Genomic DNA, 50534 nt, shown 5'->3' on the forward strand with positions numbered 1-50534 from the left:
AGATACCTGATCAGATTCGGGAAGGTACACCCCTTCCCGTCAGATCCACAGGTTTCAAGCATTGCTCGGGTAGCTCTGGCAAATCACATTGAGCGACAGGCCGCATGCGCTGATCTCGTTCGCGCCGTCGAATAGGGACGCGGGCGGATAAGCGGCGCTGAACGCCGAACGGGGTGGGAGGAGTGGCCAGGGGAGATCACCTCGTCTCCCCCGGCAGGGTTGGCGTCCGTGGTGTCGGTCAACTGTCCTCCTTTCCGATCTCGGGGAAGCGTCGGCGCGGAGTTCGACGAGGTGGCGCTGATAGTCGTCGGCCTCGTCGGGGGTGTTGACCGGCTCGTGGTCGAGGTACCAGCCCTCCCGGCACTGGGCCATGCGCAGTTGCCGGTTCCGCTTCGCGCATGGCGGGCATTTGCTTTCGAGCGTGGCACCGCACGGCACGTCAACGGTTTCGAGCTCACCGGTGATGGTGTCGAGCCGCCGGAGGGCGATGGGGCGGATGCACACGCCGTACTGCTTGGCGATCTCTTCGACGACTCGGCGTGACACCACTACTCGTCACACCGGAAGGCCGATTCCGGCCTCAAAGCGGCGACCGTTAAGCAGATCCACGGGCTGATCAGGAACGCGCTCGCCGATGCCGAGCGGGAAGAGCTGGTTCACCGCAACGTCGCCAAGCTGGTCAAGCCGCCATCGGTTCGGCGGGAAGAGGCGAGAGTCCTGACGATGGAGGAGGCCAAGAAGCTGCTCGACACGATCAAGGGCGACCGGCTCGAAGCGTTCTGGATCTGCGCCCTGACACTCGGGCTACGGCGTGGGGAGCTGCTCGGGCTCCGCTGGGATGACATCGATTTCGGCAACGGGCAGCTCGCCGTACGGCAGACGCTCCAGCGGGCAGACGGAAGCCTTCAGCTCGTCGATCCGAAGACCGACCGATCACGTCGGACCGTCCCCGTTCCGGAACCGACTCTTGCCGCTCTCCGCCGACACCGGCGTACCCAGGCGGCCGAGCAACTCGCTTCGGGAGAGCGGTGGAAGGATCACGGGCTCGTCTTCGCCTCGACCATCGGCACGCCGATCGAACCGGGGAATCTCTCGGCGCGGTGGCGTAAGGCGCGGACACAGGCGGGCCTCGAATGGTTGAGGCTGCACGACCTCCGCCACGCCTGCGCGTCCTACCTGCTGGCCTGTGGAGCGTCGCCGCGCACGGTGATGAAGACCCTCGGGCACAGCCAGATCGCGTTGACCATGAACACCTACGCGCACGTGCTCCCGGATGTCGAGCGGGCGGCCATCGACGCCGTCGCCAAGAAGCTCTTCGGGTGACTCCACAGCATCAGGGCCGGACTCCCACGATGGGGGTTCCGGCCCTCTTGGCTGTAAAAGGTGGCTGTAACACCCCTCAGAACAAGATCTGTAACTGGTGTTTTGCCTGGTGGGGCGCCAGGGATTCGAACCCTGAACCTACGGATTAAAAGTCCGCTGCTCTGCCATTGAGCTAGCACCCCTTGCTAGAAGCAGGGTACAGAGCGTACCCCGCCTCCGGCGACGTGCTTTACCGCGATCACGATAGCGGGTCAGCGGAAGGCATCCAGCCCTGTGAGCGCCTTGCCCAGCGTCAGCAGATGCACTTCCTGGGTGCCCTCGTAGGTCAGCACGCTCTCCAGGTTGTTCATGTGCCGGATCACGGGGTACTCCAGGGTGATCCCATTGGCGCCGAGTACGGAGCGGGCCTGGCGGGCGATGTCCAGCGCCGCACGGACGTTCGCCAGCTTGCCGAAGCTGATCTGCTGCGGCCTGAGGGTGCCCGCCTCTTTCAGCCGACCGAGGTGCAGGGCGGTGAGCCCGGACTGTTCGTGGGCGACGGCCATCCACGCCAGCTTCTCCTGGGTGAGCTGGAAGGCCCCGATCGGCTTGCCGAACTGCACGCGCGTCTTGGCGTAGTCGACGGCGGCCTCCAGGCACGCGCGGCCCGCGCCGACGACGCCCCACAGGATGCCGAACCTGGCCTCGCTCAGGCACGACAGCGGGCCCTTCAGCCCGGTCACGCCCGGCAGTACGGCCGAGGCCGGCAGGCGTACGTCGTCGAAGTACAGCGAGGACGTCACGGAGGCGCGCAGCGACAGCTTCCGGTGGATCTCCGGCGCGGAGAACCCGGGGGTGTCGGTCGGGACCACGAAGCCGCGGATGCCGCCGTCCGTCTGTGCCCAGACCACGGCCACGTCGGCGATCGAGCCGTTGGTGATCCACATTTTGGCGCCGTTGAGGATCCAGTCGCCGGACGGGTCCTGCTTGGCGTTGGTGCGCATCCCGGCGGGGTCGGACCCCTGGTCGGGCTCGGTCAGCCCGAAGCATCCGATGGCCTCGCCCGCGGCCATGCGCGGCAGCCATTCCTGCTTCTGCTCCTCGGACCCGTACTTCCAGATCGGGAACATCGCCAGGGAACCCTGGACCGAGACGAAGGAGCGCAGACCCGAGTCGCCCGCCTCCAGTTCGCGGCAGGCCACGCCGTACGAGACGGCGTCGAGGCCGGCGCAGCCGTAGCCGTCGAGGTGCATGCCGAGCACGCCGAGCGATCCGAGCTGCGGGGCGAGCTCGCGGGCGGGGAAGACGGCCTCTTCGAACCACTCGGCGACGTCGGGAAGGACGCGGTCGGCGACGAACGTCTGTACGGCGTCCCTGATCATGCGCTGCTCGGGGGTGAGCTGATCGTCGAGGTTCAGCAGGTCATCCATGACAGCCAGCGTATCGGGGCCTTATCGGGGTTTGGCCAGGGGGAATCCCGATGCACATGTCTCGGAGAAAGAGGCACGCTGGAAGCATGAACGAGACACACAGCAACAGTTCGGTCAAGCAGCTCCGGCGGACCAAGAACGGCAGGGTCGTGGCCGGTGTGTGCTCTGGAATCGGGGAGTACATCGGCGTCGACGCCAACATCCTCCGGGTCGCCCTCGCCGTCGCCACGTTCTTCGGCGGCCTCGGCGTCGGCATCTACGCGGTGGCCTGGCTGCTCATTCCCGAGGAGGACAAGAACTCCTCCATCGTGCAGGACCTCGTGAACAAGAACAAGGACGGGCACGCCTGGCAGGACGCCAAGACGAGGTGGGACCGCGCCCAGCACGCCTGGTCGCAGCCCACCCAGCAGCCCACCCAGCAGCCCGCTCAGCCGTACGGGCAGGGTGGCGGCTACGAGCAGCACCCGTACGCCCAGCCCGCTCAGGCGCCGAAGCCGCAGGAGCCGCAGGGCCCGCAGGCGTGACTCACGCCGCCCGTACCTCCGCGATGATCTCCGTACGGGACTCGGTCCAGGCCATGGCCAGCCATGCCGCGAGGGAGAGTCCGGCCGCGCCGGCCAGGGCGACCACCGGCTCCGGACCGAGTTCCTGGGCGACGGCGCCCCCGATCAGAATGCCGGCGCCCTGGGCCGCCAGCAGCCCCGACTGAACGATTCCGAACGCCTGGCCCCGCCGGTCCGCGGGGACGCACTGCACGAAAGCCGCGTTCGCCGCGAGCTGGTACGCGCCGCCGATCCCCGACAGGACCCAGAGCAACAGAACGCCGACGAGCGGCGGCCGCATCGCGCACACGATGAGCGGCGCGCACGTCAGCATCGCCATCCACCCCATCGCCCTCAGGCGCGCCGACGGCGCGACGAACCGGCTGAAAACGAACGCGCCGATCACGGTCCCGGTCGGCATCGCGGCCATGAGCAGGCCGGCGACTGCGGGCACGGGCAGCGTCCCGTCATCGAGCTCCATGGCGTACGGCACGGCGATGCCCTCGGGCAGCACGTAGAACCCGCAGAGCCACGCGAACAGCACCAGGGTGCGTAGTCGCCGCTCCCCGAAGACGAGGCGGCCTCCGGCCCTGGTCATGGTCCACATCGAGGGACGGCCTCCGGAGCGCGCGGGAGAGCCGCGCCGCCGTACGCCGGCGACGATGACCAGAGCGGACCCCAGGAAGGTGGCCGCGTCGAGCGCGAGCGCGCGGTACGGCCCGAGGCCGGCGATGACGGCGCCTCCGGCGGCGAACCCCAGCATCTGGACGGCCTGGTTGGTGACGTTCTGCAGCGCGGAACCGACGACGTACCGGTCGCCTTCGAGCACTTCGGGCAGCAGCGCCGCGCGTGCCGCGGAGAAGGGCGCGCTCAGCAGGACGACGCAGAAGACGAGCCCGCAGAGCGCGCCGAACGGCATTCCCGGTATGGCGGTGACGGCGACGAGACCGGCTCTGAGTACGTCGCAGGCGAGCATGATGCGCCTGCGCGGGTAGCGGTCGGCCAGTCCGGCGAGCAGCGGCCCCCCGACGATCGGCGGCAGGTAGGTCAGCGCGTAGACGCTGGCGGTGGCGAGAGCGGACTGGGTCCGGTTGTAGACGAGGATGGCCAGCGCGACCTGGGCGAGCTGGTCGCCGAGCAGGGACATGCCCTGGCCGAGCCAGAGGGCGCGGAACTCGCCGATGGCGATGACCTCGCCGTAGGTCGCCTGGCCTTCGACGGGACGGCGGTGCTTTCCAGGTGGCCGAACGGGCCTGGTCGCCGCCATTTCACCCCGCAGAGGTCACCCGTACGAACCGTGTTCAGTATGTCACCTACAGTGCCCACGGTGCCGTCGTTTCACAACTCCGGATGGATCACCAGCCGAGTTCGTGCAGCCTCTCGTCGTCGATGCCGAAATGGTGCGCGATCTCGTGGACCACGGTGATGCGCACCTCCTCGACGACCTCCTCGGGTGTCTGGCAGATCTCCAGGGTGGGATTGCGGTAGATCTCGATCCGATCCGGGAGGACACCGGAGTACCAGTCGCCGCGCTCGGTCAGCGGTATGCCGGTGTAGAGGCCGAGAAGGCCGGGTTCGGGAGGGTCGTCCACGACGACCACCACCACGTTGTCCATGACCTTGGCCAGTCCGGGCGGGACCGTGTCCAGCGCCTCGGAAACGAGCTCCTCGAACCTGTCCAGGGGGAGGTCGATCATGTCTCCATCGTGTCACCGAGACATCACCGTCGCGATACCGCCGTACGGTCGACGGACCAGCTGGCCGGCGGGCCGATGAGATGAACATCACAGCGGGCGATGCCGCGCACGCCGGATTCACCGGATCCGCCGTCGCGATCACCCGTGGATTCGGGTAAGCAGGAAAAGCATGGAGACAACGGATTGGAAGGGGACCGTCCGGCGGCTGAGCAGGGGCCGCGTGGCCGGAGTGCTGGCGGTCGTCGTGGTCGCGATGGCCGGAGCGTGGCTCGGGCTCGCGCTCGGCGCCTCCATCCAGACGTCCATGGGTCCCGCGGACGTTCAGATGTCCTTCCAGCCGACCTGGCGCGGCGAGTCCGTCATCGACGTCCGTCCGCTCGGGACCCTGCGGTTCGACTCCCACCACGGCCCGGTACGGCTCACGCTCGGCATCGAGGCGGTCCACCCCGACGTGGCCCAGGAGATCCTGGACAACCCGGAGTGGGCCGACCGGCTGCCCGAGACCATAGAAAGGGACCTGATCGACGGGCTACGGCGACTGGCGATCCGGGCGCTGCTTTTCGCGGTGGCCGGGGGCTTCCTGACGGGCCTGGTCGTGTTCCGCCGGATCTCGCGGGCGGCCTGGACGAGCGTCGGCGCCCTGGTCGCCGTGGCCGCGGTCGGCGTGGCGTCGGTGCTGACGTTCAACCCGCGCTCCGTCTCCGAGCCGCGCTACACCGGGCTGCTCACCGGGGTCCCGTCGCTCATCGGCAGTGCGGAGTCGATCGTGACGCGGTTCGACGAGTACCGCGGCCAACTCGCCAAGCTGGTGACCAACGTCTCCCAGCTCTACGAGGCGGGGTCCACGTTGCCGATCTACAACCCGGACCCGGGCACGATCCGCGTCCTGCACGTCTCCGACCTGCACATCAACCCCGTGGGATGGAACGTCATCCGGTCACTCAAAGAACAGTTCAAGGTCGATCTGATCGTCGACACGGGCGATATCAGCGACCACGGGACCCGGGCGGAGAACCCGTACGTCGAGGAGATCGGCAAGCTCGGTGTGCCGTACGTCTACGTCCGGGGCAACCACGACTCCGCGGTCACCCAGCGCGCGGTCGCCAAGCAGAAGAACGCGATCGTGCTGGACGGCGCCGCCAAGACGGTCAAGGGGCTGCGGATCTTCGGGATCGGTGACCCCCGGTTCACCCCCGACAAGTCGCTGCAGCCCACCGGGAGTGACCCCGATCTGGTCAACCTCGGGCGCACCCATGCCGTACGGCTCGCGCCGCCGGAGCGGCCGAGTTCCGTGGCCGCGCCGGCGCCGGAGAGGATCCCGGTCGATCTCGTCGCGGTGCACGATCCCACCGTTGGCCGGGCCCTGTCGGGTTCCACGGCCCTGGTGCTGGCCGGGCACGTGCACAAGCGATCGACCGAACTGCTGCCCACCGGGACCCGGGTGATGATCCAGGGATCGACCGGAGGAGCCGGGCTGCGCGGCCTCGAACACGAGGAGCCCACGCCGCTTGAGGCGTCCGTTCTGTACTTCAGCAAGGACACCCATCGCCTGCAGGCCTGGGACGACATCACCGTTGGGGGCCTGGGAGAGCAGTGGATCCAGTGCCAGCGGCATATCGAGCCGGAGCCTGGCCGTACAATTCTTCCGGAGCCAACGAACGTCCCGTCTCCAACGGGAACGATCAGCGGCACACCGTCGCCGGTCGCTTTGGCATCACGGGCAAACGTCCCCTATGCTTCAGAGGTCTCCGACGGAAGACGGAACGGAACGGGGCGAAAGCCCTGAGCCCCCATCGTCTAGCGGCCTAGGACACCGCCCTTTCAAGGCGGCGGCACGGGTTCGAATCCCGTTGGGGGCACTGGCGAGCGCAAGCTCACCGGGGAAACGGAAGGTCGAAGACCTCCGAAGAACTGGTAAGCTAAGCAAGCCGAACAAAATGGAAGCGAAAAACTTCCTACACAAGGTCCTGTAGAGCAGTTTGGAGTGCTCGCCACCCTGTCAAGGTGGAGGTCGCGGGTTCAAGTCCCGTCAGGACCGCTCACGGCGTAAGCCGTAGGGTCAGGTAGCTCAGTTGGTACGAGCGTCCGCCTGAAAAGCGGAAGGTCGGCAGTTCGACCCTGCCCCTGACCACACTTTCTGAACAGCAAGAACGCCCCGAGCCGATCATGGCCCGGGGCGCTTTTCGTTGGGTCTGACGACAACGCTGACGACAACATGCCCATGGTTCTTTGCGGCTGATCTTTTTGTCTGCCTCGGTCGGTAGCGTCCTGCGTACTTCAGTGCAGGTGCGTGATCGGCTGAGAGGGCGAATCGTTGGGCGCTTCAGGGTGGGATTACTTCACTCCGTATCAACAGGATGCTTCGGCTGCCCTCGCCGCGGCGCATGAACGTGCGTTCAGTGAGGGCGACTACTTCTGGCTCTACGACGGGCGCTGGGGATCTCCTGAGCGGCCTCGGCCTTCCACGATTGAGGAGCTGTGGGAGGACGAGGGTGTGCGGCATTCGTTCACTCACTCGGTGTTGGACATCTTCAGGGTCCTCGGCCAGGGCGAGGAGCCTGAGGTCTGCTCAGCCAGGCCGCTCACCGCCGAGGAGATAACGAGAGTGCTCGGCTCGTCGTGGCCGACGCGTGCGGACTTCGAGCGGAGATATGAGGAGGCGTACGAAGAGTTGGACGGCCTGCTCGAAGAGCGCGGCTATGCCTGTTTCACCGTGTTGTATGACGAGCAGCGGCATCCCAGCGAGATCGTGTTCTGGGGAGTTACCGGGGACTGATCGATGGGAAAGCAGAACGCCTCGGGCACCATGTCCGAGGCGTTCCCATCGAGATCGTTATCAGCCGAGGGCATCGCCGAGCTTGCCCAGGGCGGCGCGTTTGTCGTCGAGGGAAGAGTGCGCGTAGATGGTCATCGTGACCTCGATGTCGGAGTGTCCGACGATCTCACAACGTTGGCCACCGCGGGCATCCGGCGGCAGCCGTACACCACGCTCTGACCACGGTCTCCGGCATGGGAGCAGGGTGATCGCTCCGCCTGAAAAGCGGAAGGTCGGCAGTTCGACCCTGCCCCTGAACACCAGCTTTGAACATCAAAAAGCCCCGAACGGAGCATCGTTCGGGGCCTTTTTGATGTTCGCTGACAGCGACAGCAACGTCGCCTCCGGCTTTCAGATATGGAGGCCAGGTAGCGGTTGGCCGAAGACGGCAACAGGCTTCCCGTGGGGAGATCGAGGACTGATCCGGCTGTCCCGTCTTCCTCGCTCGTGTTGTGCGCCGAGATGGATTGTCACCGGCGCCGGCAGGGCCCCGGCGCTCTGATGCTGGGCGGTCAGGTCAGCTCGTAGATCAGGAGGGTGCCGTCCACGCGCCGGGCCAGAGCCCATAGCCGGGTGCTGCTCGGTACCGGGACGATGTCCACGATTCCCGCCCACCCCCCTCCCGCGGGCAGCGTCGATTTGGTCATACGGCCGCCGCGGAAGTTGAGCACGTACGACTGGGCGTGGGCGGGGTTGGCGGCGACCCACACGCCGCCGACCCGGTCCGCGCGGATGGCAGGCAGCCAGGTCTTGGCCAACGGCAGGTTCAGCCACCTCCACGCGGTGCCGTTCCAGCGCACGATCATGCCGCGGTCGGGCACCTCGCAGGACCCGGACCGCTCGAAGGCGCCCTGCGTCACCAGCCACACGTCGTCGTGGGCGCGGGCCGCCATGCCGTAGAAGCGGCCGGCGGGGGAAGGGGGGCAGCCAGGCGCGGGAGGCAGGGGAGCGGTGACCCATCCGGAGCCGTTCCGCCGTATCACCGTTGTCGCTCCCGGGGGATGGATCAGTGCCCATGCCTCGCCCCCGTTGGGGGCGGCGACGAGCGAGATCTGGTCAAGGTCGCCGTACGGGCTCGGCTTGGGGACCGGTTTCCACGAGTGGCCGTCCCAATGGCTGAGTCCGGATCCGGAGTAGTCGTCCGGGCCGCCGTGTTCGGATATCCAGACGTCGTCCTTGGCTCCGACGGCGACGGATCGACGCTCGTACTTGCTGGTCCACGGGCGGGACACCCACTGGCCGCCGGTCAGCTGGAACGGGCGGTCCCCGGAGAACATCCACAGGTCGTCCCCTGAGGGGGAGGCGGCGAACCGCGCGTTGTAGGCGCTGACGCCCTTCGGCAGCACGGTGGTCCGCCAAGAGGCGCCGTCCCAGCGGAGCATCGTCGAGCTGATCTGCTGCCGGTCGTGCTGGAGGAGGGCCCAGGCCTGTCCCTGTCCTGTGGCGCCTATCGTGCCGGTCCATCCCCGCACCGCGTACGTGAGCCGCCACGTGGCCGCCCACGTCGCCTGTACGTCCGCGCCGCAGACCGCGAGCAGGAGGACGAGGACAGTCGCGAATTTCACGAACGATCACGCTATCTCGCACGAAGGGGGTGTGGCTGGATCTTGGTTACATGATGTAGGCAGTACTGCCATCCCCCTTGGCCTTCAAGAGGTCGGACTTGCCGTGGCTCTCCTTGGTCGGGTGCGGCACGGCACGGCGGGTTCCGTGACGGCAATGCTGACGGCAACGTCGGCCACCAAGCTCACACGAAGGGCACCCCGGACGGCCGGCTGACTCCACGTAGCGGCTGGGGAGCAGGGTGATTGCCACACCTGAAAAGCGGAAGGTCGGCAGTTCGACCCTGCCCCTGACCACACTTTCTGAACAGCAAGAACGCCCCGAGCCGATCATGGCCCGGGGCGCTTTTCGTTGGGCTTGACGACAACCCTGACGGCAACGTCCGACACATGCTGATTTCAGCTTGCGAGCCGCAGCCAGACGGGGCGTCCTGTCAGGATCTCGCGCCGTGTGGTTTCGCTGAGCTTCTCGCCGAGAAGATGGGTGGTCTCCGCCAGGTCGGTTGCTCGTTGGGCCAGTTGCTCATCTTGAGGGGCCTTGGCCCACATGCTGTTTGCCGGGGGCCTTGCGCTTCTCTCGAGAGACGCATGCGCGTAGATGGTCATGGTCACCTCGATGTCGCTATGGCCAACGATGTCGCGGACGATCTAGGGCGGAACACCGAGGTTGAGCAGGATCGTCACACAGGTATGCCGCCATCGGACGATCACATCGCCGACCACCGGATGTGGCGCCGCTACGGCGATCCTCCCGAGAAGGCCGCTACTTCCCGCCGGGCACCTGGTCCTTGACCTCGTCGTAGCCGACCTTGGTGGGTGCCTCGGTCGGCGAGTAGATCACGCGGATCACGCCCGTCGGAAACGCCTCTGTCGCCGTCATTCTCAGGTGGTACGGCGCTTCGCCGTCGTCGAACAGCCTGCGGCCCTTACGCGCCGCCACCGGGTGCACCAGCAGGCGCAGCTCATCGACCAGCCCCGCGGCGAGCAACTGCTGCACCACGGAGATCGAGCCGGGGATGAGGATGCCTCTGATGCCGGCATCGGCCTTGAGCGAGGTGACGGCATCGAGGAGATCGCCTTTGATCAGCTCGGAGTTGCGCCAGGAGAACTCCAGCGGCTGGCGCGAGACGACCACCTTGCGCACGTCCCCGAGTTGCTTGGCGAACGGTGCGTCGTCCCCACCCGCCGCCTCGCGGTCGGGCCAGGCTCCGGCGAAGCTGTCGTAGGTCTCCCTGCCGATGAGCAGCACATCAGCGGTGTCATAATCCTCGCCGACGGCGCGGCCCATGTTCTCGTCGAAATAGGGGAAGTGCCAATCGGGGTTGATCTCGGCCACACCGTCGGCCGAGATGAACAGCGTGGAGATGACCTTTGCCATCGCGATGATCCCTTCGAGTCAGGCGGTATCGGTAGGTAGACCGGTGCAGCATCCCAAACTCATCGCCGGCCACAGACCCGTCCCGATGGAGAGTCGGCATTTCGAGGTCGGCGTGATGCGTCGGCACAGTTTCGTCGACCGGATGCAGATGGGCGACCGGGTTCCTCGAGCCCTGTCGTTCTGTCCCGACCGGTGATGCGTTCAAGGGATCTCGATCAGCCCGCACCCTCTGCGACAGAAGCGGGCATGTTCGGTGGGACGCGGACGCGCATGCGTGCTCCGGAGCGTGGATGAAGCGGTGAGTTCAGCGGGATTGGTGGCAGACTGCCTCGACGTTGTTGCCATCGGGATCGCGTACGAAGGCGCCGTAGTAGTCCGGGTGGTACTCCGGCCAGACCCGCGGCTCATGCAGGACCTCCGCGCCGGCGCCGATGGCCGCGGCGAAGAAGGCATCGACGAACTGGCGGTCGGTTGCCGTGAAAGCGATGTGCGACTCGCGGAAACCGTCGCCGGTCGACTGCTGGCCAATCCAGAACGTGGGGCGGTCAACGCCGTATCCGATGACTGGACCGAATTCCATGATCCGTCGGCCGCCGAGCGGCGCCAGAACAGCGTCGTAGAAGGCCGCGCTCTTGACGAGATCTCCGCACTGAATCGACAAGTGATCAAGCATGGCGGCAGTCTGCCAGACGGCACCGACTGAACCGCCCCGCTTCGGTGGAGACCTCAGGGGTTGATTCCAACGAGTTCGCTGGACTGGTGTTGAGCGTAGTAGAGGGCTTCGTACTCATCCGGCGGAATGTTGCCGATGGAGGAATGCAGACGGGTGGTGTTGAACCACTCGATGACCCGCGGGGTTGGAGGTGGCACGCATCCGCCGCTCCACCGTGCACCGGGCCACCTGATGGCCCTCGCGCGGCAGCTGCCGCCAGACCTTCCGGGCGCCATAGGCGCGGTAGTTGGCGGTGCGGATCCGCATGATGTGGTCATCCAGCTCGGCATCGCGGATCGCGCGGGCCGAGGGCGGCTGCTTCAGCTCGGCCGATTCATCGCTGGTGGTGCCCGGGCGTGTGCCTTCGTCGATCTAGGCCTGGCGGACCCACTTGCGCAGTGTCTCGGCGGTGCCGATGCCGAGCTTGGCGGCGTCGGCGTTGATCGCGGCCCATTCGGTCGGGTAGTCCGGGCGGACCTCGGCGACCATCCGCACCGCACGCTTACGCAGCTCTGCGGGATAGGGGGCCTTGGCTGCCATGACTCGATCGTCTCAAGGGAACGAGCCGCCACCGAAGCCGGAGCGCTTCACATCGTGGGTCATGCGGTGACGGGGGCGCCAAGCCCGGCCACGGTGACCGCGCGCGACCTGACCCGGCCGGAGTCGTCGAGCAGGTAGAAGGCGGGGAAGGCGGAGTTGGGGAAGGCCAGGCAGACCGGCCCGTTGGTGGGCTCGGTGACCACGGTGGCGCTGCCGCGCAGCGTGTCCGCGTAGCTCTCCCCGTCGGGGCCGGACACGACGGCGAGCACCTGCGAGGGGGAGTAGCCCGCATTGGCGACGAGTTGGAGGAACGGCGGCAGTTGCCCGGGGCAGGCCTGGCACTCGGTGTCGAAGAAGCCGATCACCGCGGGCCGCCCGATCCCGGGCACGTCGGGGACGGTCGACCCCAACGGCAGCAGCGGTGGCCCCGAGGGAGCGGCGTGCTGCTCGGTGTGGCGCATCCTGCGGATCACCGCGAGCGTCAGCACCAGGTTGAGCGCGCTCACGACGCCCAGGATGACCAGGGCTGCGATGACGTACGGCATCAGAGGTTCCTCTCCAGGAGAAGGTCGGCGAGGTCGTCGAAGAGCACGAGCACGGCGGCGAGCACCGCGGCGGCGACCAGCGCCAGCACCACCCCGGCGAGTTCGACGCTCCCGCCCGGCATCACCCAGCCGGTGACCGCGACCGCGATCAGAAGCAGGTTGCGCACGATCTGGGCGCGGCTCAGCGGAGCGGCGGTGACGCCGAAGCACCGGCAGGTGGCGGCGGAGCCGCGGCGCAGGGCCAGCAGAATTGCGGTGGCGAAAGCCGCCAGCATCACGGCGGCCAGCACGAATCCCGCGCGCTCGCCAAGGACGAGCAGCGCCACGGCGGCGCTCTCGCCGGCCAGTACGGCTACCGCGACCGGCGCGGCGGGCAGGCCGGGAGCCAGACCGGGGACGGAGGACATGAAGGCGCGCCAGCCGGTGGCCTTGCCCGCCAGCGCGGCCAGGAAGACGAGGCAGAGCACGGCCCTGCAGCCCAGCTCTATGTACGGCATGGCACTCCTTCACAGGTGGGGCCCGCCCACGACCCCCTGCGGAAGGGCCGCGGGCGGGGTGTGGAGGGTCAGCAGCACTCGTAGCAGGACACGTAGGTCGTGCAGTTCGACCGCGTGCAGGTCCATGCGCTGTGGTCGAGCCAGCGGTGGCACCAGCACTCGTAGGGGCACGCCGCGGCGTCCGCGGTGGTGGCGGGCAGCATGGCGCCGAGCATCCGGTCGCCCAATGCCTTCAGTGTGCGAGTCATCCGACCTCCTGGGTGAGAGGGGCTGTATCGGCCTGATCATCGCCACCGGGTCAGGGGAGGGGCAATCCTTTCGGACCACCACCGAAATGCGACAAATCAGGCACTACATTTGAGGAGTTCGTGCCCCAGCGAGGTGAGCACGTGCCGCACCGCCCGGCCCTCGCGGTAGGTGTCCACGAGCCCCGCCAGCCGCAACGCCGTCACGTGCTCGGACACCGTGGAGGCGCTCACCGCCAGCGACCTGGCCAGCTCGCCGGTCGCCAATCCGCCGCCGATCGAGCGCAGGACCCTGGCGCGAGCCTGTCCGACGACCTGGGCCAGGGCGTCCACCGACGCGGGGCGCTGGGTGCCCTCGTCGCTGACCGGATAGGCGATGACGGCCCTGCGGTCGCCGCGGGGCGGCGCCAGCGCGAGAAAGCAGCGGCTGGCGCACATCAGCGGCGAGAACGCCACGCCCCCGTCACCGAGCTCCACCGGCGACGGGCACATGCCCGAGGTGTCGATCTGCAGGGCGCAGCCGTACCAGCTCAGCCTGGGGGTGAGCCTGGACAGCGTGCGGCCGAAACCCCGCACGCAGATCAGCTCGGAATAGCGGTTCACGTGCGCACTCAGGCGGCGGCGTATCGCGTCCCACTCCGGGGCCACGCAGCTGGCATAGAAGGCGCGTAGCGCGTCGGCGACGTCGCCGAGACCGGGTTGGACGTCGAGCTCGTCGTTGAGCGTGCCCACCCCGGGTGGCAGCGGCAGGTCGGCCCAGAGAAAGCCGGACACGCTGTGCGGCGCGTGGTGGACACGTCGCACGAACGGCATGGCCCTGGCGGGCGTTCTGCGCGCCAGATCCCGCCACGGCGATCCGGGTACGGCGAAGCCGGGATGATGCAGGCACAGGGCGGCGAACAGGGTGTGGTGCAGCGGGGAGATGGTGAAGGTCGTCGCGGCCAGTCCTGCGGCAGAAAAGACCAGACGCATATCCCAGCCCCGTTGTCAGAAACGTCCGGACATAACGGAGTATGCGACTGTTAAGACGTACTAACAAGGGTGCGTAGGACGACCCCCAAAACACGGTCAGTTGGTACAAGTCCCCACAATCTCGAGTCCGCGCTGACCTCCCCGTCGCCCAGCACCACGAGCTTTCCGGGCGGCACCGTGGAGGGCAGCCCGGGGCACTCCGGTGGCACCGGTTCACCCGGCAGCGCCGCGACCCGCTTGACCACCCACTCGGCGGCCGCGACCTTGGGCAGCGGCCCCTCGCGCCACCGCATCCCCGGCCCGATCGGCTCAAGCACCACGATCTGCCCGCGCCTGACTGCCTTCCCGCGCAGCACCAGCAACCGGTCGCCGGGCCGCAACGCCGGCACCATGCTCTCCCCCCGTACGGTCACCACCGCCAGCCGGCGCCTGGCGAGGAACACGACAACGACCAGCAGAGCGGCGAACACGGCGATCACGGCGATCACGGGCATGGCGAGAGCGTAAGCGTCCGCCCTGTGGGGCTCAAGAATTCGAATCACTCTCAGCGGCTTGACCGGTCCCCTCTCATCGGTGTTGACCTTGAGTTTCAACCGCTGCTCGATCACCGTGGTCACCGAGTCGAGACCGGCTGGGCACGCCCTCACCCAGGGGGCTCAGGCGAACTTCACCTCTAGCCTGATCCTCTGGTTGGTCCCGCTCTGCTCGAAGTCAGAGGTGACCTGTGAACCGAAGGTGGGGCTGCCGGTCTGCTTCACCTGCAGCGGGTAGACCTTCCCACTGTTGGGGGAGTTGTAGGTCGCGGTGATCTTGTAGCGGCCCAGGGGCACATCGACCACCGCCCAGCCGCTGTCGGTGTAGACGGGCTTGCGGCCGGAGATGACCTTGCCGGTGCTGCCGTCGATCAGTGGGGTGATCGGGGTCATCGTCAGCCGCACGTTGTCCTGGTCGACGACCTCCTCGGGAACGTTGTCGAACCAGAGGTTCGTGGCAACCAGCCCGCCGTAGTAGCGGCCATCGGCGCCCGGACGCTTGCCGGTAATGCGCCAGGTGAAGTCGCGGACGGCTCCGGCGCTCGCCCGGAAGGAGTCGGTCGAGGAGGGCTCAAGGTCGAAGGTGTACTGAGAGCCGTGGTACTGACAGGTCACCGATGCGCTGGCCACCCAGGACGACGGCTCGTGCGGCAGTCGCGAGTGGTAGGTGCCGTTGTTGTCGCTGTGCAGCACGATGTTGCTGTCGTAGTAGCGCTGGTCTCTCACCACGATCTTGACGCCCTCGACCGGCTTGCCCGCCGAGTTCACTACCTTGCCCTTCACGACGTAGTGCTCTGTGGCGCCGACCGCCTCGACCGCGCCGACCGCGCCGACCGCGCCGACCGGGTCGACCGGGTCGACCGGGTCCGAGGCGCAGCCGAGCGCTGTGCTCAGGGCGAGCGCCGTCCCCGTCCTGGCCAGGATCGACCGAGTTTTCGCTTCCCAGATGCGCATGTTTCCCCTGTCAACGAACTCCCGTTGCCCGACTGAGGGGCAACATGATCACTTTTTTCACTGGGCCCTGAGAATCGGCTGCAACGCCACTGGGAACGGGCAGGCCACGTCAGGAGGTCCCGGCAATATCGGCGAAGTTTTCAACGGATATGCAGGCCAAAGCTTCCTTTCCCGAAATGGTTACGCGATGAAGTAGATATCTGCCGCTCAGCCGGTCTTCTCGGCGTCCGTGGGAGCCAACCTGGGAGCCAAAGGTGTGGGCCTGTCCAGCAGTGCCCGGGGATCGCTTCCGTCGCCGCGCGCTTGTCGCCCTCGATCAGATGTCCGTAGAGGTCTTTCGTGGCGAGCTTCGAGAACAGTGGGAGATCGCAGGTCAACCGCCTTACGAGCCGTGATCCATGCAATTCCCAAGCTGACAGCGGGGTCGATTCCCATCACCCGCCCCAAAGTCAAAGGTCCAGGTCAAGGGGCGCATCCCAACCCAGGACTTGATCCGTTTCTGCGGGCCTTCTTCACTCGACCAGTCGGCAGGAGACGGCCGGACCTCAGAAGGCGCTCACCGGGTGATCCGGATCGAGCGGTCGCCCGGTCTCGGGGTCCAGGACGACCACCTGCCCGCGCCATAGTGCCCGATCATCGTCCGGCCCGTCGTCCAGGCGCACGTGCGAGGTATCGACCCAGGTCACCATGGGCAGGCCGTCAGCGTGTTCGGAGCTGAAGCGCTCCACCAAGGGCCACTCACGCGTCAGCAGGCCGTCGTTCTTGCGGACCACGAGCGCCCAGTCGGGGATGATCCAGCCGTCGTACAGAGCACGCACCTCCAGTCCGCTGCCGGTCGGGCCGGGGATCTGGGCATACACCTGCCGGTTGTTCACATAGGTGACCAACCCCATCGTCATCCAGATCATCCCAAGCGCGATGGCAGGCCCGCGGAGCCCTCCCCTGAGGACGAGCGCCCCGGAGACGATGATCAGGCTCGTGGCAAGGGTGCCCAGCAGGACCGGCCGGTCGAGGACCGTGTAGTGCCCGACGGCGCCGACCAAGGCGCTCGCCACCGCAAGGACCGCCAGGACGAAGAGGACACCGGCGGCCCATGCACGTAGATGCGAACTCATGGCGGCACGCTAGGGACCGGGACTTGTGGTCCACTGGAAAGGAATGGGAGCGCGGACCGGGTCCGCGCTCCTGCCTGTCCGGTAGATCCTGCGTGACGACACCGGCGACGACCGCGGGGCCGCCCTCGTGGAGTTGGTGGGGTTGCGTCCACTGACGTGGTGTCCAGCAGTCGCGTACAGCGACGCCCTCTCACGTGATCGCATGCTGCCGACCTGCGCTCATTGGCTGAGCGGGGGACGTTTCTGGCGAGGCGGCAACCCCTTGAAGATCGTGGGCCGGCGGGCGGGCTGCCGGTCTGCCGGCGATCTGGGCGTTCTTGGTTCTGGTTGACGACAACGCTGATGTGCAATGCAGTCAGCCGATACGAGGTCTTCGCAGGCCGGTCAAATGAAATGATCGCCGGTGGAGCCACAGCCACAGGGCATTCAGGGATGATCAGGCGTACCTGTTGAATGAACGCGCAAGGCACTAATCTCTTGATCATGAAGCGCTCGACGATTGCGGTGCTTGTGGTCGTCTGTATGGGGTTGGGCGCTGTCTTGGTCGCTCCTATCGCTCTCTGGGTATTGACCTATGGATGCACCGCTGATGATGACCGGCTCGCCGCCTCCCTGGCCACGCTCAGCATCCTCGACGCTCGTCCGGTGAACGCGACACCGCTTGAGGGGCGCAGCAGCTCTTGCGAGAACGACGACCGGATCACGACCGTCTGGCAGACCTACCGTCTCTCAGGTCCGCGAGCCGACGTGTGGTCCTTCTATCGGGACATCGCGATCAAGGATGGGTGGATGCCCCCTCCGGAGGATGACGGTGAAGGGGTGGTCTGCTTCACTAAGTCCATCGACGGGAGGGACGTTGAACTCTCCGTGAGGTTCGTGGACGCGACGGGAGAGAAGCACGGCGATGACTACGACGTAGACGTGAGCTCTTCCGTGGATGGCGGGGGCTGGTGTTGACACCGCGGGTCTCTGAACGCTTTGAACCTCGACCGCCGGCTACGGGATGTGGGGCTGACGGCAACGGTGACGACAACGTCGGCCACCATGAGCGCCCAGCGGCGTTCGTGGAGCACCGCTGACCGGAAGTACGGCGTCGGCTCCCGCGCTTTCGCTGTGCTCGCTGAGTCGGTTTGATCGGCATACCCTCTACCGTCGAGGCGGTGCCTCAGCTCACGGCCTTCTTGACGAGGGCGGTGATCGTCTTCGCGGCTTCGTCGCTCAACTCGGTCACAGCGAAGGACGTGGGCCACAGGCCGCTGTCGTCGGCGAGGTTTGCTTCGGCGGTGAAGCCGAAGGTTGAGTAGGGCTCTTTGTCCGTGTTCCCGCTACGGAAGAAGCACACAACCTTCCCCTTTCTGGCGTAGGCCGGCTGTCCGTACCACAGCTTCGGTGACAGCTCTGGGGCGTTGGTGGTGACAATGGCGTGGATGCGTTCGGCCATTGTGCGGTCCGACGGCTCCATCTCCCCGATCTTCGACAGCACATCGAGTTCCTCGGCGGCTGCCTTGTTGCCACGACCGGGGTTCGCCTCCTTCTTCAGTTCCGCGGCGCGCTGCTTGATGGCAGCACGCTCTTCCTCGGAGAAACCGTCCGTACTTTTCTTGCTCTCCGCGCTGATGTCCGCGCTCACCGCTGTCACTCTCCTCGTCGTCATTGGAGTGAAGTGCTTGTGACGCTAGCCGTGCTGCGAAGCCGGCGCTTCTCGATTCTTGATCGATGCTCGCCCCGTGCTTCTGGGACACACCTCGTCGCACGGGCCCACACTGCTGGCTGTCGCCCGCGCGGCAGGCGAGATGGAACGATGGTGCGCATGGGTCTCGGGCGTGCGGAGGCGCAACGGTTGCATGACATCGCCGTGATCCGTCGTGTCCGAGACCGGATCGATCGTGAGTACGCCAAGCCGCTGAACCTTCAGGCGCTGGCCGCTGGGGCGCACATGTCGGTCGGGCACCTGAGTCGAGAGTTCCGTCGCATCTATGGTGAGTCTCCGTACTCGTATCTGATGACCCGGCGGATCGAACGGGCGATGACGCTGCTGCGTCGCGGAGACCTCAGCGTCACGGAAGTGTGTTTCGAGGTGGGTTTCTCCTCGCTGGGTACGTTCAGTACGAGGTTCACCGGACTGGTCGGCGTGCCGCCGAGCGTCTACCGGCGTGACCATTCCCAGGCCGCGGCGGGTATTCCGCCGTGTCTGAGCAAGCAGGTGACCAGACCGGTCAAGAATCGAGAAGCCCGCGCCCGGTAGTCATGCGTAGCGTGCCGGGCATGAACGTCACCATTCAGCACGTCTTCCTCCCGCACACCGACCCCGAGGCCGCTCTGGGTTTCTATCGCGACATCCTGGGCTTCGAGGTCCGGGCCGATGCGGGCTACGAAGACATGCGGTGGATCACCGTCGGCCCGGTCGGACAGCCCGGCACCTCCATCGTGCTGCAACCGCCGGCGGCCGATCCGGGCATCACCGATGAGGAGCGCCGCACCATCTTGGGACTCATCGCCAAGGGTGCCTACACCGCCGTCACGCTGGCCACCGACGACCTCAACGGGCTGTTCGACCGTCTGCAGGCCGCAGGGGCCGATGTGGTCCAGGAACCCATCGACCAGGACTACGGAGTCCGTGACTGCGCCTTCCGTGATCCCGCCGGCAACCTCATCCGGATAACCGGCGCACCTGCCTGAGCCGGCCCGCACGACTCTCACACCGAATCAACCGCCCCCCGAAAGCACGGAGGAACCACCGATGCCGCTCTCCGTCGACATCATCACTCTCGGTGTACCTGCCGCCACAGCCAAGGGCGCGACGGTCATCAAGCCGGCGAGGAAGCAGCTCTTCGGTGAGTTCACCGCCGTCTACCAGGCACCGGACGGGGCCGTGTGGAAGCTGGCTGCGGCCTCCAAGAAGGACACCGATCCCGTCCCCGACCCGCCGAAGCCGACCGAGTCCGCCATCTACCTCGGCGTCGCCAAGCCGATGGCATCCAGGGCGTTCTATGAGGGGCTGGGCATGAGCGTCAACCACGACTACGGCGACAAATTCCTCGACTTCGCCATCGCCGACGGCGTGTGTCGGCTGGGCCTGCTGCCACGCAAAGCCCTCGCCAAGGACGCCGGCGTCGACGAGCACGGCGACGGCTTCTCGGCGCTCGTACTCACCCACATCGCCGCTTCCCGTGACGACGTCGACGCTCTTCTCGCCGCCGCGGACTCTGCCGGCGGCCGGGTCACCGCCGCAGCGGCCCGAACCGACCGGGGCGATTACGCCGGGCACTGCACCGACCCCGACGGCTACCACTGGAGAATCACCACACCCGGCTGACCGCGACGGATCGATCGGCGGCCGGGAAGTCCTTCAGGATGAGCAGGCACGATCTCAAGGCCCGGCCGATCTACCATCACAAACGCGAATCCATCGACGCACACCTGACGATCGTGTTCGCCGCCCCGACGGCGACGTCGGCCCCGAACTCAGCCCCGCCTGAGAAGTGCAGGTACTGAACAGCACAAACGCCCCGAGCGATCATGCCTTGAGGCGTTTTGACTTTACTATCGTTCGCATGGAGCTGTGGGAGCGTTCCGGGACGCTGGATCTCCTCGGCGACCTTCTGCGTGAGAGCGCCCGCGGCGGTCGCGTGGCGGTGGTGGCCGGCGAGGCCGGGATCGGCAAGTCCGTGCTCGTGACCGAGTTCGTCCGGCGATGCGGGCCGGCGGCGTGGGTGCTCTGGGGCGGTTGCGACCGGTTGATCACCCCACGGGCCCTTGGTCCCCTGCACGACATCGGCCGCCAGACCAGAGGCGTCCTGGCCAAGCGGCTGAACGCCGGAGCCACGCAGGAGGAGCTCTTCACGGCGTTTCTGGACGAGCTCTCCGGCCCGCCGCAGCGCCCGCGCCCGGTCGTTGTCGTGGAGGACGCCCACTGGGCCGACGAGGCCACACTCGACTGGCTGATCTGGTCGGGCCGACGGATAGGCCGGATGTCGGTCCTGTTCGTGGTGACCTACCGTGACGATGAGGTGGGTGCCGAGCACCCCCTGCGGGGCGCCCTTGCGACCCTGCCCGGAGCGATCACTCGACGCGTGTCGCTGTCGCCGCTGTCGCGGGAGTGCGTGGCGGATCAGGCGTACCGGACCGGGCGGGATCCGGAACTGGTCTACCGGTTGTCCGGCGGCAACCCGTTGCTGGTGACCGAACTGTTGAAGGCGGAGGGGCGGGCGGTGCCGGCCACCGTGCAGGACCTCGTCCTGGACCGGCTGCGGCTGTTGCCGCGGCCCGCCCGGGAGCTGGCCCACCTGGTGTCGGTGATCCCGACTCGCGCCGACGCCGCCGTCGTGGCGGGAGTGCTGCCGGACCTGGTCGACGTGTGCGTCGACGCCGGGGTGCTCGTGCCGTCCGGTGGCGGTGTGTCGTACCGTCACGAGTTGCTGCGGAGTGCGGTGGAGGACGCGCTGTCGCCCGCGCGCCGCGCCGCGCTGCACCGGCGGGTGCTGGGCGTGCTGGCCGGGGTCCCCGGGGTCGACCCGGGCCGCCTGGTCCACCACGCTACGCAAGCGGGGGACGAGGCCGCGGTCCTACGGTACGGGCAGGTGGCGGGCGCCGGCGCCGCCCGGCAGGGCGCCCATCGAGAGGCGGCGGCACACTATCGGGCGGCGGCCGTGTACGCGGACCGGCTACCGGACCAGCAGCAGGCCGAGCTGCTGGAGGCATACGCGTTCCAGGCGTACCTGGCCGGGCTGGCGGAGGAGGGGTTGCAGGCCCGGTGGGCGGCGCTGGCCGTACGGGAGAATCTGCGGCAACCCGAACAGGCCGGTGAGAATCTGCGCTGGATCTCTCGGTTGGCCTGGTGGGCGGGGAACGCGGGGCAGGCCTGGGAGGCGGCCGCGCGGGCGATCACGGTCCTCGAGACCGAACTGCCGGGCCGGCAACTGGCCATGGCCTACAGCAACCGGTCCCAGTTGCACATGCTCGCGGGCGAGGGGGAGGCGGCGATCTCGTGGGGAGAGCGGGCGCGAACTCTGGCCGTTCGGCTGGGGGATGTGGAGACCTCCGTCCACGCTGAGATCAACGTGAGCACCGCCCGGCTCACGGGCGGTGCTGAAACCGCGGCCGCGGCGCTGCGGGAGGTGCACGAGCGCGCCTCAACCCTCGGGCTGGCCGATCACGCCGCCCGGGCACTCGTCAACCTGGCGACCTCGCTGGTGCAACTGGCCGAGTACGAAGCCGCCGCACCGGCGGTCGAACATGCGCTGGCGTACGCCACCCAACAGGACCTCGACGGCTACGTCCAGTACCTGCTCGGGGTGCGGGCGGGGGTGCGGCTGGTGCGGTGCGACTGGGCCGGCGCTCTGGCCGACGCGGACGCGGCACTGGATCGGCCGGTCCGAGCCGGGGTCGCGGTGGTTCCCGCGCTGCTGGCGCGGGGCCGGATTCAGGCGGCCCGCGGCGAGCGCGAGGCGCGGGTCACGCTCGACGAGGCCGCCCGCCAGGCCGAACGCACCGGTGAGGTGCAGCGGGTCTGCCCGGTGGCGGCGGCCCGCTCGGAGTACTTCCTGCTGTACGGCGATGCCAGGCGTGCCGCCGAGGAGGCCCGGCACGGCCTGGACCTGGCCGTCAGGGCGAACCATTCGGTTTACATCGGGGAGCTGGCCTACCGGTTGTGGCGGGCCGGTGATGCCGGGTCGCCCGGTGCGGGGGCCCGGCCGTACCAGATGATGATCGACGAAGACTGGGCCGCCGCGGCCGCGGAGTGGGCGCGGCGCGGGGCGGCGTATATGCGCGTCGAGGCACTGGCGGGCGGTGATCAGGGCGCTGCGGCCGAAGCCTTGCGGGTCCTGGACGAGCTGGGGGCCACGCGGGTGGCGGAGCGGTTGCGTGCGGAGCTGAGAAGGCGCGGTTTCACTCAGGTGCCGCGTGGCCCTCGCCGGACGACGGCCGCCAACCCCGGCGGCCTTACGCTGCGTCAGGCGGAGGTGCTCGCGCTGCTGGCCGAAGGGCTGTCCAATGCCGAGATAGCCGGGCACCTGTCGTTGTCGGTCAAAACCGTCGACCATCACGTTTCCGCGGTGCTGGACAAGCTCGGTGTGGCCAACCGGGGCCAGGCGGTTGCTGCGGCGCACCGGCTGAACCTCGTCCGGAAGCCCGCAAAATAGGGAGTTCTCCCCAATCGCGGATCGTCGCGAGGACCTACCGTTCTGCGCTGAGATGCCGTCCCAAGGGGGAGACATGAGTTTTCTCAGCACACCTGGCGAATCGCCGCTTTACGAAGCTGAGCGGCCCGCCCGGGGATACGTGCCCAACTATCTGAGGGTGCTGGCACTGCGGCCAGAGGTTTATCACGCATGGCTGCGGCTCGGGGAGGTGGTCAGGGACGGTATGGATCCGCGCCGGTACGAACTGGTCACCCTGACGGCCGCCCGCCGCCTCGGTTCCACGTACTGCGGTCTCGCGCACGCGGCCGCGCTGCTTGAGCGGTTCTACGATGACGCGGCCCTGCGGGCGATCATGGCTGACCATCACGATGCGGGGCTGGCGCCGGTGGATGTGGCGGCCATGGACTTCGCGGACCGCGTCGCCGCCGATCCCGCCGGCGTGGCTGAGGGGGACATCGAGGTTCTACGCGGGCATGGCCTGGCCGATGCCGACATCTTCCAGATCGTCCTCGCGGTCTGTCTGCGCCGGTTCTTCAGCGGCATCCTGTCCGCGGTCGGCGCCGTCCCGGATCCGGTCTTCCGCGAGCTGCCCCCAGATGTCCGGGCGGCCGTCGGGGCAACCGATGAGGCCTTTTCACGCCAGCGGGGCGACGCGGGCGGCTCGTAGCTCAATCCGCTCTGGATGTCCCGATGACTTCCACCGACTGGCCCCGGTGCCGAGCGGGCAGGTTCGCCGACGGCGTGGTGGACCGCTACCCGCTCCCCGACTCACTGGCACGGATACATGCTCTCGACGACGGACAAGGAGAAGATCATGGCCGGAAAAGCCGTCATCAGCCTGACAACCGGACTGGAGGACCCTGAGCGGGTCACTGTGGCGTTCCTGGTCGCGCTCGGCGCGGCCGAGCAGGGCCGTCCCACGCTCATGTTCCTTACCAAGGAAGCAACCCGGCTGGCCCTGGACGGCGTCGCCACCGCAGTCGCATGTGACGGCTGTCCTCCACTGGCCGACCTCGTAGCCCGGTACGCCAAGGCAGGCGGGCGATACTTCATCTGCCCGATCTGCTTCGAGGCGCGCGCGCTCGACAGGCAGCGGCTCATCGAGGGCGCGGAATTGGGCGGGACCATCCCGATGTGGCAGTGGATCGGCGACGAGGGCGCGACCACTTTCAGCTACTGACCAGTTCCCTGCTGCCGATGCCGACGGCAACCTTTGGAGCGGTCCGTATCGCGTCGGCGGCGGCCCGCGGAGGGCGACAACTCTCAGGACGACACTCCGTAGCGGGTGGCGATCGCGGCGGCGCGGTTGCGCAGGGAGTTGCGCAACCATTGCGGGGCCAGGGCTTCCGCGTTCGTGGTGAGCTGCCACAGCGCCCATTCGGCGTGTCTCGGATCTTGGAAGGTCACCTCCAGCCGCAACCAGCCGTCTGAGTCGGCTTCTTCGGTGTGGACGGCCAGCGCGGTGCCCACCAGGTCCTCCCGCCGCGCCGGGTCCACCCGTACCAGCACGGTGACGTGGTCGCCGCCGGTCCGAAACCGCGTGCTGCGTTCCTGCCAGGCCCGGTCCAGATCGATCCGGTCTGGTCGCTGTGCGGGTTCGGCGAGTTCCTTGGCGGCCAAGACCCGGGACAGCCGGTAGGTGCGGTCCGCGCCAGACCTCGTGGCCAGCAAGTAGCCGCGGTCGCGAACGGTGACCAGGCCGATCGGGTCCACCGTGCGCCACTTCGGGGTCTGGTCCACAGCCGCGTAGTGGATGCGCAGCTTGTGTCCGGCGAGGACCGCGCGCCGGACCTCGGCCACTACGGTGTCAGGCACCTCCTCAGCGACCAGCCCACGCGAGAGGAGGTCGGTCTCCGGGTCGATGAGCAATCGCTCGGCCGCGCCGGCGGCGGTGTCCCGGTAGCTTTCGGGTAGCGCGTCAACCACCTTGAGCATCGCCGACGCGAGTGCCGAGCCGAGACCGAATGCCCGCGCGCCGCGCCGCGATCCGGCGATCAGCAGCGCAAGGGCCTCGTCGTGGTTCAGTCCGGTGAGCTCGGTCCGGAAACCGGGTAACAACGCGAAACCGCCGTGCCGGCCGCGTTCGGCGTAGACCGGGACGCCCGCTGTGGACAGCGCCTCGATGTCGCGCAGCACGGTGCGGGTGGATACCTCCAGCTCGCGGGCCAACGCGACCGCGGACAGCCGACCGTGCTGCCGCAGCAGCAGCACCAGCGAGACCAACCGGTCGGCGGGTCGAGCTCGAGGGGACCGCCGTCGCGTGATGCGACCTCGCCGCCTCCGGCAGGGCCGCCGGAGACGGCACGAGTATCTCGAGTTGAAACTCCATTGATCAGGAGGGTAAAGGGTCACGGTGTGGCGAGGGCCTCGGTGGGGGAGAGGTGGGCGGCCCGCCAGGCTGGGTAGATGCCCGCGCAGCAGCCGATCACCATCGTGGCGGCCACGCCGCCGGCGCCCGCCCACGCGGGTACCACCGTCGGCCAGCCCTGGTACGACGAGTACGCCCCCGTCACCGCGATCCCGAGCAGCGCGCCGCCGGCGCCGCCGAGCGCCGACAGCAGCAGCGACTCGGTGAGGAACTGGATGCCGACATGCCCGCGGGTGGCGCCGAGCGACCGCCGCAGGCCGATCTCCGCGCGCCGTTCGAGCACCGAGATGACCATCGTGTTCGCCACGCCCACGCCGCCGACCAGTAGTGCCACCGCGCCGAGGCCGAGCAGCAGCCCGGTCAAGGCCGTGTCCGTGGCCTGCTTGGCGGCGAGCGCGTCCGACGGCCGCGACACGTCCACTTCGTTCGGGTTCTCCGGGTTGGCGGTGGCGCCAAGGACCGCCTTCACCGCCAATACGGCGTCGTCCCGCGCACGGGTGTAGATGGTGGTCGGATATCCGTCGAAGCGCAGGGTGGATTTCGCCACCGGCCAGCCGACCAAGGCCGCGAAGTCCAGTTCCGGCGCGAGGGCGACCGGGCGCAGGACGCCGACCACGGTGAACCACTGGCCTCCCAGCCACACTTTCACGTCCGGGGTGGCCCTGACGACGCCGAGGCGCTTGGCCGCCGACGCCCCGAGCACCACGGCCGGGTACCGCGCGGTGGCCGCGTTGAGCCACGTGCCGTTGGCCACGCCCGCGCCCACCGTGCCGAGCAGGTCGGTCCGCGCGGCCATCACCGTCAGGTTGCCCGTCTCGCCCGGCGGGACACGGTCACTCCGGTACACGTTGACGGTGGTCAGCGTCCCCGTGGCCGTCGCCGAGAGCACCGGGCCGATCCGGCCTATCATCGCCACCGACTCGTCCGGCAGGTGCGACTGCCCGCCCTGGAGGGTGTGCCCGGGGGACACCCGCAGGAGGTTCGTGCCGAGCGCGGCGAGCTGCCGGTTGAGGCTCTCCCGGCTGGAGCTCGCGATGCCGACCACGCACACCATCGCGGCGATGCCGATCGCGATGCCGAGCGCGGACAGGAACACCCGCAGCGGCCGGGCGCGCAGACCGGCGGCGCCGACCCGGAAGGCGTCCGCGGGCGAAAGACGCGACGGTGCCGTCATGGGAGGACCGTCTGCGGGCGAGAGACGCGACGGCGCGGTCATGCGACCACCTGCCCGTCGCGTACGTGCACCAGGCGGTGCAGCCCGGCCGCGATGTCCCGGTCATGGGTGATCACCACGACGGTGGTGCCGGTGGAGTGCAGGTCCACCAGCAGCCGCATCACCTCCGCGCCCGAGGTGGAGTCGAGGTTGCCGGTCGGCTCGTCGGCAAGCAGCACAGGCGGGTCGCCCACCACCGCGCGGGCGATGGCCACCCGTTGCTTCTCCCCGCCGGAGAGCTCGTGCGGGCGGTGGTCCAGGCGGTCGCCCAGCCCCAGGCGCTCCAGGGCGGCGGTCGCCCGGCGGCGTCTCTCGCGCAGCCGTACGCCGGCGTAGAGCAGGCCGTCGGCCACGTTGTCCACCGCCGGCACGCCCGCCGCCAGGTGGAACTGCTGGAACACGAAGCCGACGGTGCGCCCCCGCAGCGCCGAGAGCCTCCGGTCCGGCAGTTGGGACACGTCGGTTCCGGCGATCGTCACCGTCCCGCTGGTCGGCAGGTCCAGCGCCCCAATGAGATGGAGCATCGTCGACTTGCCCGAGCCGGACGGGCCGACGACGCCGACCAGGTCGCCGGCGTCGATCGTCAGCGACACGTCGCGCAGCGCCTGGAAGCCGCCCGGGTAGGTCTTGCCCACTCCGTTGAGGACGATCATTCGGGCACCCCCACGAGCGTGCCCTCGATGATGCCGTCACCGCTGACCTCCACCCGGCCGTCGCCGAACATGCCCAGCCGCACGGGCACGTACCGGCTGGTGGAGCCGCTCACCACCTGCAGGCCGTACCCGCCCTCGGCGAGTACGGCCAGCGCCGAGACGGGGACCGTGAGCACGTCGCGTACGCTGTCCGACACCAAGCTGACGATGACCGGGGCCTGGTCCAGCCTGCGGATCTTCGACTGGTCCCGGAGGGTCACGGCCACGGTCACGTCGATCGTCGCGGGACGCTGCTCGTTCTGCCCGGAGGCGGCCACGGCGCCCACCTTGGCGATCCTGCCCTTGATGGTCGTGCCGTCCGGGAGTTGCACCGTTGCGGGCAGCCCCCGCCGGACCAGGGTTTGCAGTGCCACGTCCAGGGCGATGCTCACCATCTTCGTGGTGCCGGTGTAGGCGAGTATCGGCCCGCTCGCGGGGTTGCCGAGCGGCCCGGTGAGTGACGACACCCGTATGGCGTTGGGCGCGATCACCACGGAGGCCGGGTCGAAGACCCCGGTCTGGGTCAGTCCCAGATCCTGCTGCCACTTGCGTACGGCGACCGCCGTGGCCCAGGTGTACCGGCGGTCCACGGTCAGACCCGGGTAGCCGAGGGCGGCCAGGTTACGCTCCACCTCCTCGACGTCCCTGCCGGCGTCCCCGATGCGCAGCTGCCGGTAGAGCGGAAGCCTGCCGTAGAACAGCGGCACCGGGTCGTCGTCCGCCCGGTAGACCGACCGGCCGCGTTTGATCGTGGCGCCGAGGCGCGGTAGCCAGGTGAGGGTGCCGGAGCCGCGTCCGGCGACGGTCACCGACGCCCCATAGCCCAGCACCCCGTTCACCTGCTGGCTCCGGGTCAACGTGGTCCGGGTGACCGGAGCGACAGCGGGAAGTGCCCTGGTGGCGCTCGACGAGGCCACCGGGCGCTTTCCGCCGAAGCCGATCGCGGCGGCCGTCACCACCGCGACCGCCAGCAGAGCCGACCCGCCCACCAGCGCCGTCCGGCTCGGCCGGTTCACTTCTTCTCCTTCTGTTCCTGGGGCAGCTTGTCCTTGCAGGCCTTGATGGCCGCCTTGTAGACCGGGTCGCTGTCGAGCTGCGCCCGGGTGACGTTCGCGAATCGGCCCTTGATCACCAGGTTTCCGTCGGCTGGGGCGGGATCGGTCATCTCGATGTCGTGGGCACGCATGCACACGGCGAAGGCCCGGAGCTGCTCCAGTTCCTCTCGTGGGGGGCCCTGCTCCCGTTGCCCCTCCGGGAGGAAGCGCTGGCACGCCAGGTAGGCGGTCCGCCACGCGCGTTCTAACTCGCCGCTCGGCGGAATGAGCCTGAGAGGCTCGTTCGGGCCCAGATTCGGCATGTTCTGGCCGTGCTCCCGCATGCACCTCACGAAGGCGGCTGGATCGCCGACCGCGGATGCGGACGGGCGTGCGCTTGCGGTGCTGGTGTTCGCCGAGGCGATGCCGGTGCCCTCGGGGGCCTTGGTGCAGGCGGCGACCGCCAGCCCACACAGCAGGACGGGGATCACGAGAATTGGTCTCATGCCGTCGAGGTGTACGTCCCGGCCGGTGACAACACCGCTACGTCCGATGTCGGACCGATGTCATGCCCGGCGACGCAGAATGACCTCATGCGCGTCCTGGTGGTCGAGGATCACGTCACGCTGGCCCAACGGATCGCCGAAGGGCTCCGCGATGCCGGGATGGCGGTCGACGTGGTCAACGACGGAGCGGCCGCCATGGTCGAGGCGGCCTCCACGGCGTACGACGTGATCGTGCTCGACCGAGACCTGCCCGAGGTCCACGGCGACCAGGTGTGCCGGTCGCTGGCCGGCGGCGACGCCCGCATCCTGATGCTCACCGCGGCGGCCGAAGTCGACGACCGGGTCGACGGGTTGGAGCTGGGCGCCGACGACTACCTGGGCAAGCCGTTCGCCTTCCACGAACTGGTCGCCCGGATACGCGCGCTCGGTCGCCGCGCGCCGTCCGCGCCGCCGATCGTGCGCCGCGGCGACCTGGTCGTGGACCGGGCCCGGCACCGCGCGAGCCGCGGCACCCGCGCGCTGTTGCTCACTCGCAAGGAGTTCGGGATCCTGGAGATGCTCATGGCCGCAGACGGCGGCGTGGTCAGCAGCGAGGAACTGCTGGAACACGTCTGGGACGCCAACGCCGATCCGTTCAGCAACATCGTCTCGGTCACGATGACCCGGTTACGTCGCAAACTCGGCCCGCCGCCGGTGATCGAGACCGTCGTCGGACGAGGTTACCGGCTGTGACTCGGCCGCGCCTCACCATCCGGGTCCGCCTGACACTGCTCTACACCGGCCTGTTCGCGGCGTGCGGGGCGATCGTCGTCGCCATCACCTACCTCCTCGTGTCCGGGCTTTCCGAGATCCAAGGCGCGACGCGCCAGACGGAGAATGCCGAGCAGTTCCTCACGTACTGCAGGCAGACCCTTCGCGTGGACGCCGACCCCGAGCTTCGGCTCAAGTGCGACCTGACCTACCTGGAAGGCGTCGTGGCCGGCGCGGCGGGCCAGCGCGAGGCGACCCTGTCACACCTGCTGCAATACTCGCTGATCACCCTCGTGGTGGTCACCCTCCTCGCCGCGCTCGCCGGGTGGATCGTCGCCGGGCGGGTGCTGCGTCCGGTCCACCGCATCACCGCGGCGGCGCGCGCCGCGTCCGAGCACAACCTGTCGGCGCGGGTGTCGCTGACCGGCCCGCGTGACGAGCTGCGCGAGCTGGCCGACACTTTCGACGACATGCTCGGCCGCCTACAGGCCGCGTTCGAGAGCCAGCGGCGGTTCATCGCCAACGCCAGCCATGAGCTGCGCACGCCACTGACGGTCATGCGCGCCACCGTCGACGTCGTCCTCGGCAAACGGGCGCCCACGGAGGCGGAGCTGCTGGGCATGGGCCGGGACGTCCGGGTCGCGGTCGACCAGGCCGAGGCGGTCGTCGAGGCCCTGCTCACCCTGGCCCGCAACGAGCGCGGCCTGAGCGTCCGGGAGAAAGTCGACCTGGCCACCGTGGCCGAGGACGTCCTCGACGACGTCCACCTGGGTGACCTGCGGCTACACGTGTCGCTGCGGCCGGTGGCGACGTCGGGTGATCCGGTGCTGCTGGAACGGCTCGTCGCCAACCTGGTCGACAACGCCCTCCGCTACAACGTGCCCGGCGGCGATGTCTGGCTCGCCACCTCCGCGTCGAACGGCCGGGTCACGCTTTCGGTGACGAACACCGGCCCGGTCGTCCCGGCGGATCGCGTCGACGCCCTCTTCGAACCCTTCCAGCGACTACACGATCGCACCACGTCCGACGGCTTCGGACTGGGGTTGGCCATCGTGTCGTCCATCGCCGCCGTACACGACGGCGCCATCACCGCCGCTGCGCGCCCGGCCGGTGGCCTGTGTGTCACCCTCACGATCCCAGCGGCCGAGCCTGCACCGTACGAGCAGTCGTCAGACCACGCCCGTTGATCGGGCGACCCAGGTCTCGCCGCCACATCGACGCGGGCGGCCCAAGCCTGAGGGCCGGAGCCGGCGGCGGCGTCTGCGCGCACAGGTCGTCCTCCGCTTACTCCGACGGCAACCTGACGGCAATGCGCCCTGCCAGAGGCACACCCTGGGCGCCATCAAGCACTCTCCAGCCCCAGCTCCTCGACGGGTCTTCCGGTGTGAGCCGGGATGGGCGGCCTGATCGTCATCTGCCGGTGTGCGGTGGTGCGGCGGGTAGGCGCACCGTGACGCGGAGCCCGCCGGCGGGGCGGGGGGTGAGGGTAAGGGTTCCGTCGTGTGCCTGGGTGATGCTTTTGACGATTGCCAGGCCGAGGCCGACACCTGCGTGGTCGGTGCGTATGCGTTCGGTGCCGCGCTGAAACGGCGCGACAAGCGTGGAGACCAATTGTGGGGCGAGTTTCTCGCCGGTGTTCTCGACAGTGAGCACCACAGTCTTGGGGTGAACGCTGGTCCTGACCCACACGGTCCCTTGTTCGGGCAGGTTGTGGACGATCGCGTTGTGCACGAGGTTCGTCGTCATCTGCAGCAGGAGTGCCGGCGACCCGATGGCCGGGGTGATGTCAGTGGAGGTATCGATGGTGACGCCGCGTTTCTCGGCGAGTGGGAGCAGTGTTTCGGTGGCCTCTTCTACGACCAGGGACAGGTCGACGGATTCTCGGGTGAAGGACCTCTGGTCAGCGCGGCTGAGCACGAGTAGCGCCTCGGTGAGGTCGATCGCTCGCGCGTTGACGGCGTGAAGGCGGTCGACGAGTTCGCCAGGGTCTTGGGTCAGATCGTTGCGGGCCACGTCGAGAAGTGCCTGCGAGATGGCAAGCGGGGTGCGCAGTTCGTGGGAGGCGTTGGCGGCGAATCTCCGCTGTTCGGCGACGTGTGCTTCGAGCCGTACGAGCATGGCGTCGAAGGCGTCGGCGAGCTCGCGGAACTCGTCTTTGCGGCCTTCCAACTGGATCCGGTGGGAAAGTGACCCGTTCGCGGCCTTGCGTGTGGCGTCCGTGATGCGGGCCAGGGGGGCGAGCATCCGGCCGGCGAGAATCCACCCTCCCACCAGACCGAACACCAGCAGGAACGCCAGCACGACGGCCGCGGCCGGAGCGAAGGTACTCAGGAGGAGGTAGCGGTTGGGCGCTACGCCGAGAAGGCCGGGCCAACCGTCGGGTACGTAGCGCAGCAGGAACACCCACACGGCAGCGAGCAGCAGGGCGCCGGCAAGCATGAGGAACCCGGCGTAGCTGAGGGTGAGTTTGAGGCGAACGCTCAACCCGGGCACCCTATCCACGGTCCCCTCCCTCACGTCCGGTGTCGGGTTCCGTGTGGACGCGGTAGCCGACGCCGGCCACCGTGGCGATGATCCCGGGTTCGCCGAGCCGTTTGCGCAGGGCCGAGACAGTGATGCGTACGGCGTTGGTCATCGGGTCGGCGTTCTCATCCCACGCTCGCTCCAAGAGTTCCTCGGCGCTGACGACACCGCCTTCGGCGGCGACGAGGACTTCGAGCACGGCGAACTGTTTCCGGGTGAGCGCGACGTAGCGGCCATCACGGTAGACCTCGCGGCGGAACGGATCCAGACGCAGGCCTGCGATCTCTCGTACGGGTGGTCTGTTGTGCGCGCGCCTGCGGTCGAGTGCTCTGAGACGCAGCACGAGTTCTCGGAGTTCGAAGGGCTTCGTGAGGTAGTCGTCGGCGCCGAGTTCGAACCCGGAGGCCTTGTCGTCGAGCCGGTCGGCAGCGGTGAGCATGAGGATGGGCATGCCGCTGCCGGAGGCGACGACGCGTTTGGCGATCTCGTCGCCGGAGGGGCCGGGGATGTCGCGGTCGAGGACGGCGATGTCGTAGGCGTTGATGCTCAGCAGTTCCAGAGCTGTGTCACCGTCACCGGCGATGTCGGCGGCGATCGCTGCCAGGCGTAGGCCATCGCGGATGGCTTCTGCCAGGTAGGGTTCGTCCTCGACGATCAACACGCGCATGCTTCCGAGGCTAGGAGCCGGGGCATATCGCCGGCGTATCGAAAACCGCATACGTGCTGACAACACCACGCTGCCTTGACTGGCGGCATGACGACCACCACCCAGCAGGCCACTCAGGAAACCGTGGCCGCCAGCGCGCGGAACCTGACCAGGACCTACGGCCAAGGCGACGCCCAGGTGCATGCCCTGCGGGGCATCGACCTCGACCTCCCACGAGGCAGGTTCACCGCGATCATGGGGCCGAGCGGGTCGGGCAAGTCCACGCTGATGCACTGCCTGGCCGGACTCGACCGGCCCAGCGACGGCACCGTCACCGTGGCGGGCACCGACCTCGGATCACTCGATGACGACGCGCTCACGATCTTCCGCCGCGAGCGCATCGGCTTCGTGTTCCAGTCGTTCAACCTGCTGCCGATGCTCACCGCGGGCGAGAACATCGTGCTCCCGCTTGAGCTGGGCGGACGCCGGATCGACGACGCGGCACGGGAGCGCGCGCGCATGCTCGCCGATATCCTCGGCGTGGCCGACAGGCTCGGCCACCGGCCCGCGGAGTTGTCCGGCGGTCAGCAGCAGCGGGTCGCGATCGCCCGGGCCCTGATCACTCAGCCGGACCTGCTGTTCGCCGACGAGCCCACCGGAAACCTGGACAGCACCACGTCGGCGGAGGTGCTGGACCACCTGCGCCGGTCGGCGCGCGAACTCGGCCAGACCGTCGTGATGGTCACCCACGAGCGGGACGCGGCGGCGTACACCGACTACGTGGTCACCATGCAGGACGGGCGGATCGTCTGATGCGTACCGTCTTCCTCGCGTCGCTGCGCACCCACATCCGCAGGTACGTCGCAGCGGCGGTCGCCGTCGCCGTCGCAGTCGCCTTCGTCGTCGTGGTCGGCGTGCTCACATCCGGGGCACAAAGCGGACTCATGGACGGCCTGGGGGCGCCGTACCGCAATGCCGACCTCGTGGTCTCGGCGGCGGGGTGGCCATCGTCCGAGCTGAACCCGAAGGCCGCGATCGCATTCACCGAGCGACACGGTGAGAACGCGGCCGCGACCGGCAGGGCGACGCTGCCGGCGCGCACGGGCGGCCGGCGGCTCTCCGATACGACCGTGGGGCCGATCGCCACCTCGGAGGAGTGGCGCTGGCAGGAGCTCAGCTCGGGTCGCTTCCCCGCACGCACGGGCGAGGCGGTGGCGGACGTGTACTTCGCCCTGGCCGGAAATATCGCGGTCGGCGACCGGGTTCGGATCGGCGAGGGCGCCGCCGCGCGCGACGTACGGGTGGTCGGTCTCGTGGAGTCGCCCTCGCCCCCGGCCCAGGCCTCGATGTACGTCACCTGGCCGCAGTTGCTGCAGTGGCGCGACCACCTCCATCTGAACGCGGTGGCGGTGCGCGGGGAGGCAGGTCAGCTCCCGGAAGGCGCGAAGGCGCAGTCGCCGGAGGGGTTCGCCGCGGAGCGGCTGACCTATGTCCAGAACAGGGTGAACAGCTTGTCGGTGATGCTGCTGTTGTTCGCCGGCATCGCGCTCTTCGTCTCGGTCCTGGTCATCGCGAACACGTTCTCCATCCTGTTCGCGCAACGACTCCGCGACTTCGCACTGCTGCGCTGCGTCGGCGCGACCCGGCGGCAGGTGGTGCGTTCGGTGCGCCGGGAGGCGGCCGTCGTCGGGGTGCTCGCGTCGCTGACCGGGACACTGGTCGGCGTCGGTCTCGGCTACGGGCTGATCGCCCTGATCGGCGCCCTCACACCCACCGCCCTGATGGGCGCCGCCGAGTTGCCCACGCTCTGGCTGCTGGGCGGGTTCGCCGTCGGACTGGTGGTCACCATGGTCGCGTCCTGGTTGCCGACCCGGCGTGTGGTCCGGGTGAGCCCGCTGGCGGCGCTGCGCCCGGATGCCGCGGTCGACGTGCACACGGCCACCGGCCTGGTGCGGCCGGCGCTCGCTGTGATCCTCCTGGTCACCGGGCTGGGCCTGCTCGGGGTGGCGATGGTCCAGGACAGTACGGCGCTCATGGTGGCAGGCGGAGGATCGGTGTTCGCCGGCGTACTCCTCTTCGGGCCGGTGCTCGTTCCCCGCCTGGTCGGGATCACCGGCGCGCTGCTCGGCCCCGCCGGGCGGCTGGCGACCAGGAACGCTGTGCGCGATCCGCGGCGGACCGCCACCACCACTGCCTCCCTGCTGGTCGGCGTCACCCTGACGACCGCCGTACTCACCGGGATGGCCACGTGGCGTTCGTCGCTGGATGAGCAGATCGGTAGGGACCACCCCATCGATGTCGCGCTCACCTCGCCCAAGGAGCCGGTCACCACTGACCTCCTCAACCGGGTACGTCACACTCCGGGTGTGGAGCAGGCCATTCCAGTGGACGGCGCCGTGGCCCGAGTGGCCGGGCTCGACGAACCGATCCCGGTTGTCACCGCGCCGGACGCGGCGCACGTGGCCCGCGACGACGGGGCGTTCGCCCGGGTGGAGCCGGGGAAGATCAGAATCGATTCCGAGGCTTTCGGCAAGAACCTGAGTCTCCAGCCCGGTGACCGGGTCACGGTGCGCGTCGGCGACCGGCGAGCCGAGTTGCAGGTCGCCGTCGGCACCGGCTGGGGCCCGGCGGGCGTGGTCGCGCCCGAGACGCTGGCGACGCTCACCGACGCCCCCGAGCCGCATGCCATCTGGATCCGCGCCTCCTCCGGCGCCGACCCGGCTCGACTCGGCGGTGACCTGGACGAGCTGGCGGATCCGGTTGGCGCGACGATCGAGAACGGGTTGCGGACCTGGGAGTCGCTGGACCGACAGCTGGGAATCTACACCTGGTCAGCGCTCGGCCTGCTCGGCATCGCCGTCGTGATCGCCCTGATCGGGATCGCGAACACCCTGGGGCTCTCCGTACTCGAACGCGTCCGCGAACACGCGATGCTGCGCGCGCTCGGGCTCACCCGCAGGCAGCTGCGGCGGATGCTGGCGACCGAGGCAGTGCTCCTGTCGGTGGTGGCCACCCTGCTCGGCACCGTGATCGGCGTCGGGTTCGCCTGGGTCGGCTACGAGACGATTGTGAAGCGGGCTCTCAGCGACGCCACCATGCGCGTCCCCTGGCTATCACTCGGCGTCGTCGTCCTCATCGCCGCCCTGGCCGGACTCCTCGCCGCTGTTCTCCCGGCACGCCGGGCCGCCCGGGTGACTCCGGCCGCAGGGCTGTCCCTCGACTGACACCTTCGTCGATCGTTACCGGCCTCTCACAAGCGCCCGGGAGTAGGGAGCGCGGAAGTGAATCGCTCCGGCTTCGATGGAGGCTCCGATATGCCCTGATTCGGAGGTTCGCGCCGGTCCTACACGCGGGCGAAGAAGTCCAACACCAGCGGCGTGATCTGCTCGCCGGCCTCGATCGCGCCACCGTGGGCGTACCCGATGATCTCCGTGAACTCCCCGTTGGCCATCTGCGCGGCGGCGGCCCGACCGGCCCGAGGCGGGAACATGAGGTCGTGCTCCAAGGCGAGCACCAGCGCCGGTCGCGTGATCTTCGGCCACCGTTCCGCATGGTCCACATCCAGCATCCACTCGATGCACGCCAGGTACTGGCCTCGGTCGCCGGGGGTGTCCCACTGCTTCGCCGAGATCAGTTCCGCCCAGGCGCTGACCTTGCTGTCGTCGTCGCGCAACACCTGAGCCGGAAGGGCGTTCATGAGGTTCTCGGCGAGATAGAACTCCTGCGCCACCGGTCCGTTGGCGAACATGGCCCGCATCGCGGAGAACCATGCCCGCTGGTACGCCGTCGTCGCACCCGCGCACCCCAGGAGCACCACGGCCCGAACGAGATCCGGCCTGCTCGCCGCCAGGTGCTCAGTGACGAACCCGCCCTGCGACAAGCCCATCACCCGCACATCCGACCAGCCCAGATGCTCCATGACCCCCGCCGCGTCGGCAGCCAGGTCGGCGATGGAGTACCCGCCGTCAGGAGCGGAGGACTCACCCTCTCCACGGGGGTCCACCGCCGCGACCTGGTAGCCGGCCTCGACCAGCGCCGGGAGCTGCATCATGTTCCACACGCCGCGCGGCATGCTCGTACCGCCCAGCAGCACGACCGGCTCGCCCTCAGCGGGCCCGTGCACCTCGAATCCGATCGCGGTCCCGCCGATCTCCACGGTTGCCATGGGACACCTCCTGATCTTTTCCAACGGGTGAGGCGATCAGGAGTTCCGTGATCACGGCCCAGGGCGAAGGATCACCGGCCGCCCGCGGGCGCCCCGAGATCTGAGGCCATGTCCGGCGGCAGGCCGGCGAGCACGCACTCTGAGGTGCCCATGGCGAAGATCGCCGCGAGACGGTCACCGGCGCGTCGTCAGCGGTGTCTCCTTCCGGTCCCTCGTAGCATCCTGGTGCCGGGCGGCTCCACGGCGGAGGAGTCCCCACGACAGGACGGTCAGACCCCAGACAAGGGCTGCGACGCCCCAGATCGTGCCGGGGCTCGCCGCGTGGTCGGGGTAGGCCATGGCGAGGGCACCGAAGCCCATCGAGGCGATACCCGACGTGGTCGCGGGAATCGGGTGACCCCAGGCGGCCAACGCGATCAGCGTGATACCCAGGGCCGCCTGCATCGGCCAATGGTCCAGCCCCATGGTGATATCTATCGGTTCGCGGCCTTCCGAGGCGGCCCCGATCATGTCGGCGGCGTACCAGGTCCAGGGAAGCGCCGCCGCCGTCGCGAGCACCAGCGGCAGCCGGGATCGGGAATCCGGGACGGCGCCCCATCGGCTGAGGACGACGGCGAGTGTCACAACGGCGCCCACGACGCCCAGCCACGCCGCCGATGCGGCTGCGCCGAGCACCAGAGCCGTGGCCGCTCCCGCGAACGGGACGGCGGCAAGCACGAGATGCCAAGCCCGCGGTCGGCCCGTGGTCGTCCAGCCGCGGAGCATGGCGGCGAGCAGTCCCGCGCAAAGTCCCAGGGCGGCGGTGACCGTCAGGAATTCCGGCCGGCCGGAGAGTACTCCGGTGAGCCCGATCACCGCCCCGACGACGACCACTTCCCCGAGAGCCGCGGCCCGCGCCGCGGGATTGAGGAAGATGACGAGGAACGGCACGGCCACCAGCAGGGAGAGCACCAGCCCCCAGCCGCCCTCGAGCACCGCCGCCTGGATGAACGAGGGCGACGGGGCGACGATGGGGACCGCGAGGTCCACCGTCCCGAACCCGGGGAAGACGGCGGCTCCGAGCGCGAAGCAGAGGGCGAGGACGCGTGCGGGCCATGCGAGACGGGGCGCGTTCATGAGGTCCGTCCTCCGGCGAGGCGGTTGAGACAGGCGTCACGGGATCCGGCCGGCGCGTCCCGGCTGACGACGTGGGTGGGGAAGGCGCCCTGGGCCCTCTCGCCCGTCGCCGGTTCGGCGAGGTGCGGGCGTCGCAGCATGGCCGCGGACAGGATGATGAACTCTCTCACGCCGAACTTGTCGGAAAAGAGGGGGAAATGGGTTCTATGAACCGGTGATGTCCCCTACGGCGACAGAAGGGCATGAAAACCCTGAAGACAACGACGTGCGCGTTGGTCGTGGCAGGCGTGGCCCTGTCCACCGTGGCATCGGCCTCGGCCGACTCGGGCCCCGAACACGGTCGCCACAAGCGGACCGTCCTCGCACGGGGGACCTTCGTTTCCCCGGCCACCGCGCGCAACGCGTTCACCTATGAGCCGGCCACCGTGCCCGCCGGTGCGCGGGCCAAGGTGTTCGCGGCATATCCCTCCAACGGCAAAACGACCGTCCGCCTCGCCGTCCACGGCCTCCTCCCGAACCGGAAGTACGGCGCGCACGTCCACGTCAACCCCTGCGGGGCCACCGGCTCTGCCGCAGGAGGCCACTTCCAGCACGAGCCGAGCGCCGACCCCTCCGCGGCCAACCCCGCCAACGAGATCTGGCTCGACTTCACCACCGATCGTCGCGGCAACGGGTCCGCCTATGCGGTGCAGAACTGGCAGTTCGACTCACGTCGGCCGGGTTCCGTCGTGATCCATGAGCAGCACACCAGCCACGGAGACCCGCCGCCCCCGGGGAGCGCCGGCGCGCGGCTGGCCTGCCTGACGGTTCCGTTCTAGGGAGCGATCTCCGCTCTGCTGCTCGCCCTGTCCGGTGTGCTCGGTCTGATCGTGCCGGGCATGCGACCGGTCGTACTCGGCCTGACGCGGCGGCGACGGCGGTGCGTCGTCTGTCAGTCGTCGGGCGGGTGACGGCGCCGTCCACATGGTACGACCCGAGCCCGGCGGCTGTGACGTGCCGATCACGGCCGAGGATGTACGGCACGGCGCCGCGGCGGTATCCACCGATCGGTGGATTTTCGGGTCAGCAGCATTCACGGATGAGTATGGCCGGCAGATCGATTCGCTCCGGGCGCAGGCGAAAGATGCTTGAGCCATGGCAGTCATCGAAGTCACAGACCTCCGCAAGAGGTACGCGGACCTGACAGTTCTGGACGGGGTGTCGTTCTCCGTGGAGGAGGGCGAGATCTTCGGCATCCTCGGGCCGAACGGCACCGGCAAGACCACCACCGTGGAGTGCGTGGAGGGGCTGAGGCGGCCCGACGGCGGGTCGATCAAGACGCTTGGGCTCGACCCGGTCAAGGACGGGCGCAAGCTGCGCGAGCAGATCGGGGTGCAGCTCCAGCACACGCAGTTGCCGGAGAACATCAAGGTGTGGGAGGCGCTCGACCTGTATGCCTCCTTTTATGCCAGGCCGCGGGACTGGCGTGAGCTGCTGGAGGAGTGGGGGCTGGCGGACAAGCGCAATGCCCGCTTCGGGAAGTTGTCCGGTGGCCAGAAGCAACGGCTGTTCATCGCGCTGGCGCTGGTGGGTAATCCGCGGGTGGCGTTCCTCGACGAGTTGACCACGGGGCTCGACCCGCAGGCTCGCCGTACCACCTGGGAGCTGATCAAGCAGGTGCGGGCGAGCGGCGTGACGGTGGTGTTGGTGAGCCACTTCATGGACGAGGTGGAGGAGCTCTGCGACCGCGTCGCCGTCTTCGACCGCGGCACGGTCGTCGCGATCGACACCCCGGCCGGGCTGGTCGACGGGATCGACGCCGAGCATCAGATGCGGTTCACGCTGATGGCGGGGGACATGGTCGAGCTGGGTGGGCTGCCCGGGGTGACCGGCGTGACCAGGACGGGAAACCGGGTGGTCGTCATGGGCAGGGGTGATTTCGCCACGGCGGTCACCGCCGAGCTCGCCCGCCACCACGTCCTGGTCAGCGATCTGCGCATCGACAAGCGCACCCTCGACGACGCCTTCGTCGCCCTGACCGGCCGTTCGTTCGGCTCTACCCACTGACGGAGGACCACCATGACCAAGCTCGCCGTCGTCGAACTGAAACTGCTGACCCGGGAACCCGGGGCGGTGTTCTCGCTGCTCATCCCGTTGTTCATCCTGGTGGTCTTCGGCAGCTCGATCGAGCCGGGAGACACCGTGCTCCTGCCGATGGCGCTGGCGATCGCCGTGGGGCTCGTGGGTCTGTACATGCTGCCCACCACCATGGCCACCTATCGCGAGCGGGGCATCCTGCGCAGGCTCTCGACCACGCCGGTACGCCCGGGGAACCTGCTGGTGGTGCAGCTGATCCTGCAGCTCGTCCTCGTGCTGACCGCGTGCGGCCTGCTGCTGGCCGTCGGGGGCACCGTCCTCGGAGCCCACCTGCCCACCCGGGTGCTGCCCGGTGTGCTGACCTTCCTGTTCGGTACGGCGGCCATGTTCGCTGTCGGCCTGCTCATCGCGGCCCTCGCTCCGAACGGCCGGGCCGCCAACGGGATCGGCGTCCTGCTGTACTTCCCGATGGCGTACCTCGCCGGGCTCATGCAGCCGACGGATCAGATGCCCGATATCTTGGCCCGCATTGGGGAGTACACCCCTCTGGGCGCTTTCCGGCAGAGCATGCAGGACGTCTGGGCGGGCGGCGCTCCCAGCCCTCTGCTGCTCGGTGTGATGGCCGCATACGCCGTGGTCATCAGCGTCGCCGCGGCCAGGTTCTTCCGCTGGGAGTGAGTGAGGTATGACCGGGCGGCTCGACCGATGGGAGCGGCTCCTGGAGCGCCAGATGGCGGCGGCGCCGTACGTCCTGCTGGTGACCTCCATGGTGCTCTCCCTACTCACCGACGGCAGGTCGTGGGTCACGCTCGGCCTGGCCGCGTTCGCCGCCGCCTGGATCTGGCTGGTGCCGCGAGGTGCGGCCTACGTGGCCGGGCTGGTGGTGCTGATCGGAGCGCTCTGCACGCAGGGGATGTGGTTCGCGAGCTTCTTCGCTTTCACCGGATACCTCCACTCCTGGCAGTACCTGAAGGGAAGGTGGCGGTTCGCCGGGGTGACCGCCACGGCGGCGATCAGCGTCGCGACCTACAACGGCGGTCTGCCTGATCCCACGCCGTCCGGAATCTTCGCCTACCTGTTCTTCACCGCCGCCATCGTGGCAGGGGTCGGCCTGTTCAGCTTCGTCGGCGAGATCACGGCCGAACGGAGCGACGAGCGCAAGCGCATGGTGGCCCAGCTCGAGGAGGCGCTGCGGGAGAACGCGGGACTGCACGCCCAACTGCTGGTCCAGGCCCGCGAGGCGGGTGTGCTCGACGAACGGCAGCGCATCGCGGCCGAGATCCACGACACCCTCGCCCAGGGGCTGACCGGCATCATCACCCAGCTCCAGGCGGCGCAGCGGACCGAGGACTGGCGGCGTCATGTGGACAACGCGGTACGGCTGGCGCGGGAAAGCCTGGCCGAGGCCCGGCGCTCCGTACACGCGGTGGGACCCGGCCAGCTGGAGGCGGCGCCACTGCCCGAGGCTCTGAGGGACGTCGTCACCCAGTGGGGTGAGCTCAACGGGGTACGTGCGGATTTCGCCACCACTGGTACGGTCCGTCCCATGCATCCGGAGGTCGAGGAGACGCTGCTCCGCACCGCGCAGGAGGCCCTGGCCAACGCGGCCAAGCACGCCGGTGCGTCCCGTGTCGGGCTGACCCTGTCGTACATGGAGGACGTGGTCACCCTGGACGTGCGCGACGACGGCGCCGGGTTCGACCCCGAACGTGTCCGCGACGGCGGCGGCTTCGGCCTGACCTCGATGCGCAAGCGGGTGAGCCGCCTGGCAGGCACGCTGGAGATCGAGTCGGAACCCGGTGTCGGCACCGCGATCTCCGCGAGCGTTCCGGCGGTGGCACGTGGCTGAGACCCCGATCCGGCTGCTGATCGCCGACGACCATCCCATCGTCCGGGACGGCATCCGCGGCATGTTCGTCGGCGACCCGGACTTCGAGGTGCTCGGCGAGGCCGGAGACGGCGGCCAGGCCGTCGAACTCGCGCGGGCGCTGAACCCCGACGTGATCCTCATGGACCTCCGAATGCCCAGGATGGACGGTGTCTCGGCCATCAAAGAACTCGCCAGGCTGGGCATCGCGGCCCGCGTCCTCATCCTCACCACGTACGACACCGACAGGGACGTCCTGCCCGCCATCGAGGCCGGGGCCACCGGCTACCTCCTCAAGGACACCGGCCGGGACGAGCTCATCCGTGCCGTCCGTACGGCGGCGCGGGGCGAAGCCGTGCTGTCCCCGTCGGTCGCCACCCGCCTGCTCGGCCAGGTCCGCGCGCCCGTCGACCCACTGAGCGCCCGGGAACTGGAGGTTCTCCACCTCATCGCCGAGGGCGCCACCAACCGCGAAGCCGCCGCGCGCCTGTTCATCAGTGAGGCCACGGTGAAGAGCCACGTGCTGCACATCTACGCCAAACTCGGCGTCAACGACCGGGCGGCCGCTGTCGCCGTCGCCTTCCGACGTGGCCTGCTCACTCTCGACAACGGCTGACCGGGACAGACGCAGGCAACGCTGACGGCGACGTCGGCCACCGAGCCCACACGGAGGACCGTGTGGCCGACCCCGGCCCCTGGTGGCGGCAGCCCGTCAGTGTGATCGCCCTGTTCGCCGCATCCTGCCCACACCGACCATGGTCTGATCACGCCAGTGTGATCGCGGCAGATGTCTACATATTTCCGTTAAGCCGGATTATGCTCTGGCCAGTCCTGAAGTGGATCACACGGAGGTGTCCATGAGGAAGATGACCATCCGCCGCAAGAGCACGCTGCGCCTGCTGTCCGGCGCCCGCCGGCTCTGGATCGAGTGGTGCTGGTAGTTGCCGGCACGGCGGGCGCTCCCGGGCGCCCGCCCCTGCGGCGGTCGGCCCAGCCGTGACCGGCGAGCCGGGCGGCTACGACTGCCACCGCGACCACGGGCCGTACGCCGGGGTCGGGGCCTTCCTCGGCCGGATCGCCGCCGACCGTCCACGCCTCGCGGCCCGCCACAAGGTTGAGCTGCACGCCATCGCACCCTGGCTCGACGACGCGGCGCGACCGGCCGCCGAGGAGGAGCCGATCCGGTTCCATCCCGCCCGGCGCACCGCCTGCCTGGCCTACGGCGCGGCGGAGTTCGTGGCGGCCTGGGCGGGCACACTCCGGCATCCGGTCACGGTCCGGTTCGACCACGTCGCCGACGCCGACGAGACCACCCGCGAGCTGCTGGACGTGCTGGTCCGCCGGATCGGGTCGTCCCCGGCGCGTCTGGACCTGCGCGACGGCGGCGCCCGCAAGCCGATGGCGGCCGACCAGGCGCCGGAGGCGATGCGCACGGCCCTGGGCGACAGCCTGGCCCGCGGCTTCTACCACCATGCGGCCCACATCGCCGGGCGTGGACGCGCCGCGGTGACCCCGGAGGGCGACCTGCGGCACTGGTGGGCGTTCACCACCGGCCTGGCCACCGCCCTGGCGGCGCTGGACCGCGCCGCCGAGGCGCTCGGCCTCTACCACGAGGCGCGCGCCGCCACCGACGACCCGAAGATCAATATGTCGGCCGCGTACGCCACCGCCATGCTGTACGCCAGGCACCTGCCGGCAGCCGACCAGAACCCGGCGCGGGCACGGCACTGGCTGGAACAGGCGCTTCACCTCGCCGCCGGACTGAACGACCCACGGCAGCGGGTGCTGTCCACCGTCTTCTACGAGCAGGGGCTGGCGCTGCTGGACAGCAAGGCGGGTGAGCCCGCCCGCGCGCTGCGGCTGATCGACGACGGGCTGGCCCGGCTGACGGCGGTGCTCACCCCCGGCGAGCGCCCGCAGGACCTGGCCCGGTTACGCCACAACCGGGCGCAGGTGCACCTGGCCCTGGGTGATCCGGCGCAGGCATTGGCCGACCTCGACACCGTGATCGCGCATGACCCCGGCAACTGTGAGTACTACGTGGACCGGGCCGCCCTGCACCGCGCGGCGGGTCGGTCCCAGGCCGCGATCAAGGACTATGGCACCGCGATCCGGCTGGGACCGCACCTGCCCGAGGCGTACTACAACCGGGCCGTGCTTCAGCAGGAGCGCGGCCGGCCGGAGCCGGCGCGTGACGACCTGGAGCGCGTACTCGCCATTGACTCCGGGCACCTCGACGCCCGGATCGCCTTGGTCAACCTGCAGGTGGAGCGCGGTGCGCTCGACGCGGCCGAGGAGGGTGCGCGGGCCGGGCTGGCGCTGGCCCCGCAGGAGCCCGCGCTGCTGTGCACCCTCGGGCTGATCCGCTCGGAGCGCGGCGGCCTGGCCGAGGCCGACGACCTGCTCACCCGGGCTCTGGCCCGGGATCCGGAACTGGTCGAGGCATGGACGAACCGGGCCGCCGTGCGATTCGAACGCGGTGACGTGACCGCCGCCGTGGCCGACCTGGACCGGGCGGTGGAGCTGTCGGCGGCGCCGGTGCCCCGCTACAACCGGGGTACGGCGCTGATGCGGCTGGAGCGGTGGGACGAGGCCGCCCGCGACTTCGCCCACGCGCTCGCCCAGCCCGGCCTGGACCGGGCGCTGCGACGCGACCTGCGCGCGGCACTGGACCGCTGCCGTCGCGCCGTGGCCGGCTGACGCGGACCGGGGCGTACCTGGCGTCGGCTCCAGGCCGGCATCCCGGCTCCACCTCGTGTCGGGCGCGCGACTGCGGGCCGTGAGTCGGTCCGTTGCCGTGGCTCTCGTTGAAGGAGACGCCGAACCCGCTGCTGGAAGGACCCATTTCTTTGCGTGCCGGTGAGCCATGTGGTCGGCCGGCTCCATCTTCGAAGCCTCGGTTTCCGACCCTCGCAGAATTGTCGGCCGGTCTGGCTAGCATCTGTTTCTCCAAGGAAACGGGCTAATCCGTTATTCCTTGTCGCAGATCGCACGAGAGGAATACTGTGGGCCTATTAGGCATGACTGGGCGCCGAATCGCATGGCCGGTGGCTGTTATCGTCCTGGCGTCCGGCACCTTCGTCCCTGCGGCGCATGCCGCCCCGAAATCGCGGAACGCCGTGTCCGCCTCCGCCGCGGAGGTCGACACGCCGCCTGGGCAGGGTGATGATCCGGCTCAGGACCCCGTGGGAAAGGTCACCATCCTCTTCGAGCGGACCACCGCGTCGAAGTGTCCGTTGACCTTCAAGGTCCACGGCTCCTTCGAGGGGCTTCCCGCCGGCGCGCAGGTCGTCCAGTATCGCCTCGTCGGCACCGACGAGTGGAAGGCCGTCAACGTGCCGGCCGACCACGGCGACGTCTTCACCACCGTGCTGGAGACGCTCGACTGGGAGTGGGACTGGGAGACGGAAAAGTTCTCGGTGCAGATCGAGATCAGACAGCCGAACGGCCTCACGTCCAACACCCTCTACTACTTCAAGTGCGGTTCGCCGGGCGCGGAGGAGACGTTCGGCGCGACCGCCGAGAACATCGGACTGACCGCCGCCGGTGGCCCGCTGGCGGAACTGGTCGCCGACGCCTACCTGGACGCGGTCCAGGCACTCTCCGGCGCGGAGGTCGCCCTCGTCAGCAGGTACGGGTTCCGGACGGACCTGAACGCGGGTCCGGTCACCTATGAGGAACTGTGGGACACCCGGCCGGCCGGGCTCGCCGTAGATGTGAACGAGATGACCGGCGCGCAGCTCAAGAAGCTGCTGGCGTACCGGAATCCCTCGGGCTGGGTGCTGACCCCCTCGGCCTCACTTCGCTACACGGTGGAGGGAGGGGCGGTGACCGAGATCACGTTGAACGGTGCTCCGGTGACCGACACCCAGGTGATCAAGGTGGCGGCCAACTACATCCTGATGGGCGGCCAGGAGGGCTTCCCGAAATGGGAGGGAACCACCACCGTCTACCGCGGCGGGCCGGACGACAGGGGAGCGCTGGCGTCGTACATCGTGAAGAACTCGCCGGTCGAGGCGCCGAAGGGGGACCGCGTCACCATTCGATGAGTGACACCTGAGCGGTCGGACGGGCATGACGCCGAACGGCCGGGCCGATCGCCGGGCGGCGGGTATTCCGTCCGGCGATTCGCCGTCAGTCAGACGGAATATTGCCCCGCATGAAAAGGCGTGCCTTCATTCGGCTGCGGGATTTTCGGCCGCGATCCACCCGTACTCCTCAGGTATATGCGCGGCACCGCGACAATGCTTCTCAATGATGCTCTCAAAAGGAGTCCGCTGCCGGGTGACATGTGGCTTTTCACAATCCAGGATGTAGTCGTGGCCTGAAGCCGCCGGTTTCCAGCAGGGATCCCGTGATGGCCGATCCGGAGGGAAACGAGTTCTGCTTGGACTGAACGACGGGGAACTTCACCCCGGTGAGGTCTTCGGAGACGGCCCACAGCCGCTGCTGGACGGCTACCTCGTACGACTCCGGGCTGGAGGTGACCAGCCGGGGGTGGCCCATGACCTCGTTGCGTCCGCCGGGACCGTAGTACTGGCCGCCGAGCGCGGCGGGGTCGGTGGCGGCGCGCAGGGTTGGCAGCGCGCCCATTGCCGGCGTCTGGGTGATCAGCGGCGCGAGCCAGGTGAGCGGAAGCCGGAGGGCCGCGGGGGTGTTGCGGGCGAGCTCGGTGCTGGACATGCCAGGGTGCGCGGCCACCGCGACGGTGGTGCCGTGCGTGGCGAGCCGGCGCTGCAGCTCGTACGTGAACATCAGGTTGGCCAGCTTGGACTGACCATAGGCGGCGGCCCGGCTGTACGACCGCTCCCACTGCAGGTCGTCGAAGTGGATCGCGGCCCGGATGCGGTGGCCGGTGCTGCTGACCGTCACCACGCGCGAGCCGGGCACCGGCAGCATCAGGTCCAGCAGCAGCCCGGTGAGCGCGAAGTGGCCGAGGTGGTTGGTGCCGAACTGCATCTCGAAGCCGTCCCGGGTGGTCTGCTTCGGGGTGTACATCACGCCGGCGTTGTTGATCAGCAGGTCGAGCCGGTCGAGGCGGGACCGCAGCGCCGCCGCCGCGGTCCGGACGGAGTCGAGCGAGGTCAGGTCCAGCGCCTGCACGGTCACGTTGCCGGTCATGCGGGCCGCGGCCCGCTCACCCTTCTCGACGTTGCGCACGGCGAGCACCACGGACGCCCCGCGCTCGGCGAGCGCCTTGGCGGTCTCATACCCCAGTCCTGTGTTGGCCCCGGTTACCACGGCCACCCGCCCGCGCTGGTCCGGAATGTTCGCCGTCGTCCACTTCTCGCTCATGTCAGGCTCCCAACTAATTAACGTACCGAAGGTATCTTGTGCCGACGACGTTAAAGTACTTTCGGTACGTTGTCAACGTACCGCAGGTACCTAAGTTAGGCTGGCGATCGTGACTTTCCAGCGGGCGCGAACCGAAGAGCAGCGGGAGATCCGCCGACGGGCGATCCTCGACATGGCGTCGGCGATGCTCGACGAGATGCCTGTGGCCGCGGTCACCCTGAACGAGCTCAGCCGCCGGGTAGGTCTGGCGAAGCCGAACGTGCTGCGCTACTTCGAGTCTCGCGAGGCGGTGCTGCTAGAACTGCTGGACCACTTCCTGCAGGAGTGGCTGACGGAACTGGCAGGCGAGTTGGCCGCCGGCATCGACGAAAATCTACCCATGGCCGAGCGGGCGGCAGCGGTGGCCGAGATCCTCAGCCGCTCACTCTCCGGCCGAGTGGTGCTGTGCGACCTCTTCGGCGCACAGGGCAGCGTCCTGGAACACAACGTCTCCGTCGAGGTCGTAGCACGCTACAAGCGCGCCTCCCTGGACCGCCTGACAACCATGACCGCTCTGATCCAGAAGTACCTGCCGGAGCTAGGCGAGAACGCAACACTGTTCAGCCTGCAAACCATGGTCATGGCCGGCGCGCTGTCGGCGTACAGCACACCCCCACCCAGCCTGCAGGCGGCCTACCAGGCCGAGCCCGACCTGGCCCGCTTCCACTTGGAGCTGAAGGACTACTTGAAGCTGGCTCTGACCGCAACCCTCCTGGGCGTGCTACCCCGCCGCTGACCTGCGTTGCACTGGACAGGCCAAAACCTCTGTATTTCTCGCGCCCGGACGGTGGAGGGGCCGGGGTGCCCTAGCTCGAGCCGCTGGCCCTGACCACTTCGGACTCCGCGTCAACGCTCTTCCTCGCTCGACCTGGCTCCGGTCGCGGGCCTGGCGACATGCCGCGAGCCGGGTGCCGTCGAACGCGTCGATCCAGTGCCGGCCGCCTCTATCAGCGGCCTGCCGGAAGAACGGCGCTGCGGCATCCTCGTCCAAGGTCCACTGATGCATACCGGCCGCAGCCTCGCCGTAGCTTATGCACCCAGCCCCACACGACTCACCCTCAGCCCGGTCCGACCCAGCCGTGTGAACTGCACCGCAGTACCTCCCAAATCGGCCAGCACGACCCCACGCGCACCGTCGGCACGCCGCGCGGCCACACCGCTCAGCCTTGCACGCGAAGCCGGACGTCACTGGCAGGGCCCGACCTCGGCTCCGAGCCAGGTATACCGGGTGGGTCCGGAACTGACGAACACAGAAATCGGCTGACAGCTCCTGGGCCCAAGATCGCAGACAACCGCTACCCGAGCATGGCCAGTTGGACACGTCGGCGGCATCGGTCGAATGCGTCGTCGGCCAGACGCACGACGTGGAATGGGTCCATGACCGCGACCGCGTCGGGCAGTTCTTTGCCGGCGGAGGCCTTGAACCGGGTGAAACCGTCCATCGCGACGACCTCGACGCGGTCGCGCCAGGACGCTTCGCGTTCGGCGAGTCAGGCCTTGAAAGCCTGCTTGGTGCGGCCTTCGACCATGCCGAGCAGCCGGGCAGGGCCGATGTCGTGCAGCTCGGTCAAGTCCTCATGAGAGAGGGAGAGTCCCGCGCCGGTGATGTTCTCGCGCAGGTGTGCCGTCGATGACGTGCCGGGGATGAGCAGGATGTTCGATGATCGCTGCAGCAGCCAGGCCAGTGCGACGGACATCGGTGTCGCCTCCAGTCGAGCGGCGACCGACGAGAGCGCCGAGGACTGAAGCGGGGTAAAGCCCCCGAGGGGGAAGAAGGGCACATACGCGACGCCGTTGGCGGCGAGCCGGTCGATGAGCTCGTCGTCGTGGCGGTGGGCGAGGTTGTACATGTTCTGCACGCACACGATCGGCGCGATGCTCTGTGCCTCGGTGACCTGCTTCGCGGTGGCGTTGCTGACCCCGAGGTGGCGGATCAGGCCCTGCTGCTGGAGTTCGACGAGCGTTTCGAACGCCTCGGCGAGCGAGCCGGGCTGGGGACCTTCGGCGTTGCCGAGTCGGAGGTTGACCAGGTCGAGTACGTCGAGCCGGAGGGACTTGAGGTTGTCGTGGACCTGGCGGCGCAGATCTTCGGGTCGCCGGGCCGTAGGCCAGCCACCCTGTTCGTCGCGGGTCGCGCCCACCTTGGTCACGATGTGCAGCGACTCGGGATAGGGGTGCAGTGCCTCGCGGATCAACTCGTTGGTGACACGCGGCCCGTAGGCGTCGCTGGTGTCGATGTGGGTGATACCGACGTCGACCGCTTCACGCAGGACGGCCAGGGCGCCCTCGCGATCGGCGGGCGGCCCCATGACCCACGGGCCGGCCAGTTGCATGGCGCCGTAGCCGAACCGGGTGACGGTCAGGTCACCCAGAGTCCAGGTGCCGCCGGGAAGAGAGAGGGAGGGTGTGCTCATCTTGTTGCCTTTCGTCGTGCACTTGGGGGTGGCGCCTGCTGCCTCCCTGCATCAGCATTGGAGAGAAACTTCCTGTCGGGAAGTAGGCACTTTGGAGTGCGTAACCCACCCATTGGTGAGAGGTGCGATCAGTGGCGACGATGAAGGCGGCCCAGAAGAGGGCTCAGGCCAAGGTGGAGTACAACGCGTTCCTGGCAGGGTGCCCCAGCCGGCAGCTGCTCGACCGAATCTCGGACAAGTGGGTCGTCCTGATCCTGTGTGCGCTGGGTGGCGACAACAGCGCTGGCCAGCCCGGTGCAGCAGACGCAGACGCGCCGAAGGCGATGCGTTACTCCGAGATCTCTCGTCTTCTGGCCGGGGTCAGCCAGAAGATGCTGACTCAGACGCTACGATCGCTGGAACACAATGGTCTGCTCACCCGTACCGTGACGCCAACCGTCCCTGTCACCGTCTCCTACGAGCTGACCGACCTCGGCCTCTCGCTCCACCACATGACGCGCGGGCTCAGAAACTGGGCGCAGACCCACATGGCCGAGGTCCTCGCAAACCGCGAGAACTACGACTCTCGCACCTCCTGACGACTCACATCCAACCGTCCAACAGCTCGACATTCTCGGCGTTGCACCCTCAACTGCGAAGAGCCCGAATGATGCGCGTCTCCGGAGATCGATAGTTCCGGGGCGCTTATCGAGCGCCGGCGCCCTGATCGCCCCGCTGCTGGAGGAGTGGGGCCTCATCCCGCCGTGCATTCTGGTCATCTTCGGAAGCTCGATCGGTCCGGGAGGATGTCCCGACGTTCGTGGAACTTGATCGGCGGTCCCGCGGTCAGGCGACGTTCTCGTTGTAGC

The 50534-nt window shown here is 68.7% G+C and carries 52 protein-coding genes, 5 tRNA genes and 2 pseudogenes; 29 read left to right on the top strand and 30 right to left on the bottom strand.

Annotated features, from left to right (window positions below; genetic code table 11):
• Nucleotides 1-54: 54 nt before the first annotated feature.
• Entirely contained in the window at nucleotides 55-549 is a 495-nt protein-coding gene (locus IMZ11_RS46420) for a replication initiator (RefSeq protein ID WP_308066879.1), read from the bottom strand.
• Between the two features lie 174 nt (nucleotides 550-723).
• Here IMZ11_RS46420 and IMZ11_RS32070 point away from each other — a divergent pair, with 174 nt between their 5' ends.
• The gene (locus IMZ11_RS32070) at nucleotides 724-1323 is read left to right on the top strand and encodes a site-specific integrase (RefSeq protein WP_228646163.1); all 600 of its coding nucleotides are present in this window, start codon (nucleotides 724-726) and stop codon (nucleotides 1321-1323) included.
• Between the two features lie 107 nt (nucleotides 1324-1430).
• Here the strand turns inward: IMZ11_RS32070 and IMZ11_RS32075 are convergent.
• Nucleotides 1431-1505, bottom strand: a tRNA-Lys gene (locus IMZ11_RS32075).
• A gap of 69 nt (nucleotides 1506-1574) precedes the next feature.
• On the bottom strand, nucleotides 1575-2732 hold the full coding sequence (locus tag IMZ11_RS32080; RefSeq protein WP_228646164.1) for an acyl-CoA dehydrogenase family protein: 1158 nt from the start codon (nucleotides 2730-2732) through the stop codon (nucleotides 1575-1577).
• Between the two features lie 86 nt (nucleotides 2733-2818).
• Between IMZ11_RS32080 and IMZ11_RS32085 the strand changes: the two genes are divergently transcribed.
• Nucleotides 2819-3256, top strand: a complete 438-nt coding sequence (locus IMZ11_RS32085; protein WP_228646165.1) for a PspC domain-containing protein — start codon at nucleotides 2819-2821, stop codon at nucleotides 3254-3256.
• A gap of 1 nt (nucleotide 3257) precedes the next feature.
• Here the strand turns inward: IMZ11_RS32085 and IMZ11_RS32090 are convergent, their stop codons facing one another.
• Complete coding sequence (locus IMZ11_RS32090) at nucleotides 3258-4541, bottom strand: MFS transporter (protein ID WP_228646166.1); 1284 nt, start codon at nucleotides 4539-4541, stop codon at nucleotides 3258-3260.
• Nucleotides 4542-4629: 88 nt separating this feature from the next.
• On the bottom strand, nucleotides 4630-4971 hold the full coding sequence (locus tag IMZ11_RS32095; protein WP_228646167.1) for a metallopeptidase family protein: 342 nt from the start codon (nucleotides 4969-4971) through the stop codon (nucleotides 4630-4632).
• Between the two features lie 169 nt (nucleotides 4972-5140).
• On the opposite strand from IMZ11_RS32095, the gene IMZ11_RS32100 reads away from it, so the two are divergent.
• From IMZ11_RS32100 to IMZ11_RS32130, 7 genes are all read left to right on the top strand, one after another.
• A complete protein-coding gene (locus IMZ11_RS32100; RefSeq protein ID WP_228646168.1) occupies nucleotides 5141-6757 on the top strand; it encodes a metallophosphoesterase in 1617 nt (538 codons plus the stop codon).
• Nucleotides 6758-6830: transfer RNA gene (locus IMZ11_RS32105), tRNA-Glu, on the top strand.
• Nucleotides 6831-6934: 104 nt separating this feature from the next.
• Nucleotides 6935-7009: transfer RNA gene (locus IMZ11_RS32110), tRNA-Asp, on the top strand.
• A 19-nt stretch (nucleotides 7010-7028) separates the two neighbouring features.
• Nucleotides 7029-7102 (top strand) — tRNA-Phe (locus tag IMZ11_RS32115).
• Nucleotides 7103-7489: 387 nt separating this feature from the next.
• Nucleotides 7490-7747, top strand: coding sequence for a hypothetical protein (locus IMZ11_RS32120; RefSeq protein ID WP_228646169.1), 258 nt, complete (start codon nucleotides 7490-7492; stop codon nucleotides 7745-7747).
• A 3-nt stretch (nucleotides 7748-7750) separates the two neighbouring features.
• Nucleotides 7751-7966: a hypothetical protein gene (locus tag IMZ11_RS32125; RefSeq protein ID WP_228646170.1), complete on the top strand. Its 216-nt coding sequence runs from the start codon at nucleotides 7751-7753 to the stop codon at nucleotides 7964-7966.
• 14 nt (nucleotides 7967-7980) lie between these two features.
• A tRNA-Phe gene (locus tag IMZ11_RS32130) sits at nucleotides 7981-8049 on the top strand.
• A gap of 249 nt (nucleotides 8050-8298) precedes the next feature.
• On the opposite strand, the gene IMZ11_RS32135 is transcribed toward IMZ11_RS32130, so the two are convergent.
• The 12 genes and pseudogenes from IMZ11_RS32135 to IMZ11_RS32190 form a co-directional block, all read right to left on the bottom strand.
• Nucleotides 8299-9351, bottom strand: a complete 1053-nt coding sequence (locus tag IMZ11_RS32135; protein ID WP_228646171.1) for a hypothetical protein — start codon at nucleotides 9349-9351, stop codon at nucleotides 8299-8301.
• Between the two features lie 396 nt (nucleotides 9352-9747).
• On the bottom strand, nucleotides 9748-9954 hold the full coding sequence (locus IMZ11_RS32140; RefSeq protein WP_228646172.1) for a hypothetical protein: 207 nt from the start codon (nucleotides 9952-9954) through the stop codon (nucleotides 9748-9750).
• A 157-nt stretch (nucleotides 9955-10111) separates the two neighbouring features.
• Nucleotides 10112-10726: a dihydrofolate reductase family protein gene (locus IMZ11_RS32145; protein ID WP_203886291.1), complete on the bottom strand. Its 615-nt coding sequence runs from the start codon at nucleotides 10724-10726 to the stop codon at nucleotides 10112-10114.
• A 304-nt stretch (nucleotides 10727-11030) separates the two neighbouring features.
• Nucleotides 11031-11399 (bottom strand): VOC family protein, encoded by a 369-nt coding sequence (locus tag IMZ11_RS32150; RefSeq protein ID WP_061254041.1) that lies wholly within the window; start codon nucleotides 11397-11399, stop codon nucleotides 11031-11033.
• Nucleotides 11400-11597: 198 nt separating this feature from the next.
• Nucleotides 11598-11978: pseudogene (locus IMZ11_RS32155) on the bottom strand (IS3 family transposase); the annotation flags it as partial.
• 59 nt (nucleotides 11979-12037) lie between these two features.
• On the bottom strand, nucleotides 12038-12523 hold the full coding sequence (locus IMZ11_RS32160) for a hypothetical protein (protein WP_228646173.1): 486 nt from the start codon (nucleotides 12521-12523) through the stop codon (nucleotides 12038-12040).
• Complete coding sequence (locus IMZ11_RS32165) at nucleotides 12523-13020, bottom strand: MauE/DoxX family redox-associated membrane protein (RefSeq protein ID WP_228646174.1); 498 nt, start codon at nucleotides 13018-13020, stop codon at nucleotides 12523-12525. The genes IMZ11_RS32160 and IMZ11_RS32165 overlap by 1 nt, the downstream gene beginning before the upstream one ends.
• 68 nt (nucleotides 13021-13088) lie before the next feature.
• Nucleotides 13089-13268: a hypothetical protein gene (locus IMZ11_RS32170; RefSeq protein ID WP_228646175.1), complete on the bottom strand. Its 180-nt coding sequence runs from the start codon at nucleotides 13266-13268 to the stop codon at nucleotides 13089-13091.
• A gap of 96 nt (nucleotides 13269-13364) precedes the next feature.
• Nucleotides 13365-14237 carry a helix-turn-helix transcriptional regulator gene (locus IMZ11_RS32175; protein WP_228646176.1) on the bottom strand — a complete coding sequence of 291 codons (873 nt, stop codon included), beginning with the start codon at nucleotides 14235-14237 and terminating at the stop codon, nucleotides 13365-13367.
• A 50-nt stretch (nucleotides 14238-14287) separates the two neighbouring features.
• Nucleotides 14288-14731, bottom strand: coding sequence for a S26 family signal peptidase (locus IMZ11_RS32180; RefSeq protein WP_228646177.1), 444 nt, complete (start codon nucleotides 14729-14731; stop codon nucleotides 14288-14290).
• Between the two features lie 162 nt (nucleotides 14732-14893).
• The gene (locus tag IMZ11_RS32185; protein ID WP_228646178.1) at nucleotides 14894-15724 is read right to left on the bottom strand and encodes a hypothetical protein; all 831 of its coding nucleotides are present in this window, start codon (nucleotides 15722-15724) and stop codon (nucleotides 14894-14896) included.
• Nucleotides 15725-16269: 545 nt separating this feature from the next.
• On the bottom strand, nucleotides 16270-16839 hold the full coding sequence (locus tag IMZ11_RS32190; RefSeq protein WP_228646179.1) for a hypothetical protein: 570 nt from the start codon (nucleotides 16837-16839) through the stop codon (nucleotides 16270-16272).
• 483 nt (nucleotides 16840-17322) lie between these two features.
• Here IMZ11_RS32190 and IMZ11_RS32195 point away from each other — a divergent pair, with 483 nt between their 5' ends.
• Nucleotides 17323-17796, top strand: coding sequence for a hypothetical protein (locus IMZ11_RS32195; protein WP_228646180.1), 474 nt, complete (start codon nucleotides 17323-17325; stop codon nucleotides 17794-17796).
• 208 nt (nucleotides 17797-18004) lie between these two features.
• Here IMZ11_RS32195 and IMZ11_RS32200 read toward each other — a convergent pair whose 3' ends face one another.
• Nucleotides 18005-18469: a DUF1801 domain-containing protein gene (locus tag IMZ11_RS32200; protein WP_228646181.1), complete on the bottom strand. Its 465-nt coding sequence runs from the start codon at nucleotides 18467-18469 to the stop codon at nucleotides 18005-18007.
• A gap of 180 nt (nucleotides 18470-18649) precedes the next feature.
• Between IMZ11_RS32200 and IMZ11_RS32205 the strand changes: the two genes are divergently transcribed.
• From IMZ11_RS32205 to IMZ11_RS32235, 6 genes are all read left to right on the top strand, one after another.
• Entirely contained in the window at nucleotides 18650-19084 is a 435-nt protein-coding gene (locus IMZ11_RS32205) for a helix-turn-helix transcriptional regulator (protein ID WP_228646207.1), read from the top strand.
• A 20-nt stretch (nucleotides 19085-19104) separates the two neighbouring features.
• Nucleotides 19105-19518, top strand: coding sequence for a VOC family protein (locus IMZ11_RS32210; protein ID WP_228646182.1), 414 nt, complete (start codon nucleotides 19105-19107; stop codon nucleotides 19516-19518).
• A 61-nt stretch (nucleotides 19519-19579) separates the two neighbouring features.
• Nucleotides 19580-20155, top strand: a complete 576-nt coding sequence (locus IMZ11_RS32215) for a VOC family protein (RefSeq protein ID WP_228646183.1) — start codon at nucleotides 19580-19582, stop codon at nucleotides 20153-20155.
• 238 nt (nucleotides 20156-20393) lie between these two features.
• The gene (locus IMZ11_RS46005) at nucleotides 20394-22982 is read left to right on the top strand and encodes an AAA family ATPase (protein ID WP_305075920.1); all 2589 of its coding nucleotides are present in this window, start codon (nucleotides 20394-20396) and stop codon (nucleotides 22980-22982) included.
• A 73-nt stretch (nucleotides 22983-23055) separates the two neighbouring features.
• The gene (locus IMZ11_RS32230; RefSeq protein ID WP_228646184.1) at nucleotides 23056-23649 is read left to right on the top strand and encodes a carboxymuconolactone decarboxylase family protein; all 594 of its coding nucleotides are present in this window, start codon (nucleotides 23056-23058) and stop codon (nucleotides 23647-23649) included.
• A 117-nt stretch (nucleotides 23650-23766) separates the two neighbouring features.
• Entirely contained in the window at nucleotides 23767-24162 is a 396-nt protein-coding gene (locus IMZ11_RS32235; protein WP_228646185.1) for a DsrE family protein, read from the top strand.
• An 83-nt stretch (nucleotides 24163-24245) separates the two neighbouring features.
• Here the strand turns inward: IMZ11_RS32235 and IMZ11_RS32240 are convergent, their stop codons facing one another.
• From IMZ11_RS32240 to IMZ11_RS32260, 5 genes are all read right to left on the bottom strand, one after another.
• Nucleotides 24246-25205: a YafY family protein gene (locus IMZ11_RS32240; protein ID WP_228646186.1), complete on the bottom strand. Its 960-nt coding sequence runs from the start codon at nucleotides 25203-25205 to the stop codon at nucleotides 24246-24248.
• 125 nt (nucleotides 25206-25330) lie between these two features.
• Complete coding sequence (locus tag IMZ11_RS32245) at nucleotides 25331-26524, bottom strand: ABC transporter permease (protein WP_228646187.1); 1194 nt, start codon at nucleotides 26522-26524, stop codon at nucleotides 25331-25333.
• Nucleotides 26525-26562: 38 nt separating this feature from the next.
• Nucleotides 26563-27216, bottom strand: coding sequence for an ABC transporter ATP-binding protein (locus IMZ11_RS32250; RefSeq protein WP_228646188.1), 654 nt, complete (start codon nucleotides 27214-27216; stop codon nucleotides 26563-26565).
• Nucleotides 27213-28271, bottom strand: coding sequence for a peptidoglycan-binding domain-containing protein (locus IMZ11_RS32255; protein ID WP_228646189.1), 1059 nt, complete (start codon nucleotides 28269-28271; stop codon nucleotides 27213-27215). The genes IMZ11_RS32250 and IMZ11_RS32255 overlap by 4 nt, the downstream gene beginning before the upstream one ends.
• Entirely contained in the window at nucleotides 28268-28795 is a 528-nt protein-coding gene (locus IMZ11_RS32260) for a hypothetical protein (protein WP_228646190.1), read from the bottom strand. Before IMZ11_RS32260 ends, IMZ11_RS32255 begins: the two co-directional genes overlap by 4 nt.
• An 87-nt stretch (nucleotides 28796-28882) precedes the next feature.
• On the opposite strand from IMZ11_RS32260, the gene IMZ11_RS32265 reads away from it, so the two are divergent.
• Both IMZ11_RS32265 and IMZ11_RS32270 read left to right on the top strand, forming a co-directional pair.
• Nucleotides 28883-29527 carry a response regulator transcription factor gene (locus IMZ11_RS32265; RefSeq protein WP_228646191.1) on the top strand — a complete coding sequence of 215 codons (645 nt, stop codon included), beginning with the start codon at nucleotides 28883-28885 and terminating at the stop codon, nucleotides 29525-29527.
• Nucleotides 29524-30732 (top strand): HAMP domain-containing sensor histidine kinase, encoded by a 1209-nt coding sequence (locus tag IMZ11_RS32270; protein WP_228646192.1) that lies wholly within the window; start codon nucleotides 29524-29526, stop codon nucleotides 30730-30732. The genes IMZ11_RS32265 and IMZ11_RS32270 overlap by 4 nt, the downstream gene beginning before the upstream one ends.
• Before the next feature lie 223 nt (nucleotides 30733-30955).
• On the opposite strand, the gene IMZ11_RS32275 is transcribed toward IMZ11_RS32270, so the two are convergent.
• Both IMZ11_RS32275 and IMZ11_RS32280 read right to left on the bottom strand, forming a co-directional pair.
• A complete protein-coding gene (locus IMZ11_RS32275; protein ID WP_228646209.1) occupies nucleotides 30956-32047 on the bottom strand; it encodes a HAMP domain-containing sensor histidine kinase in 1092 nt (363 codons plus the stop codon).
• Nucleotides 32040-32735 (bottom strand): response regulator transcription factor, encoded by a 696-nt coding sequence (locus IMZ11_RS32280; RefSeq protein WP_228646193.1) that lies wholly within the window; start codon nucleotides 32733-32735, stop codon nucleotides 32040-32042. Before IMZ11_RS32280 ends, IMZ11_RS32275 begins: the two co-directional genes overlap by 8 nt.
• Nucleotides 32736-32822: 87 nt before the next feature.
• Between IMZ11_RS32280 and IMZ11_RS32285 the strand changes: the two genes are divergently transcribed.
• Together IMZ11_RS32285 and IMZ11_RS32290 are read left to right on the top strand one after the other, a co-directional pair.
• On the top strand, nucleotides 32823-33527 hold the full coding sequence (locus IMZ11_RS32285) for an ABC transporter ATP-binding protein (RefSeq protein WP_228646194.1): 705 nt from the start codon (nucleotides 32823-32825) through the stop codon (nucleotides 33525-33527).
• Complete coding sequence (locus IMZ11_RS32290; protein ID WP_228646195.1) at nucleotides 33527-35938, top strand: ABC transporter permease; 2412 nt, start codon at nucleotides 33527-33529, stop codon at nucleotides 35936-35938. The genes IMZ11_RS32285 and IMZ11_RS32290 overlap by 1 nt, the downstream gene beginning before the upstream one ends.
• A 119-nt stretch (nucleotides 35939-36057) precedes the next feature.
• Here IMZ11_RS32290 and IMZ11_RS32295 read toward each other — a convergent pair whose 3' ends face one another.
• From IMZ11_RS32295 to IMZ11_RS32305, 3 genes are all read right to left on the bottom strand, one after another.
• Nucleotides 36058-36879 (bottom strand): alpha/beta fold hydrolase, encoded by an 822-nt coding sequence (locus tag IMZ11_RS32295; protein WP_228646196.1) that lies wholly within the window; start codon nucleotides 36877-36879, stop codon nucleotides 36058-36060.
• 174 nt (nucleotides 36880-37053) lie between these two features.
• The gene (locus IMZ11_RS32300; RefSeq protein WP_228646197.1) at nucleotides 37054-37995 is read right to left on the bottom strand and encodes a DUF3040 domain-containing protein; all 942 of its coding nucleotides are present in this window, start codon (nucleotides 37993-37995) and stop codon (nucleotides 37054-37056) included.
• Complete coding sequence (locus tag IMZ11_RS32305) at nucleotides 37992-38165, bottom strand: hypothetical protein (protein WP_228646198.1); 174 nt, start codon at nucleotides 38163-38165, stop codon at nucleotides 37992-37994. The genes IMZ11_RS32300 and IMZ11_RS32305 overlap by 4 nt, the downstream gene beginning before the upstream one ends.
• Nucleotides 38166-38237: 72 nt before the next feature.
• Between IMZ11_RS32305 and IMZ11_RS32310 the strand changes: the two genes are divergently transcribed.
• The 7 genes from IMZ11_RS32310 to IMZ11_RS32345 all read left to right on the top strand — a co-directional run bounded on the left by IMZ11_RS32310 (nucleotide 38238) and on the right by IMZ11_RS32345 (nucleotide 45987).
• Nucleotides 38238-38813, top strand: coding sequence for a superoxide dismutase family protein (locus IMZ11_RS32310; RefSeq protein WP_228646199.1), 576 nt, complete (start codon nucleotides 38238-38240; stop codon nucleotides 38811-38813).
• Nucleotides 38814-39129: 316 nt separating this feature from the next.
• Complete coding sequence (locus tag IMZ11_RS32315) at nucleotides 39130-40041, top strand: ABC transporter ATP-binding protein (protein WP_228646200.1); 912 nt, start codon at nucleotides 39130-39132, stop codon at nucleotides 40039-40041.
• Between the two features lie 12 nt (nucleotides 40042-40053).
• Complete coding sequence (locus tag IMZ11_RS32320) at nucleotides 40054-40749, top strand: ABC transporter permease (RefSeq protein WP_228646201.1); 696 nt, start codon at nucleotides 40054-40056, stop codon at nucleotides 40747-40749.
• 7 nt (nucleotides 40750-40756) lie between these two features.
• Complete coding sequence (locus tag IMZ11_RS32325; RefSeq protein ID WP_228646202.1) at nucleotides 40757-41920, top strand: sensor histidine kinase; 1164 nt, start codon at nucleotides 40757-40759, stop codon at nucleotides 41918-41920.
• Complete coding sequence (locus IMZ11_RS32330) at nucleotides 41913-42554, top strand: response regulator transcription factor (protein WP_228646203.1); 642 nt, start codon at nucleotides 41913-41915, stop codon at nucleotides 42552-42554. The genes IMZ11_RS32325 and IMZ11_RS32330 overlap by 8 nt, the downstream gene beginning before the upstream one ends.
• A gap of 380 nt (nucleotides 42555-42934) precedes the next feature.
• Complete coding sequence (locus IMZ11_RS46425) at nucleotides 42935-44638, top strand: tetratricopeptide repeat protein (protein ID WP_308066881.1); 1704 nt, start codon at nucleotides 42935-42937, stop codon at nucleotides 44636-44638.
• A 347-nt stretch (nucleotides 44639-44985) separates the two neighbouring features.
• Complete coding sequence (locus tag IMZ11_RS32345) at nucleotides 44986-45987, top strand: 5'-nucleotidase C-terminal domain-containing protein (RefSeq protein WP_228646204.1); 1002 nt, start codon at nucleotides 44986-44988, stop codon at nucleotides 45985-45987.
• Between the two features lie 250 nt (nucleotides 45988-46237).
• On the opposite strand, the gene IMZ11_RS32350 is transcribed toward IMZ11_RS32345, so the two are convergent.
• Nucleotides 46238-47233 carry an SDR family NAD(P)-dependent oxidoreductase gene (locus IMZ11_RS32350; protein ID WP_228646205.1) on the bottom strand — a complete coding sequence of 332 codons (996 nt, stop codon included), beginning with the start codon at nucleotides 47231-47233 and terminating at the stop codon, nucleotides 46238-46240.
• 109 nt (nucleotides 47234-47342) lie between these two features.
• Between IMZ11_RS32350 and IMZ11_RS32355 the strand changes: the two genes are divergently transcribed.
• A complete protein-coding gene (locus IMZ11_RS32355) occupies nucleotides 47343-48008 on the top strand; it encodes a TetR/AcrR family transcriptional regulator (RefSeq protein ID WP_136725630.1) in 666 nt (221 codons plus the stop codon).
• 562 nt (nucleotides 48009-48570) lie between these two features.
• On the opposite strand, the pseudogene IMZ11_RS32360 reads toward IMZ11_RS32355, so the two are convergent.
• Nucleotides 48571-49686: pseudogene (locus tag IMZ11_RS32360) on the bottom strand (oxidoreductase); the annotation flags it as partial.
• Nucleotides 49687-49817: 131 nt separating this feature from the next.
• Between IMZ11_RS32360 and IMZ11_RS32365 the strand changes: the two are divergent.
• Entirely contained in the window at nucleotides 49818-50264 is a 447-nt protein-coding gene (locus tag IMZ11_RS32365) for a helix-turn-helix domain-containing protein (protein WP_228646206.1), read from the top strand.
• Nucleotides 50265-50534 lie beyond the last annotated feature (270 nt).

Origin of the sequence: Microtetraspora sp. AC03309 (assembly GCF_020826795.1) — a bacterium.
In the GTDB taxonomy this organism is placed as follows: Bacteria; Actinomycetota; Actinomycetes; order Streptosporangiales; family Streptosporangiaceae; genus Microtetraspora; species Microtetraspora glauca.

Coding starts and splice junctions, on each gene's coding strand:
- IMZ11_RS32195 (WP_228646180.1), top strand. CDS start 17,323: ATGAAGCGCTCGACGATTGCGGTGCTTGTGGTCGTCTGTATGGGGTTG.
- IMZ11_RS32140 (WP_228646172.1), bottom strand. CDS start 9,954: ATGACCATCTACGCGCATGCGTCTCTCGAGAGAAGCGCAAGGCCCCCG.
- IMZ11_RS32100 (WP_228646168.1), top strand. CDS start 5,141: ATGGAGACAACGGATTGGAAGGGGACCGTCCGGCGGCTGAGCAGGGGC.
- IMZ11_RS32160 (WP_228646173.1), bottom strand. CDS start 12,523: ATGCCGTACGTCATCGCAGCCCTGGTCATCCTGGGCGTCGTGAGCGCG.
- IMZ11_RS32185 (WP_228646178.1), bottom strand. CDS start 15,724: ATGCGCATCTGGGAAGCGAAAACTCGGTCGATCCTGGCCAGGACGGGG.
- IMZ11_RS32290 (WP_228646195.1), top strand. CDS start 33,527: ATGCGTACCGTCTTCCTCGCGTCGCTGCGCACCCACATCCGCAGGTAC.
- IMZ11_RS32285 (WP_228646194.1), top strand. CDS start 32,823: ATGACGACCACCACCCAGCAGGCCACTCAGGAAACCGTGGCCGCCAGC.
- IMZ11_RS32150 (WP_061254041.1), bottom strand. CDS start 11,399: ATGCTTGATCACTTGTCGATTCAGTGCGGAGATCTCGTCAAGAGCGCG.
- IMZ11_RS32090 (WP_228646166.1), bottom strand. CDS start 4,541: ATGGCGGCGACCAGGCCCGTTCGGCCACCTGGAAAGCACCGCCGTCCC.
- IMZ11_RS32280 (WP_228646193.1), bottom strand. CDS start 32,735: ATGCGCGTGTTGATCGTCGAGGACGAACCCTACCTGGCAGAAGCCATC.
- IMZ11_RS46005 (WP_305075920.1), top strand. CDS start 20,394: ATGGAGCTGTGGGAGCGTTCCGGGACGCTGGATCTCCTCGGCGACCTT.
- IMZ11_RS32230 (WP_228646184.1), top strand. CDS start 23,056: ATGAGTTTTCTCAGCACACCTGGCGAATCGCCGCTTTACGAAGCTGAG.
- IMZ11_RS32295 (WP_228646196.1), bottom strand. CDS start 36,879: ATGGCAACCGTGGAGATCGGCGGGACCGCGATCGGATTCGAGGTGCAC.
- IMZ11_RS32175 (WP_228646176.1), bottom strand. CDS start 14,237: ATGCGTCTGGTCTTTTCTGCCGCAGGACTGGCCGCGACGACCTTCACC.
- IMZ11_RS32300 (WP_228646197.1), bottom strand. CDS start 37,995: ATGAACGCGCCCCGTCTCGCATGGCCCGCACGCGTCCTCGCCCTCTGC.
- IMZ11_RS32080 (WP_228646164.1), bottom strand. CDS start 2,732: ATGGATGACCTGCTGAACCTCGACGATCAGCTCACCCCCGAGCAGCGC.
- IMZ11_RS32170 (WP_228646175.1), bottom strand. CDS start 13,268: ATGACTCGCACACTGAAGGCATTGGGCGACCGGATGCTCGGCGCCATG.
- IMZ11_RS32265 (WP_228646191.1), top strand. CDS start 28,883: ATGCGCGTCCTGGTGGTCGAGGATCACGTCACGCTGGCCCAACGGATC.
- IMZ11_RS32085 (WP_228646165.1), top strand. CDS start 2,819: ATGAACGAGACACACAGCAACAGTTCGGTCAAGCAGCTCCGGCGGACC.
- IMZ11_RS32310 (WP_228646199.1), top strand. CDS start 38,238: ATGAAAACCCTGAAGACAACGACGTGCGCGTTGGTCGTGGCAGGCGTG.
- IMZ11_RS32315 (WP_228646200.1), top strand. CDS start 39,130: ATGGCAGTCATCGAAGTCACAGACCTCCGCAAGAGGTACGCGGACCTG.
- IMZ11_RS32350 (WP_228646205.1), bottom strand. CDS start 47,233: ATGAGCGAGAAGTGGACGACGGCGAACATTCCGGACCAGCGCGGGCGG.
- IMZ11_RS32235 (WP_228646185.1), top strand. CDS start 23,767: ATGCTCTCGACGACGGACAAGGAGAAGATCATGGCCGGAAAAGCCGTC.
- IMZ11_RS32215 (WP_228646183.1), top strand. CDS start 19,580: ATGCCGCTCTCCGTCGACATCATCACTCTCGGTGTACCTGCCGCCACA.
- IMZ11_RS32260 (WP_228646190.1), bottom strand. CDS start 28,795: ATGAGACCAATTCTCGTGATCCCCGTCCTGCTGTGTGGGCTGGCGGTC.
- IMZ11_RS32210 (WP_228646182.1), top strand. CDS start 19,105: ATGAACGTCACCATTCAGCACGTCTTCCTCCCGCACACCGACCCCGAG.
- IMZ11_RS32145 (WP_203886291.1), bottom strand. CDS start 10,726: ATGGCAAAGGTCATCTCCACGCTGTTCATCTCGGCCGACGGTGTGGCC.
- IMZ11_RS32165 (WP_228646174.1), bottom strand. CDS start 13,020: ATGCCGTACATAGAGCTGGGCTGCAGGGCCGTGCTCTGCCTCGTCTTC.
- IMZ11_RS32325 (WP_228646202.1), top strand. CDS start 40,757: ATGACCGGGCGGCTCGACCGATGGGAGCGGCTCCTGGAGCGCCAGATG.
- IMZ11_RS32070 (WP_228646163.1), top strand. CDS start 724: ATGGAGGAGGCCAAGAAGCTGCTCGACACGATCAAGGGCGACCGGCTC.
- IMZ11_RS32190 (WP_228646179.1), bottom strand. CDS start 16,839: ATGAGTTCGCATCTACGTGCATGGGCCGCCGGTGTCCTCTTCGTCCTG.
- IMZ11_RS32180 (WP_228646177.1), bottom strand. CDS start 14,731: ATGCCCGTGATCGCCGTGATCGCCGTGTTCGCCGCTCTGCTGGTCGTT.
- IMZ11_RS32095 (WP_228646167.1), bottom strand. CDS start 4,971: ATGATCGACCTCCCCCTGGACAGGTTCGAGGAGCTCGTTTCCGAGGCG.
- IMZ11_RS32250 (WP_228646188.1), bottom strand. CDS start 27,216: ATGATCGTCCTCAACGGAGTGGGCAAGACCTACCCGGGCGGCTTCCAG.
- IMZ11_RS32245 (WP_228646187.1), bottom strand. CDS start 26,524: ATGACGGCACCGTCGCGTCTTTCGCCCGCGGACGCCTTCCGGGTCGGC.
- IMZ11_RS32125 (WP_228646170.1), top strand. CDS start 7,751: ATGGGAAAGCAGAACGCCTCGGGCACCATGTCCGAGGCGTTCCCATCG.
- IMZ11_RS32320 (WP_228646201.1), top strand. CDS start 40,054: ATGACCAAGCTCGCCGTCGTCGAACTGAAACTGCTGACCCGGGAACCC.
- IMZ11_RS32205 (WP_228646207.1), top strand. CDS start 18,650: ATGGGTCTCGGGCGTGCGGAGGCGCAACGGTTGCATGACATCGCCGTG.